The sequence below is a fragment of the Chloroflexota bacterium genome (assembly GCA_020161265.1).
GTDB lineage: Bacteria > Chloroflexota > Chloroflexia > Chloroflexales > Herpetosiphonaceae > Herpetosiphon.
In genome coordinates this window covers 461,372-519,042 of the sequence record JAIUOC010000003.1, presented here as the reverse complement: position 1 = coordinate 519,042, position 57,671 = coordinate 461,372, and the positions used below count along the sequence as shown (strand labels likewise).

Below are 57,671 nucleotides of genomic sequence, written 5' to 3'. Positions count from 1 at the left end.
GTACGCGGTTTACCACAAACCAAATCAGGCCCAGGGCAATAATCCCCAAGGCAACTTTTTCATAGCGGTCAACTAAGCCAAGCACATTTTCCCATTGCGAACCAAGCACAATCCCAGCATAGGTCAAAATGCCATTCCAGATCAACGAGCCAAAGGTCGTCCAGAGCAAAAAGCGCCCCATAGGCATACGATTCATGCCTGCCGGAATTGAAATTAAACTACGCACCAAGGGAATCAAGCGCCCAGTAAATACGACGATTTCACCATATTTAGCAAAGAAGCCCAAGGTTTTATCAATATCAGCTTCGCTGATAAAGAAGAATTTGCCATAGCGGCGAATAAAGCGCCGAATAATCGTTTCGTCGGCCCACATGCCAATATAATAGAGCGCCAGAGCACCCAACACTGCGCCAATAGTGCCAGCCAATAACACTGCAACAAGGTTCATTTCACCTTTGCCAACGATAAAACCAGCGAATGGCATCACCAATTCTGAAGGGATCGGGGGAAAGAGGTTTTCGGCAAACATCACCAACGCAATGCCGGGGTAGCTTAACGCAGTAATAATCGCAGTAATAATTGCTTGAACTTTGTCCATTATTTCTGACATGAGTGTTTCTGCTCCTTTAAGTGGGGGGTTGGTGGGCGACACCTACAGGCCGCGCTTGCAAACAATACCCTAATCTCGATATTTCGACAAGTGCTAGCTGAGGGGTCAGTTGTTAGGGATCGGGGGCCAGGTGTCCATCCACGAAGGACACGAAGAGCACGAAGGTTAAGTTTTTAGCCACAGATTTCACAGATTTGCTTAATGTTGCTGCGATAGCCAATCGACTTTGTGTTTCGCCACTGCGTTTCCCTGATCCCTGATCCCTAGCCCCTTCATCGTTCTGCGCCTTTAAGTTAGAGATTACTCATACTTCCCGACAACTTGGGTCAACGTGATGAGTATTATTGGCTGCTCCAATCGTGGTATTTGGATAAAGATTGACAACTACGCCGTGGCGGCATTCTCAATCACACTGGCTGGATGCTGACCTATGCCCTGACTGCCTTGATTGGGGTGCTTGGGTTATTCAGGCGCAGCGAGGGCGTTTGCACTGGCGTTGGGCCTTGCACCTGTTTACGGCGGTAGTTCCTCAAGAAAATCTTTATCCGCCCAGACATCCGCATTGAGGATATGATCCAGTATTTCATCAGTAGTGACTCGCTCATCCGTAGCTGCTAATACAAGGTCATAGACCGTAGGAATGTGGTCGAGGGTAGTGACATCGCCAGTTTATACATAAAATAGTGCAGTTTTCAGCTAGCGTGAGAGCCTTAAGTCGCACATCAAACAAAGTCAGGTTGGTTTTTGTACAGGTATAGTCAATCATCGAAATCGGTTCGGTATCAAGAATGACTAGTGGGGAGTCCACAATCTCCTAATGAGTGGAGTATGATATGTATCATACATAAGGGAGAGGATCTCACAATCCATAGGAATACCAATGAAAATTTTGAATTTGAGGAGACAAGGCTAAACAAGATCACAATGAACTGACTAGAGAAAGCCTAAGAAGCCTTTTCACTGGGAAATGGAACTACCTCCATGACCAACAGAATGGTCTGCATCTCGCGTGGTACTAGGACTAGGGCTAGCCTTGAGACTTATACCATTGTGTGGGCATGAGTTGATGGATACCAATCATCAATAAGAACACAGATATTGGTCATCACCCCAAAAAATGGTATACTGGACATCAACTGAACTCCTACTAATGGTTGCCAAACACATCTATACATGGGGGTTTCGTCTTTTATTGTCAAGTGTATGATCTATGAGGAGATAAAGTTGTACGCCATATTTCATCATAACCCCACCACCCATAGTCTCATTGCCACTCTTTCACCTATCCCTATCAAATAGCACGTTACCGCTATGCTGCGGCAACGCGATCAGTCAGAGTGGAATCGAGCAACATATACAGGTGCGAACGATCCGCAAACCAGCAAGAAGTCATCGTAATTCTCTGATATATTTTGTTTGTTAACAATATCTTTACGCCTTACCCACAAATACCGCATTCGGTATCATATAGGCAGAATATCAAACTCCAAGCAGGGTCTACCAAAAGAAAGGCTAGTTCATCCAGCTGAAACTTGGGTACAATCCAAGCTGGACTCATAGAACCAGCTATTGTAGTAGACGCACTAGTCAGTTTGGATAGTGGAACTGCAAAGGCTAAGGTCTGAAATCTGCTGATAAGGGTATGGTACTAGCTATTAAGGTGGTTTAATGATTAACAGGAATATGCCAATGTTGGTTATACTGGCGGCAGGGTCTAGCTCACGGTTATGGCCTATCAAGGATAAGTCGTTAGTAAATTTTTTGGGAAAATCATTACTTGAACAGCAGTTGGATATATATATTACCCTAGGATTCACTAATATTGTAGTCATCTGCAATATTAGCAATAAATCATCTATTGAAGAAATTCTATCAACATTAAGTATACAGTATCGCAATATAGATTTTAAGGTGACTATTCAATCTAATCAAAAAGGTATGGGAGACGCTCTCCTTAGCTTAAAACCAATTTCAGGAACATTTCCAATTTATCTGTGTCAAGTACATGACATTTTTGATTCTTCATTCCATCATTCCCTACTTCAATCCTTCAATACAGATCAAACAGCAACCTGGATTGCTGCTTATAAAGTAAAAAGTTATTTTCCTGGTGGATATCTTGTAGTAGATGGAAATATGACGATAATGGATATCGTTGAAAAACCAAAGCCGGGTTTAGAACCAAGCGATCTTGTTAATATAGTAGCACATATACACCCTAATCTAGATGAGTTATTATATTATATCGATAATGAATACAAAGATTCTTCTATAAAGACAGACGACCATTATGAACGTGCCATGGCGAAGATGATGAAGAAATCATCATATAAAGCTGTACCATATAATGGTTCATGGAATCCAATAAAGTATCCTTGGCATATCTTACGTGCTATGGATTACTATTTACATATTATGCATGAGAGCTATATATCGCAAAGTGCGAAAATTGAAGATGGGGCCAATATTGTCGGACCTGTCATCATTGAGGATGGAGTAAGAATTTTCAAAGGAGCTGATATTAGAGGACCGGTATATATTGGTAAAGGATCTTTAATTGGGCAATTTGCGCAAGTGCGCCATTCAATGATAGGCAGTAATTGTGAGATTGGACTAGGATCAGAAGTTAACAGAAGTTACATAGGTCAAGGAGCTAGACTACATAGTAGTAAAGCGCTTGATAGTATTCTTGCCGATAATAGGCCAGGACAATATATTAATTTGGCTGCTGGTTCGATCACTGCAAATCTTAGAGTAGACTATAAAAATATCTATTCCGCTATAAAGGGTGATCGTATTGATACAGAAAGAGATAAGTTGGGTGCTATGATAGGGGCTGGAACATTCATTGGTATCAATGCTGCACTAATGCCTGGAATAAAGATAGGAGAAGAATGTATTATAGGACCAGGAACAATTGTTGATCAAGATATTCCTGATAAAAGTCGATTCTTTGTAAAACAAGATAATGTACTTTCTTCTCTGAATGAAAAGGATAAGTAATGAATACTGCTATTCCAGAAAATATCTTCCGAAGTAATGATATTCGCGGTCTAGTCGAAGTCGATCTTACTAATAATATATACTATTTACTTGGGAAAGGCTACGGAACATTTATTCAACAACAAGGTCAGGACGAAATCTATGTAGGATTTGATACTCGACCTTCATCCAGTGACTTTGCTCAAGCATTTATTCAGGGACTTGTTTCAACTGGATGTAGGGTATATAATCTTGGGATGGTTCCTGTACCAGTACTCTATTATAGTGTTACAAGAACTATTAAAGGTTTTGGAGCTATGGTAACAGCAAGCCATCTTCCTGCTAAATATAATGGTCTAAAAATTTGCTACGGAAGTACATCCTTATCAAAAGGAGATATTCTAAAAATACGCGATATTATTCAGAATAATGATTTCTTATCCAAATTAGGATTCATTGAAGATAAGATAAATATTGCGGATGATTACATCGACTATATTATCAAATCCTTAAGAATTGAATCGAAAGTCAAAGTGGTTATTGATTGTCAAAACGGAGCAGCAAGTCTAATCGCTCCCAGAATAATGGAGAAAATTGCATCAGTTGTAGATACTGTTCACTGTAATATCAGTACAAACTATCCATTTGATCGACCAGATCCACAGGTTGCAGGAAATTTGGTTAATCTACAAGAGCATGTAGTTAGATCTAACGCTGATATTGGTATTGCATACGATGGAGATGGTGATAGGTTTGTAGTAGTTGACCATAAAGGCAAATATATCTCGCCAGACTATATTCTTGCACTATTTGCTAGAGATGTGTTAACATCATTACAAGAAAAAAGTGAAGGTAAAATCGTTTTTGATGTTCTTTCATCGATGACTTTATTTGATGAGGTACAAAAAAATAATGGTATCCCCTTATGGTGTAAATCAGGACACTCTTATATCAAACAAATGATGGTTAAAGAGAATGCTCTTCTAGGTGGTGAGAGTAGCGGGCATATGTGCTTCGCGGATCGCTATCTAGGTTATGATGATGGAATCTATGCATCTTGTCGCCTTGTTGAACTAATCTCAAAGATTCAGACATCCCTTCAATTATTAATCGAAAGTTTACCTCGTTATATTACTACACCAGAAAGTCGTCCATTTTGCCCAGACAATCTAAAATTTAATGTAATAGAGAAATTCAAAGAACGATTATACTCAACAGAGTATACATTTACAACTCTGGATGGTGTAGAAATTTATTTTCCTGAAGGCCGTGGAGTTGTACGAGCCGCCAATACTGAACCTGCACTTAGCATAAGATTTGAGGCAGATAATTCAGTTGCTCTAAATACACATAGTACAGTTATCTGGAGAATAATAGACGAATCTGCTAAATCACTAGGATTTACATTATATTACTAACACTCTCGTAATATTTTCTATATATTATTTATTCAAATTCAATATTATATAGAAATCACCCAAAGGAGCATTTATGAGAATTATAGCAATAATTTCATTGGATAGTAATAAAAGCCAAAAAATAATGAGTTCTCAGGTTTTTCGAGAATTAGCAGGTAAACCAATTATAACTCATTGCATCGAAACATTATATACATTAAACGATATTGAATTAATATTAATTACAGGATTAACAAATATACCTATTGAGCTTACCAATAGAAAGAAAGTTGAATTTATCCAAGATGGTGCCGATAAGATAAGAATCGGCGCTTTCGATAATTATGATGCTATTCTTTTAATTAATGGATTCTTTCCTTTACTCTCAGAAAAGACTATTAAATTACTGATAAATTCTATATTACATAAAAAATTAGTATATATTGATACTACAAAATTAAATCCTTTGAACAATCAACAATGGAATTCAAGTAAAATCATGTTGATAAATAGACTATTTCCTTATGGGGAGACATATGATTTAGAAAATATTTTTGATTCCACAAATATATATAGTTCAGATGTTAATAATGAATATATTACGTCTATAGATCCTATAGATAAATCAGAAATTGTAGAAGTAGTAGATAATGAAACTTGGTCTTCTACATATGCAAAAATAAGAGAAATAATTAATCGCAAACATATGCTCAATGGCATTACGATTGTTGAGCCAACGACCACATATATCGATATAGATGTTGTGATAGGATTGGATACGACAATTTATCCAGGAACTATTATTAGTGGCCCGACTAAAATAGGAAATAACTGTATAATAGGCCCAAAAGCTGTTATACATAACAGTAAGATTGAATCAGATTGTATCATACGCAGTGCAGTTATTGAGGATTGTTATATCAGCCGCAAGTCTATTATTGATTCAAATATCCATTTAAATGGTCAATCTATTACTCCAGATTCACAATTCTTTTAATATAGATCTTTAGTTTTATTGATGATGAGGATTTTATATGCAATGGCTATTATCTCTCGTCGGCATTGATAGTATCAAAGATATCATAATTAATCTTATCGCCACATCAATAGGTATTGCCTTAGGATATTTCTTTAAAAGGCTTACTGACTGGCGTAAAAAACGTAAGATAAATAAAGTTTTAATTAGTTTTTTAGGATCAAGCACAAAGAGTATCTATGTACTCCACTCAGCTATAAATGATCCTACTAGATCTTCTTATAACATTCCTTATGAAGATGTTGAAAACGTCACAAAAGCAGCTGTCTTATTATATAAGACAGGAAAAGAGCAAGATAAAGACTTCGATATTGTAAGTGAAAACAAATTACTTGATCAAAACAGTAATATAGAGATACATATTCGATCTAGAAATATTATATCAATTTGTGGACCAAAGAGGAGTGCTATCGTCAATAGACTCCTTTCTAATCATAATAAGAAACTTAGATATGAGTTCAAAACAAATGATTTAGGTATATATTATATATACGATCATCAACTTGGAACGAATATAACTTCATCAAGAGATAATCCTGAATACCGTGGAAATGATGATCAATACGATTATGGATTAATTATTTCTATGCCTAATCCCTTAAATAATGAATGCAATGTTGTATTATTCACAGGAATACACGGCATTGGTTCCCGTGGAGCAATTGACTTTATTAGTGATCCTATTAACATGGAAAGGTTATGTAACGAGCGAAAAAAAGGCATTATTCAGGCATTAGTAAAGGTAGATTACCAAAATAATAGTCATATAATCGATGATATTATATTGGTTGGCTCATAACACCTATATTCGAATTATTCTTCATGCAACATAGAAAGCGAGTACCTTATGCAAGTCATAGAATCTTTTATGGAATCAAAAAACGGCGATATGGACGGATGTGAAGACTCGATTTTCATAAACGATCATTTTGCTTGCGTGATTGATGGTGTTAGCAGTAAATTTGGAAAACTATGGGAAGGAAAAACAAGCGGAAAGATGGCTACTATACTACTAGAAAATGCAATAAAAGTCCTCCCAAGAACTGCTTCTCTTGACGAAGCTGTAGCAGCATTGACATTAAGTATAGCTGATTATTACCAAAAAAATGGAATATATGAGAACTTAAAGGAGAACACAGCAGAACGTTTTAGCGCTACTATATCATTATACAGTGATTATCATCGAGAAGTTTGGTCTATAGGGGATGTACAATGTTTGATTGATGGAAAAGTTTATGTGAACCGTATGCTGATTGATGATATTGTAGTTAATACGCGTGCATTATATCTAGAACTTGAACTAATAGAAGGTAAACAGCCTAATCAGATTATGGAGTCAGATCTAGGAAGAAAGTTTATTTCATCACTAATTCAGAGACAAGGCATATTCCAGAATTCACCAATTAATAGCCCATATGCTTTTGGAGTTGTTGATGGATTCGATATTCCCAAGAATCTTATTACAGTAACGGCTATTGGAAAAACAAACGAAGTTGTGTTAGCTAGTGATGGCTATCCTGATGTCCGATCTACTTTGATGGAGTCGGAAGCGATATTAGCAACTATTCTTAAGGAAGATCCTCTTTGTATGAGAATATTTAAAGCAGTAAAAGGATTAGGGGAAGGTCGCACATCTTATGATGATCGTGCTTACCTGAGATTCCGTATATAGCTAACACTAACGCTCCTTAAATATAATTGGGGTAATTACACAAACTTACTCGTAAGTAAGTTTGTGTAATTACCTACGAGACATATGGATGGTATCAATAAAGATGGATACCATCTCACTGGCAACCTAATGATTAGTCGTCCTGAGCGTTTATGTGTAGTGTAAACTATCAATTAGGATAGCCAATTAATCACCAGCAACTTTCGCTACAGCAGCTATGTGATTCAGGCAAGCTTACATCAGCAGAGTGTGCGGATTTGCCACCATTGGGTGCGACGGCTGATGCGGAGGGACAATCTCCACTGCGCTACACGAAATGTCTACGGAAATGACCATGCATACAGCGCATCTGCCGCCATAAATCACCTGATGCACCAGTTCACGGTGACAGACCAATGCCTGCTAGTTTAACAACATCACTGCCATTCATCGGTGCTGAGGAACTGTCTATATGACGGAGATGTTGGACTTTTATAACCACAAAGTGTTTGAATTGGTTGGACACTGGATGGGCCGATAGATGCGACCTTCGTGCGACAGCATGCTACCAATACATAGCTTATGCTCATAGTGATGGCAATACATCGAGATTGTTTATAATCACTAGTGGCTGAATTCAGGCGTAGGCTATGCCAGGTGGAACGGATACGGATAGGAACGGTTCTCCATCAAATAGTGACTACATCAGAGCCTCGTGGTGTTAGTTGGGTGATTGCTTCCAGCACACCACAAAGTTCTTCAACAAACACTGTCAGAGTTTAAGTTGTTACTACCTATGGGTAAGGGATCAGTTTTGAAATCTCGAAGAACACGAAGCTTGAAACCACGAAGGACGTGAAGATCGCGAAGGCTACTTATTCCAAAGCCCGGCCCGCTAGCCACTGAAACCTGACCTCTCGTCTTTCTCTGCGCCGCTGCGTTAATTCCGATCCCCGACCTCCAACAGCTGATCCCCAACTCCTATGTTCTATGTTCTTTGCTCTATGCTCTCATTTAGCTTTATACTTAGGCTAGCAACCAAACAGCGATGGAGGGATGGCGTGCACAAGCCCGATACCAAACGACTGATTCCCCCAGGTTTTTTCCTTTTAGCCTTATTTGGCATTTTCTTAGCGATTGTCTTTGCTACTGAATCAACGCCTATGGCCGAGATTCGCTTTAACGTGGATCGTGATGCTGCCTTGAATGGCTCGGTGTATGCAGTGTTAGGCGTAGGCGGCGATCCTAGCCAATTTACCCAAACAATCACCTTTGGCTCAAACAACGATGCTCAATCGTATTTGATTCGCGAACACAGTCGCGAATTGCTCAATCAACGGGTTGATGAAGATCTTAATCTGGCTAGTTGGAATGTGCGGTTTTGGCGTGAGCTTGATCCGGAGCAATGGTTGGTCAGCATTTCGCCAACCACAGGCCGCATCTTAGCAATTAATCATATACGCCCCGATGAAGCCAGCGGAGCCAAGTTGAGCCAAGCCGAGGCCTTGTTAATAGCGCAAGACCAATTGCCAATTCCGCTTGATCAATTAACCTTGCTCGATCAATTTACCACACAACAGCCCAACCGCACCGACCATACCTTTACTTGGCAGCGCCGTGATATCAGCGATGCTGAGGCTCAATATCGCTACAGCGTTACGATTGCAGGTAATGAACTGGGCCAATTGAGCGAGTATTATTGGCTGCCCCAATCGTGGTATTTGGATAAAGATTGGCAACTGCGCCGTGGTGGTATTCTCAACCACACTGGCTGGACGCTGACCTATGCCCTGACAGCCTTGATTGGCGTGGCTTGGTTTATTCAGGCACGGCGGGGGCGATTACGCTGGCGTTGGGCCTTGCGCCTATTTGCGGCAGTTGCCGTGGTTGGCGTGTTGGTCATGCTCAACAGCATTCCGCTCGATTTAGCTCATTATGATATTAACCAAAGCCTGCCGGTTTACTGGGGCAATGTGCTCAGTGGCTATGTTGGTCAGCTTGTTGCCATCGCCACTACGATCCTCTTGGCGGGTATGGCTGGCGAGGCGCTAGTTTGGGAAAAAACCGAGGGCAGCGTTTCGTTGAGCGAAACCCTGACCCGCCGTGGTTTAGTGAGTCGCCCAGTCGTGCAGGCTTTATGGATTGGCGGCTTGGTTGGAATTTTCCAGCTAGGCTTTGTTTCGGCCTTTTATGCCTTGGGTAGTCGCTATTTTGGGGTGTGGTCGCCCGTTACGCCTTTGTACGATGATACGATCGCTACGCCGTTTCCTGCTCTATATGGCATGGCGCTGGGCTTGTTACCTGCGATCGGCGAGGAATTGATCTTTCGCTTGGGCGGGATTACGGTGTTGACCCGTTATTTTGGCCGACCCAAGCTAGCAATCATTGTGACAGCCGTGGTTTGGGCTTCGCTACACGCTACCTATCCTCAACATCCGTTTTATATTCGCGTGGTTGAATTAAGCATTATTGGGATTTTGTTTGGCTTTTTGAGTGTGCGCTACGGCGTATTGGCCTCAATTGCTGCTCACTATACCTACAATGCCTCGCTATACGTGCCACTCTTTTGGAAAACTAATAACTTCTATTTGCTTAGCGGAATTGCCGCCGCCGCCTTGGTGTTATGGTTGCTGGTTCCTGCCATCATTCGCCAATTGCGGGGAATTCCGCTTGAAAACGATAATACGATTCGGGCTGCGCTGCCGCCGCAAGTGCCTGAGCCAGTTGTGCCCCAATTAAGCTGGCAATGGCGAAGTGATTGGAAGCTGTTTGCAGGTTTATCGGGATTGGCGGTCATTTTGTTGCTGGTAATTGGGCTGAATCGTGCGCCCGCCTTGGCTCGCAACGGCGTGCGCCAAGATATGGTTACCCGCACCGAAGCCCTCGCCCAAGAGCTTAAGATCGATCTGACAGGCTTGAACCCCAGTGTTACGGTTGTGGCCGATTGGGTTGACCTTGATTTGGCCTATATTTATGATCAACTAGACCCTGAGCAAAACGCTGCGGCGATTGAAAAAGGCACAGTTCGCGCTTGGAGCGTGCGCTGGTCGAATTGGGATCGACCTGAGTACAATTGGTTGGTGTATCTCGATCCGGCTGGGCGTTTGCTATCGTATCGCTTGAGTTTGCCCGAAAATGCCAAGGCGATTTCAACCACGCTCGAACAAGCGCAAACGATCGCAACCACCCATGCCAGCCAATTTATTGCGCTTGATCAGTATGAGTTGAGCAATACTAGCACCAGCCAAAAGCCCAATCGCAGCGATTATAGCTTTGTCTGGCAAACCAAAATGCCATGGATTGGCGAGGCCTATCGGCGCTTCGAGGTAACCGTAGCTGGCGATCAAGTAATTACTAGTTCGCCCTCGATGTACACCCCACCGGAATATCGGCGTGAGCGCGACCAAACCACCTTGAGCGAAAGCATTCTGAGTAGTTTGCGCAGCGCCTTGCGTGGCATTCCGGCCACAATCTTGCCAATTTTGGGCTTGATTGGCATTTTTCGGCGGCGTACCGAGCTTTGGCCATGGGTTTGGCTAGGGATCATTGCTGGGATTGGCTACGTAATTCAGGGTGCTGGGCGTTGGACATTTGCCCAAGTTAGCGAACTACCACGCTTTATTCTAGCCATCAGCCAAACCTTGGCTAATGCCATCTTGAATGGTGGCGAGCTAGCCTTGTTGGGAGCAGGCGCGGCGACCGCTTGGAACCTGACCAAAAACGAGCAACAATTGCCGCTTGAGGCCTTTATTCGGGCAATTCCGCATCGAATTCAAGATTTTGTGGCCGATCGAGCACAAGTTTTACGACGCGAAAGCATTGTGTTAGGGATTTTGATCGTGCCATGGATCTTGCTGATTCGTAGCAGCATTGGCTTTACGACCGCCAAAGCTGGGTTTTGGGCCAGCGTTCAACCACTGAACGCACAATCAGCAATGCTTGATATACTATTACAAGCAACATTTGATGCAATTACCACAAGTTTGCTCTTGATCGGTAGCCTGAGCATGCTAACATGGGTAGTACGTGGGAAGCAGCAGATCGCCTTGGCAATTACCTGTCTTGGAATGGCGTTGGTCCTCTTGCCGTTGCGCGAACCAGCTCAATGGCTCGTTTTAGGGCTAGCTGTGCTGTTGAGCTTTTGGCTTGGCCGCATGCTGCGCTGGAATGGCTTGGCTTTAACTGTTGCTTTATGGTTGGCAAACATTGTACCAGCCGCCCTAACCTTACTTGCAACAACCCCACTTGCATTGCAACTGAACGGCGCAGCCTTAATTGTGTTGCTCTGTGGCTTCTGCGGGTGGTATCTCGGTGGATGGTGGCAAACACAGAATGCAGAAAATTAATCAGACTTATACAATCACTCAGCGGGCTACTTGTTTGGTGTGGAGGATGTTATGAATTCATTGGCGGCAATCCCGCACCTTCACGATCTACCACAAGTGGTTGAAACCGTGAAACGGCGACAATTATCGGGCCGACTCACATGGATCGATCACATAGATCGGGTGCATTTATTTTTTGTGGATGGGATTTTACGCCATGGCCAAGTAGACCCACATGGCCAAATTGGCGAAGATGCGGTGGATTGGCTGTTGACGCGGCGTTCGGGCCATTTCGAGTGGAATGCTGCCGATAATTTATTTAAACCAGCGCATAGTATTAATGCCGACATGGTGGCAAATTTTGATCGTTTGTTAACGATTATGGTCGAGGGCGAAATTTTAAATCGCCCACCTGAGCACGATTTTGCGCTGGAGTTTTTCGGACTCAGTGCTGCGCCAATTCCAAAGGCTGCGTTAATTCCCCAGCCAGTGCGGCGTTCGTTGGTGCTCCCACCAGGCGAACACGACCCCAATAGTAGCAAGCAATTGCAAAGCCTGCCCTTGGGCAAGCAGTTGGAATATTTGCAAACTAGACGTTTTTCTGGTTATGTCTACTATCAACCTGGGCCACAAAGCACAGGTTTTGTGATGGGGATTGTGCTGTTCAGCGAGGGCCATCTGCGTGGCGTGCATGCCCAAGATTTGTCCAACGATCAGTGGTATAGCGCTAATCAGGCGTTACAACATTTGGCCAATGCTCATTCCCAGCCTGATCTCTACCAAACTCCTGCCCGTTTGATCGATGCATGTGCCGCGATTGTGGGGGCTGATCCCAGTCGGCCTGTGGCGATTGCTGCATCTAAAACGATGTTGCAACAAATAGTCAACGATGTGCATAAACGCAGTGCCACTGGCGCGGTCCAATTATGTGTACCCGATAAACCAACCCTGTATGTGCCGTTTTACCAAGGCCAAGTCATTGGTATCTTGGAGCATGAATCGGGCAATAGTCGCTTGAAACCAATGCCGAATAATCATCCATTACCCTTTGGTGTGCCCAACATCACCTTGCGCGTGCTCGAACAGGCCACCAAATAACCATTAAGGTCAGCTATGTCGCAACAGCAGAACATCGTTGCTGGATTAGAGCACTTGGCGCAACACTTTGTGCGCTCGGTGCAAAGCCAGCTTGGAATTGAGCTTGAATATAATCACGTGGCGGTAAAGTGGCTCAATACCTATATCGAACAAATTCGCCCAAATTATGAGCCTGAGCAAGTACCACCCAACTTGGTTCAATCGCTTGGGGCATTTCTCGGAGCCTGCATTATTGCCAACTACGGCGGGCGTTGGGGCCACGAACACGAAAGCAACGATTGGGGTATTGCGCTACCAGTTCAAGGCGGCGATATTTGGGTTTATCCCTTCAACAAGGTCTATAAACACATTGCAGCTGGTGAAGAACATTCAGTGCGCATGTTTTACGAGGCTATTCCCAATCTGATTAATCCCAGCCGGAACTGGGGTGGCCCACAGGATATCAAACTTACAACATAGAACATAAAAGATAAGGGATCAATTTAGCGATCAGGCGGTAGTCGCCTGATCGCTTTTTTTAACCCAAATGAGCATATCGTTATCGGCTATTAGCTTAACAAAAGGCAGATGTTCGGGTCGCAACCACAACAATCAACCTTTGTTATAGACCGTTTCAGCAGGTGGATAACAAATAACTTCGAGCATATTCCCATTTGGGTCGCGTAGATAAAAGCCTTTTGTGCCATCGCGATGGCGATCGATTGGTTGGTTATGTTGGGTTGCTAAGGCATTTAATTGCGTTTCATCAACCCGTACTGCCACATGCGGCGGGTGTTGATAGGCCATGACCAAAGCTAATTTCCCTTGGCCGATGCGCAAAAAAGCCCATGTCTCATCAGCATATAATACCTGCGCCCCACATTGCTCAACATACCAAGCCGTTGATTCAGCAATATTATTAACTACAACTGCAACATGATCCATTTCCATGGAGAAGCTCCTTGCTAAAGTAGGCGCTGATAGTGCTGGGATAATTGTCGCCCAATTGCTTGCCAATCGTAATGTTGGGCGATCAATTGCCTGCCTGCATCGCCGAGTTGTTCGGCCAAACGTGGTGTTTGCAATATGCGCACAAGCGCTGCGGCAAAGGTTTGTGGCGTTTCAGCAAACAGGGCGTGGGTTTCGTGGGTAAGTGCCAAGCCTTCAGCCGCCAAACTTGTCGTTACCAAAGGCAAACCTGTCGCTAAGCCCTCTAAAATTTTAATCCGCACGCCGCTGCCCCAAAAAATTGGCGCTGCCACCACCCGACTTTGACGATAAACATCAGCTAAATCGTCAATTGTGCCAGGCACTTGAATTGTAGCACTCGCAAGTTGTTGAATTTCAGGCGTAGGGCTACGTCCCGCCAGCATCAAGCGGGCTTCGGGCATTTGGGCTTGAACCAACGGCCAAACCTCACGCGCCAACCACAACGCCCCTTCAACATTCGGTGGATGAAAATAGTTGCCCACAAACAACACTTGTTGCGGAGCCTGAGGCTGGCGACATAGCGGCCATTGGCTTAAATCAACTCCTGCTGGCATAGTGACGACGTTGAGTTTTGGTTGCCAACGATTTAGAGTACGTTGATCAGTTTCGCTCAGCGTAACCAACAAATCACACTGGCGCAAGGCTCGCTGCTCATATAGCCATAAGCTGAGCAATCCAGCCAAGCGGCGAGCACGCAGTTTCCAATGTTTTTCGCGTTGCAACCGTCGCCATTGGGCCACAAAGCCAACTTGATGCACAGTACAAATAATCGCCTTTAGCCCCAAACGACGGGCAAATGGGGCATATTGGGCCATGGTTGTACCTTCAAGTTGGAGCAAATCTGGTAGATTGGTCGCCCAGCGCTGTTGCAAATAATCGCGCATCGGCTGCGAAAACTCCAAATGCACCGCTGGCGGATCAATTCCCCGACGATGAGGTTTGGTTGGCGCGAAGGCCTGTAGATCACGACACCATTGCGGCAACGGCCCCCAATCAACTGCTTGCGGTTGGTTGGCTAAACAATAACTATCGACAGTATAATAATTCCTTAATTGACCTAGCGCATTCAAACTATGATTTTTTGCACCAGCATGGGCTGGATACAGTGGGGTTGGGGTTAGTACACTGAGGCTTGCAGGTTGCATCAATCGGCCTACCGAAGCTAGAGAACGATTGGCCCAAGTATAGCAGACGAACAGAGAACATAGGGGGCAAGTCAGAAGTCAGAAGTCAGAAGTCAAAATAGGGATCAGGGGTCAGGATTCAGGGGTCAGGGTTTAGCACACAGAGATTTGGCTCTAGGCTATGGGCTATCGGAACCTAATCCTAACAATCTGTAACAAAATTAGGGTTCGGCATTTGGGCTATGGGATAGTACGCGCGAGTGAAACCCAACCCCTGAACTCTGTCGCCTCGCTCTGAACCCTACCCCCTGAGGCCTGAATCCTAATCAAAAAAGGAGCAACGATGAAAATCGCATTTCTATCAGCAGAATGGGCGAATTTAGGCTTATTCTCGTATGCGGTACCCGATCAATTATTGCAGCCCTATTTGCCAACTGGCTTAGAGCTTGATCGGCGTGATGGCTCGGCGTTCGTAAGCTTGGTGGTGTTTGATTTTCTAAAAACCAAGGTTTTAGGTGTGGCTTGGCCGGGCTTTCGCAATTTTGCCGAGATGAATTTGCGTTTTTATGTGCGCCGTGGTCAGCAACGCGGGGTGGTGTTTGTGCGCGAAATCGTGCCTCAATGGCTGGTCGCCACCTTAGCCAATGTCATTTACAACGAGCCGTATGTTGCCGCACCGTTGCAAAGTCATATCCAGCACAGCGCTAGCCAAATCACAGTAGAGCACAATTTATATTGGCAAGGTCAAACCAATTTGGTCAAACTGAGCGCCAGCAAACAGTTCTATCACCCAGCCGCCGATAGCACCGAACACTTTTTCAAGGAGCACGAATGGGGTTTTGGCCGCAAACGCAACGGCAAGCCAATCGTCTATCGGGTTGAACATCCAGAGTGGGATGTTTATCCGGTGGAGCGTTATCAACTGCAATTTGATTGGGGCACGATTTATGGCCCGCAATGGGCTTGGTTAGCAAACGAAACGCCCTATTCAGTCGTCTTGGCTAAAGGCTCAGCCGTCAAGGTTTTTCCCCATCAAAAATTGCCAAATGGCTAAACAGAGCATAGAACATAGGAGTTGGGGATCGGTTGTTGGGGGATGGGGATCGGTTTTTAACGCAGAAGAAATTGGCTATAGGCTTTGGGCTGTTGGCTCTCGGAATAATTGATGGCTAAAAAATTAACTTCGTGCTCTTCGTGTTCTTCGCGGTTTCAGCCCTTAGCGGCCTTTGTGGTTCAAACTATGTTCTATGTTCTATGCTCTATGCTCTATGCTCTTCTAGGCTACTCGCAGCACAATTTTTCCTACATGCTGGCTTGATTCCAGCAAGCGATGAGCAGCACTGGCTTCGGCCAAATCAAACACTGCTTCAATCACTGGCTGAAATGTGCCATCGGCAAAGCGTGGCAACACATCGGCCAGCATTTGTTGAGTTAACGCAGCTTTGGCGGCAATCGGGCGAGCACGCAAAGTCGTACCACAAATTGTCAAGCGTTTGAGCATCAATGTGCGTAGATCAAGCTCAGTTTGTGCTCCGCCCATTGTTGCAATAATCACCAAGCGCCCGCCAACCCGCAAGCTGGCTAAGTTATCGTTGAAATAACTGGCTCCTAGCATATCCAAAACCACATCAACGCCTTGCTGCTCAGTTAGTGCTTGCACCCGTTCAGGCCAGTGTTCAGTTCGATAGTTGATGCCTGCGCCTGCCCCTAATTCGCGGCAACGGGCAATTTTGGCCTCAGAGCCAGCAGTGATCAGTACTTCAGCGCCACGCCATCGCGCCAGCTGAATTGCCGCAGTGCCGATGCCTGAGCTGCCGCCATGCACCAACAAGCGTTCGCCAGCACTCAAACGGCCCCAATTAAACAAATTATCGTAGGCGGTCATCCACACTTCGGGAATCGCCGCAGCCTGTTCGTAGCTCAAATTTACCGGAATCGGCATGGCTAGCTCAGCCGGAATCACCACTTGCTGAGCATAACCGCCACCTGGCAGCAAGGCACAAACGCGCGTGCCAAGCGCTGGAGTTGCAACACCTGCGCCATGGCCAATCACCTCGCCGGCAATTTCTAGCCCCAAAATCTCCGAGGCTCCCGCTGGCGCTGGATACATGCCACGGCGCTGCAAAATATCGGCACGATTAACGGCAGTCGCATAGACCCGAATCAACAATTCGCCAGCTTGCGGCTGCAAATCGGCGACTTCGGCCAATTGCAACACATCAGCATCACCAGCTCGCTCAAATATAATTGCTTGCATAATTCCCTCATCGATCAAAAAACGTGCTGAGCAAGCCGCCCAACACGTTTACAAAAGCTACGCATTTAGAATGTTAGTGGGTCGGCAGGAATTGGCGCATCGTTGGCTTTGAGTCGTTCGCTGATCAAAGCTTTGATCTTAGCCCCATGCTCCCAATCGGCCTGTTCGGTTGGCGTTTCGACCAATAAACGCGGAATTGCGGTTGGACGGCCATCAATTCCGACCGAAACCATCGAATAAAAGCCAGTCGTACACCAGCGCCGCTCGCCCGAAATTGGATCTTCGGCCCAGGCATCAATCCGCACAATCAACGAAGTCGTGCCGGTGTAAATCACTTTGGCCAACATATCAACCAAATCGCCATGATGAATTGGCGTGCGAAAATCGATGCGTTCAGTCGAAGCCGTGACAACTTGCTGACGGCAAAAGCGAATCGCCGCAATCGCCGCCGCACGGTCCATCATCGCCAACACTTCGCCGCCAAACATCGTGCCATGATTATTGGTTTGGCCAGGTAGCACGATATCCGACATGCGGATTAACGGCGTTCGGCGGATTGGACGCTCGTTCATGCCGCACCTCGCAGGCGCAGCAGCACCTGATAGTAGGCTAAGCCCAAGGGGCCGCTCATCAAGGTGCAAAGCAGCGCAGGCACTACCAACCAATGCGGAATTTGTTTCTCTTGGGCATCGCGCAAAATCGCCCGCCCAACGAAGAAATCAAAAACCAAATAATGCGTCCAGCCCGCAAACGTGCCTTTGGGGCCGCCTTCTTGAAATAGTTTGCCGATTGAATCAAGGGTTGGATTAAGCATCGAGCTAAAACTAAAGCCATTGCCCTCGTTTTCAACCAGTGCGCCACCCAACATCGCCGCATAAAGCCCGCCCATCCCAATAAAAAAACGATCATCGTTGATCACCCGTTGAGTCCAGCGCGAACGCGGTGCGCCGATCATCAACAGCCAGCCTGGAATAATCGCCAAATTTGCAAGGCGGAACAGGCGATCCAACCACGGTGAACGCGATGTTTGCATAACCAACTCCTATTGGCGAAAGATATAACTAATCGATACAACCGTTATGCCCCAAAGCAGAATATCGGCCAACATTGGCAAATCCTTGAGCAATAACTCCTCAGGGCTGCCGCCTTCATCTTTTTTATAGACCAAGTAGAGATAACGAAAAATGCCATAGATCACAAATGGCACAGTGATTAACATTAATGGGAAGGGACTCTTAGGTATATGGGGATTAGTTGGGTCAAGTGTATACAAAATATAGGCAATCAAGGTGCTGGCGGTAATCAGCGAAATCATCTCTTGCAGCAGCTCGGTTGAATATTCATCGAGCACACGGCGATGGCTGCCAGCCCCAGTTTCGAGCAATACCAACTCATGGCGGCGTTTAGCAAGCGCCAAAAATAGCGATAGCAGGCCGGTACAAATCAACAGCCAAGGTGAAATATCGATGCCAAGCACCACCGCGCCCGAAACTGTGCGAAACACAAAGCCCGCCGCAATAATAAACACATCGAGAATCACCACATGTTTGAGTCGAAATGAATAGGCCAGTTGCATCACCACATACACAGCCAAAATAATTGCGACCCCCCGACTAAGCATCCATGCCAAGGGCAAGCCGATAACCAAGAAAATCAAGGTTGCGACAATCGCACTACTTGGGGCAAGATGGCCGCTAGCCAATGGGCGATAACGCTTTTTAGGATGATCGCGATCCTTCTCAATATCGACCAGATCGTTGATCAAATAAATTGAGCTAGCGATCAAACACCACAGACCAAAGGTTGCGAGCACCCGTAGCAGGCTTTGCGGGTTGGTTAGTAGCAAATCATTGGCAAAAATTAAGCCCGCAAACACAAAAATATTTTTGACCCACTGCTTGGGGCGCATGGTCAAAAACAGATATTTGGGCATTTTCGATAATTGAGGTTGAACCGCTTTATATGGCTGTTGCATACGAATAACTCTACTCCTTGAGCCTGACGAATCGGTTTCGCCTAGCGTTGATCATTCTACCTACCCATTGCATGTGCGTCAAACGTAACAGAGGGGATCGGTAGTTGGTTGTTGGGGGTCGGAAGCAATTCCTCAATCCGTTGATTGCTCCATATAATTCGGTGGCCGAGCCCCGATCCCCAATCCCCGATCCCCAGCTAGCAAATTTAGGACTATACACAGCGCGATGATATGGTATACTAGCCGCGTTGAGTATCCCATGAGAGGCGATGCCGCCCACACAATACATCATTCCAGCTGGTTTGATGTCGTCACTTGTCAAATTGTTTTTGCCTAATTGTTGGCAGTTTTAGGTGGTAATGGGTGACCGTACTCGATCACTCGCCAGAATTAAATGGCATGCCACAACCAAAATGACTGCCCAGGAGCACATTGGAATCCCTATGAACAAACCCAAGCAGGATGTTGCGGTTTTTATCGACTTCGAGAACATTTATGTTTCAGTTCGAGAGAAGTTCGACGCTACCCCTAATTTCGAAGCTTTGATGGAACGTTGCGAGGACTATGGCCGTGTTGTAGTTGCTCGCGCTTACGCCGACTGGTATCGTTACCCACGGATTACCAGCGCTTTGTTTGCCAATAATATTGAGCCAATGTATGTGCCAACCTACTATTATGATAAGGACGAAGGCCGCATGGGCCGTCCGATCAAAAATAGTGTGGATATGCACATGTGTATCGATGCAATGCGCACGCTCTACACCCGCACCAACATTGGTTCGTATATCTTTATCACTGGCGACCGCGATTTTATCGCCTTGGTCAATTGTGTACGCCAAGAAGGTAAAGATGTGATTATCGTTGGCATTGGCGGGGCTGCCTCCAGCCATCTCGCCCAAAGTGCCGATGAATTTTTGTTCTACGAGCAAATTGTCGATATTCGCCCGATGGGTGGCCGTCGCAACGAGCGCCACGAAAAAACCTTCGAGCGGGTCGAACGCCCAGAACGGGTTGAACGTAACGATCGTAGTGATCGTAGCGAACGACCAGAACGAGTTGAACGCAACGAGCGCCCAGAACGAGCTGAACGTAGCGAACGCAATGGCCGCGATGATCGCCGCCGCGAACGCGAACGCCCCGAAAAGCATGCCGAGCCAAATTTTGAGCGGCTTGATTCACGTTCGGAGAAAACAGCCGAACCACGGGTTGAAAAGCCCGCTGAAAAAGCTCCCGAAATTGTGGTGCGGCCAGCGCCAAGCACCGCGCCAGTCGTGGCAACCACCCCAAGCAATCCCGACGCAGCAATTTACGATAAGTTGGTTGAGGCTTTGCACTTAGCGCGGAAACGTGGCTATGTAACTTCATTTGGCTCGCTCAAGGTTCTGATGAAAGAACTGCTGCCCAACTTCAAGGAAAGCCGCTATCGCGATGCTCAAGGCAAGCCGTTCACCAAATTTACCGATTTTGTGCGCGAAGCCGAACGACTTGGCAAGATTCAAATCTTCACCAGCGGCACGGTTAACGAAGTCTTTTTGCCCGATGAAGATCCGTACAAACTTTCGCAATTTGCCGAAGATTTGCCTTCAGTTGAGGCTGAACGCGAACTCGAACAAGAGCTTGAGTTGCAAGCCGAATCAATCGCCCCAATCACGATCGAAACGATTGGCATCGCCGATGAGCCGATGGAATTGGCCGATGGCGAGGAAGTTGCCCCAAGCAGCGAACGTGGCGACCGCAATGGCCGTCGTCGCCGCCGCCGTGGCAGCAGCCGCAGCGAACAACCAGCCGTCGATGTGCTGCCCGAAGAGTTGAGCGAAACAATCCTTGTGCCAGCACCAACCGAAGGTTTCAGCTTTGGCGAACGTGAATGGCAGTTGTTCTATCAGGTGATGGGCGTTTATAGCGAGCCAGTGCCATTCGCCGATATCTTTAACGATCTTCGCGAAATGCGCAATACGGCTGAGCTGGATCTGACCAATAATGCTTTGAAGGAATTGATCAAACAAGCGATTAATGAGGGCAAAGTCCAACGCTCAAATCGTGGAGCCAAAGCCCATTATCGTTTGGTGCTCAACCCTGAACAGTTTGATGGGTCAATCCCAGCCTTCGAGCCAAGCGATCTAGCAGCCTTTGATGATGGCCCAAGTTTGCCTGACCTGGTTGATGAAGATCCACGTCTGTTGCCAGCCATGATTGGTGGTCAAACCATTGCGATTGACGACGATTACACTGCCCCAATCGATGAAGTGGCCTTGCCTGAAAGCTTTGAAGAACAGCCGTTGCCCGAAAGCGATGCCGATTATTCGTTTGCCGAGCCAATCGAGTATGAAGCACCTATGGCAACAGCAACCGCAGCCATCAAGCCGCGCAAGCCCAGCCGCCGCCGCAAATCGATTGTGCCATTGAGCGTGGCCGAAGCGATTGCTGCCAGCGTCGCCAATGATCCAGCGCCTGAGCCAGTGGTTGAAGTGGAAGCAGTAGCTGAACCTGTTGCCGAAATCGTCAGCAAACCAATCATTGAACCTGTGGTTGAAGCAGTGGCTGAGGAAAAGCCCAAAAAGCGGGGTAGCCGCCGGAAAGCTGCCGAGCCAGTTGAAGTCGTCGAAGAAAAACCTAAGAAAACCAGTCGCCGCAAAAAGGCCGAGCCAGTCGCTGAAGCCCCAGCTCCAGTCGAGCCAGCAAAAAAACAACCACGTCGCCGCAAAAAGGCCGCCAACGAAACTGGAGAAGAAGCGTGAGTTGGCCTGAACAGGCCATTAAAATCTGTGGTGTGCGTAGTGTCGAAGCCGCTGTAACAGCGGCTTTGGCAGGTGCAGACATGATTGGCATGATCTTCGCTCCCAGTAAACGCCAAATCCAGCCAAGCTTGGCGCTCGAGATTGTTCAGGCGGTGCGGGCAACTGCCATGCCATGTCAATTGGTTGGGGTGTTTGCCAATGCCAGCGCCGCCGAGATTAATCAGCTTGCGCAGCAGGTCGGCCTCGATCTGGTGCAGCTTAGCGGCGATGAAGATCCAACGATCGTCAATGAAATTCAATTTCCAATGCTTAAAGCTGTCCGTTTAACCAATCAAAATAATGAGCAAGCGTGGTATGATATAGCCCAAAGCCATCAACATGTGCGCTTGGTGGTCGATGCCCATGTGCCAGGCTCATATGGTGGGGCTGGGGTCTTGGCCGATTGGTCAGCCGCCGCCCAATTGGCCCAAACAACGCCCTTATTGCTGGCGGGTGGGCTAGAACCAAACAATGTAGCCCAAGCAATTCAAGTAGTTGCCCCATGGGGGGTCGATGTCAGCAGCGGCATCGAAACCGCTGGCATCAAAGATCTCACTAAAATAACTCAATTTGTGAAAACCGCGCAGCAAGCCTTGGATGCGCTGCGTGTTGCTAGGAGGAATTCATGAAATTTGGTAAATTGTTGCGCTTCGGTATCATCGCTGGTGCAGGAGCCTTGGTTTATCGGGTTTATAAACAATATAAGGCGGATCAAGCATTTGAGTTGGCTCCGGTCAGCAATTTAGGCTCAAACACCACCGCCGTCAGCGCCAGCAGCACCAAACGGTCAATCAGCCCTGAGTTGCTGGAAATTTTGGCTTGCCCAGTCGATAAAAAACCAGTCGAATTGTATAGCGATGCCAGCGGCAAAGAATGGCTGCTCAACCCACGCAACGGTTATCGCTACCCAATTGAAGATGGGATTCCGATTATGTTGATCGATGAAGGCGAAAAGCATAAAGATACCAGCCTGATTCGCGCCTAATTTGTCCAGCGTGGAACCCTATTACGGAAGGGAAGCCCTCCGGGCTTCCTTTTGTTGTTACTTGGAGTCTGGATCATGCCAAACCTCGCTGAACTTTCAACCTTCTTGCAAACCATCTTAGAGACCGAGTATTTTCCAAGTGAAGAACGGGGTACGATCTATATTTCGTCGGTGCGGCCTATTCGCCGCATGGGCTTTGCGCTCGATCCATGGCCTACCTTGCCATCATGGCTTGAACACGAAGATCTCGACGCGATCTTTTTGCATCGCCCGCAACAGCTTGATCGCGATACAGTGCCGCCAACCCGTGGGGTGCTCTACGCTGGCGCACCCTTTGATGAACGCTTGACGATTGGCTTTGTGCCACGCATGGCGGAAGTTTTGGGCTTACGCGGGCGCTCACCTATGGCTGATAAAAGTGGCCGTCCCTTGGGCATGGTCGGCGATCTGCCCAAGCCTGTAACAACTGCCGAATGGCGACGACTCGTCATGGATATGTATGGCGGGGTCGATGAGGTTTGGGAAAATAACGTTCAATCAATTCGTAAGGTAGCGATTGTTAACCAAATTACCCCAACCCTCGTGCAAGAGGCCGCGAATCGTGGTGCTCAAGCCTTCCTCACCCCAATTCTGCGCGAATCGGCCCAAGCCAGCTGTCGTGCCAACAATATGGCGGCCTTCAGCACCGGCATCAAACGGGCTGAACATTGGGGCTTACGCACCCTCGCAGGCATGATCCGCGAACGCTGGGCGGGCGTGCGCACGGCGATTTTTGAAGATCGCGGCCAGTAAGATTTAGAAGTTTGAATCTTTTCATAGCCCTCATCCCAACCCCTCGCCCACTGCGGCGGGCGAGGGGTATTCCACCCGTCATGTTAGGCTGATTCGCCTCGCGTGCAGGTAAGGGGTGAGGGCATGTCAGAGGGGATTTATCAGGTTTAGCGCAACAACGATAATAATTGATCAACCTCAGGATATTGGGCAAATTCTTCTAAATCGGCACGAGCTTGTTGGATTAAGCGCTGTGAATCATTACCATTGCGCTGAGCTTTGAGCGCATCGCCCACCGCTACTTCAGCATCGCTCAGCGCATGACGAAATGGGCTGCGTTGGCTACGAGCCATCGGCAATAAATGCTGAATCATATCGGCTGCTTGTTGCAAACTTGAAGAAGCTTGACCATTTTGTTGATTTACCGTAATTGTGCCCGTATTAACCCCTGCAACCACTCCATACACTGAGCTATTATTGAGATTAACCGTGCCACTATTTTGAATTGGCGCTTGCTGGCGATAATGCTCAAGCACCGCCTGCAACGAAGCTCCCCGCGCAGGATCAGTTTGATGGTTGTGACCACGTTGCCCCAGCACCAGATTAATTTGCTCGATCATCGCTTGAGTCTGGCTGATTTGGGCTTGGGTTTCGGCAGGCACGCTACCAGCACCCCATTGCCCAGCTTGTTGCGCCAGCATGCTCAAATTTTTGCGATGCTGCTCACGTAAATCATACAAATTTTGGGTGCTCATTTGCTCTAACATTGAAAGTTGCATAAATCTCAGTTCCTTTATTCGGCGTGACCGATAATCAAGCGCACACCAATATTTGGGCCATGGCTAAATGGGCGATGCTGCAAGCGCGAACGACAACGCGCAAAATAGCGATTATGAAACCATGAACCACCACGCACAGCGACCATCAAATCGCGATGTTGCAAACGGCGATTACGCGTCGTTTGTGGGTCAAGTTCAGGATCGCGATTGATGCTATTGGTCCATTCGCAAACGTTACCTGCTAAATCCATTGGGCCATCGCTCCATGTGCCATAGGGAAACATGCCCACCGGAGTCGGTTGCTCAAGCTCGCTTTCACTGGTGTTAGCATGATCGTTGCGCCATTCATCGCCCCAAGGGTACTCGCGTTCGCTATGTTGGCTGGCGGCAAGCTGCCATTCAGCCTCACTGGGCAAGCGTACCACCAAATTTGGCCCAAGCGCATCAAGTTGAGGCCGTAGTTGCACCGTGAGCCAAGCACAAAAGGCATTCGCTTCGTACCAATTAACTCCAACAATTGGCTGGGTTGGGTGATTGAAACGTTCGTTATGCCATAAATCGGGCAAGCGGCGCGGAGCCGCCCACGGTGGCAAGCCATGCAGCCACGAAGGATCACCCCGTCGCCAATGCCGCGCATCGTCGTTCTGCCACCACTGATCATCCAAATACCCACGAGCAGCAATAAATTGGCTATACTCAAAGTTGGTCAAAAGATAGCGGCTCATCCAAAAACGCTCAACGCTATAGGTTTGAGGGCGGGCATGCGGATCTTCCAGCTCAACGCTGCCAGCATGAATGCAAACAACCCGCTCCGTCAGCGCAATGAGTGCGCCATCTTCACCAATAAAGCGGGTATCGCCGATTGCGCCCAGCACTAAGGCCGCCCGCAAACGGGTGGGAAAGGCGATGCGTGGTGGAGCCCAACGCCGGACCCCACGGCTACTGCCACTCAAACCGCCAATATTTTTGAGATGATTAACCGCTTGTTGCCATAAATTGCGCCGCCCAGCACTGGCAACCTTCGCTTTACCTATCGCCAAAAGCAGGTGCGAGCCTTGCACCTGTTCATCGGGCATACCACCCAATAAATCTTGAATCACCCCAAAAATGAAGCTTTGCTTTTGAATGTAGGGGGCAAAATTGGCCATATAGTGCAAGCAAACCCGCCAATGCTCGCTGCCAGCCCGTTCAATACATTCGTCATGGCGCTCTTGATTGAGCAAATACATGCCCGCCAAAAATTGCTGAAACAACCGATGGGCAAAATCATAATGCGGATTATCTTGTTGATTATTGCTGGCCTCTTGCAGCAAGCCATTGCTATTGATCAAGCGCAAGGTTGCATTACCAACCGCCTGCGAGAGCATATGAATTTGATTGGGATGCGGATAGCGATCACTATAATAACGCTGTACCACCATATTGATTTGCTGCAAACTAAGCAACGCTTTGCCCTGAATTTCCTCCTGGCTATGGGCATAATAGCCCAACAAGGCAACCAAGTCATACAAATCTTCAAGCGAAACGGCGATAGCCTCAGGCGCACGGCGTTTAAGCAATTCGTCGATACAAATGTGCAACAATTTGCCTTCGCTCTCGGGCAAATCAGTGTGCACCATATTCACATGCACGGTCAGCGCCAAAAGCAACGGTGTGCGTGTCAGTTCATGCAGCATCCCCGATTTCATCAACTCGGCATGCAGTTTGGCATGCTTTTTACGAATGCTGACAATATCAGCGTGTGAGGCATGCAAACGCCCCAATTCGCTATAGTAATTGGTGATATACACATGTTGAGCGGTGAGATCAAACGGCATCAACTGAATTGTCGGCCAATCGTAGAGCTGGCGCGAGGGAAACGGCGGCGGCAATGGATGCTCATAATCAAATACCCGACATGTGACAATAATTCGGCTTTTGTGAAACATGCGCTGAGCATGTTCGATACAGCGTTTGACAGCGGCAAGATGTTCGGGCTGCACTTCATCAAGTCCATCGAGCAGCAACAAGCCATTGCCATTGATCAATAATTCTTCAATTGCATCTTGCAGGCGTTGTTGGCGCTCAACTTCGATGCGCTGAAAGCCGACATCGCTATTGATGGCGCGTTGGCCAAAACGCCCAGCCAATTGCAATTCGGTCACAACTTCCCAAAAAGCGGCGGCAGTTTGTTGCTCAGGGTCGGCTGGTGGTTGGACATGTTTGAGCCGCACGCGCACTGGCACAAGTTTAGTGTGCATCCAACCTTGGCTATGCAAAAATTCAGCTTTGCCTGGGTCAAGCAAGGCCGCCGCTTGAGCCGAAGCCAAGTATGAAACCACCGTCGTTTTGCCACCACCAGGCACGCCCAAAATCACTGAACGCTGATGTTGAATTTGGTTGAGCGCCTTGAGAATCGAATCTTGTAATTGCGGGCGTGGCTGTGAGCTACCCAACAGCAACGATTGCAACAAGGCATCGCCAGCAATCGGCCCATAAAAGTCGGCTTGCAGCATGGTAAACACTCGCTGCAACGACATACGCTCTTGATCGCTATCTTGCACATCAGTGCCCAACACTAGGCGATCAGCATTGCCCTGAACATGAGCCAGATAGTGCAAAATCAATTGATCAGTGCGTTCACCAGTGCTCAAGGGCGCATTAAAAACTTGGTTGATCCAGACATGGCCAAGATTGGTCATCACGCTCGAACCATAGACTTGGCCTTGGGTAGCGGCAGGGGCTGGTGGTTCGAGCACAGCGGCAGCTTGTTGAGCCAACAAACTTAGTTGGTGTTGATGTTGCCCAATCATCTGATCAAGCGCCTCGATCAAATCTTGGTCGCTTTCTTGGGCACGGCGGGCTTGTAAATTAATAATTTTCTGACGGATTCGCTCAACATCGTGCATAGGCCGCCTCATGGATTACAAAAAAAATACCATACATTGTAGTATGGCATAAAATACCTCAAACGGGGGATGCATATCCCCCGCCATTTGTCCACAAAGGGTTAGCCTATAGGGGTTAATCCCTGAAGAATTTCACGTCGTAGCCGAGCCAACGAAGCTCATTGGGCTTTTGTCGCCAATTCTCGCGCACCTTGATCCAGAGGTCGAGATAGATTTGGCGGCCAAGTGAGCGCTCGATTTCGAAGCGTGAGGTTGCGCCGATTTTGCGCAGCATCGAGCCACCTGCACCAATGATGATGCCTTTTTGCGAATCTTTTTCGACCGAAATATTGGCGCGAATGTAAACAACCTTGCCGCGATCTTCCCATTCTTCAACTTCGACTGCGATTGAATGGGGAATTTCTTCCTCGGTGTTGAGCATGACTTTTTCACGAATCATCTCGGCAACCAAGCTGCGCTCGGACACATCGGAAAGTTGATCTTCGGGGTAGAGTCGATGGCCAACCGGCAAGCGCTGAACAATTTCGGCTAGCAAGGTTTCCATACCCAATTTATCACGGGCCGAAACCGCCACTTCCATCTCCCACGGCGCAAGGTCGCGATATTCTTGCAGATGCTTATCGGCTTCATCAGTGGCATCGACTTTGTTAAGCACCAAAATATGTGGCTTGCGTGAGAGCAAGACCATCTGGGCAATTTCACGATCCATGCGGTTGGGTGGCACGGTAATATCGACCATAAAACAGATCACATCGGCATTTGGTACTGCGCGTTTGGCCACATCGACCATAAAGTTACCAAGTTTATGGCGAGGTTTGTGAATGCCTGGGGTATCCACAAAAATAATCTGGGCATTGGGGCCGTTGAGAATCCCACGCACAGGCACGCGGGTAGTTTGCGGTTTTGGCGAAACAATCGAGACCTTTTGACCAAGATAGGCATTCAATAAGGTTGATTTGCCAACGTTGGGCTTGCCAACCAAAGCGACAAAACCGCTATGCACTTCTTGATCGGTTGGCAGCAAGGGCTTGGGCAAGTTTGGGTTGAGTTTGATTGGCTGATGAACGGCTGGTCCAGCTTCGTCCTCGTCTTCAGCCGTGGGTTCAGCTTTAACCTCAAGTTTGGCAGCTGCTTGCTCGTCGTCAGCATCTTCATCGGCCTCAAACTCATCGTCGGACTCTTCATCGAAGGCCACCAGCCATGGATTAAGCACTTCGAGGCGTTCGTTAAGGCCAAATTCGATCATCGCTTGAACTTCAAGGCCCAAAGCACGGCCTTTGCGATCAAGGTCAACAATCGCGTCGTAGGGCAACTCTTCGGTTGTAGCAACAACGTGCTGGCCAAAGCTAAGGGTAAGTTGCTGGGCTGCCTCGTCGTAGCTTAATTCTTCAAAGCCTTGGGCATATTGCAAAAAGCTCTTTTTCGGTGCTGAAGCCAATTGCAACCGCACGCCAACAATCTGCCCAGCAGCATCTAATAAAAAGACCCCTGGAATTTCCAGCTGGCTGGCATCATCGCCTTCGTTAATATCGGTAAAATAGGCGTATAACGCCCGTGCATCAGCATCAAAAGTAAGTTCTAACATAACTCCATCAAATTCTAGTGTTAAGCACTTTAAGGTTTAATTGGAACAGCAGTTCCCGAAAGACTACCACCACTACTGGTTGGGGTTGGGGCAACGCTGGGTTGGGCGGTGCTATTCGTTGGGACATTGGCTGGCGCTGTTGGTTCAATTGCATTGGGCTGTTGGGTAGCCATTTGATTGGCACTACCAGCACAATCGCCAACTTTGCTCACAATCACCGTCACGTTGGTATAATCGACAGCATAGAGCAAATCGCTGACATTTTTTTGAGCTTCAACCGCAGCCCGATCAAGCACGCCGCTTTCGCAAGCATTGGCGATAATTGATTGTTCAGCAAAATTACGAGCACCACTTTCGAGATTGATATCACCACGACTCAGCCAACCTTGTTCACGATCGTAAACCCGCGTCGCCTGATTATCGAGGCGCGAGTAGATGATCCGAGCTGGTGGCAAAGTAATTTTAATCGACTTGCCTTCGATCACAATCTGATCATCGCGGAGTTCGCTCATGTCGATGCCAGCAGCTACTTCGCCACGAGCCTGCAACAGAATTCGATCGCCATAGAGCAATTCTTGGAAGAAGTTGCCTTCACTCCGCGCCTCGATCACTTGATCGGCCTGATACGAAAAGGTGATCCACTCGTCACGAGCACGTAATTGTTGCACAATCGCTGGGCCTTGGGCATTATTGACGGTTTGCGGTTTGGTAAACCACAGGCCAATTGGATCGAAAAGGCCCGTAATTGACAGCACGACCATAATTCCAAGTGCTCCGATGAGCAGAAAAAACAAACTACTAATACAACCAGAGTTGCGTTGACGATACATCTAGGAGCCTCCTTTGATGAAGCTCAATCATTAAGGTACTTGCTAGTATAGCCGAAAAATGCTGGCGTGGTGCATTTTCTGCTATAGCTTGGGCTATAAGGGTTTGATATTTAGCTTAGGAGTCTGTTATGAGTGAGCCATTATTTAAAGATGCTGATGAATTTGAGCGTACCTACGTTGGCGAACAAGCATCCGACGCTACGGTTGTGCCGCCAGTTGCAGCTAACCCAGCCCTTGAACATGGCACAATGCCAACTCCGCCACTGTATGTTGATCGTGATGGTTTGCACGCTGCGCCGGTAACTCTCGATGAACCTGAAAAACGTAATGCCGATTAAAGAATCCTGCCACACCCAGTATATTGAGTGTGGCAGTTTTTTGAATTACTGATCTAAGGTCGTTGCCCATTGCATATTAGCCCCGCTCAAGGCCAAATTAGCCACTGGGCTAGCATTGCTCGGAACCCATTGGAGTTGGGTTTCGGCCATCATCGAAGGCACAATCACTGCCCCGCTGCCATCAGGCGACCATAGGACACTGCCAACCGTTTGACTATCTTGGCGCAAAGCGGTAATTGTGCCATCAAGCCCAACTTGGCTCAAGGTCAAAGGAGCCGAAATCTGCATAGGATCGCTGCTGTTGACCGTGCCCACAAAGGCTAAGTGACTACCATCGGGCTGCATGAAAACACTCGAAACTGGCTGAAATGGCTCAACATTATCGCCATCAATTAATGCCTTCGATTCGCCAGTGCTCGGATTGATATGCCACCAGCCAGTTGGAAACATGCCAAATGCTTCGTTGGTGACGTTGATTGCGCTGCCATCTGGCTCCCAAGCAACATGGCAACATGGATAATTGCCATCAATTGTGATTGTTAATGGCTCAGATGTGGTTAAATCAAACAGCACCAAATTGCCACCCTCAGGCACGAAACCAGCATTAGCCAGAATGGTTGTACCATCGGGCGACCAACTATTGGGGCCATACAACACCGAGTAATCGTAAATGTCGGCAAGCGCTGAATCGCTGCTACTGGTGTGGGGTTGCAGCAGCGTTTGCTCGCCAGTGATCAAATTGTAGATTTGCAAACCGCCCCATGAAAAGGCAATCGAACTGCCATCAGGCGACCAACGTGGCGTATTCAATTGATCACGATGCATAATGTTGGTATCTGCTTGTGGGTCAATCGTTGGGCCATCCACCAAAATTTGGCGATTTTGACCCAAGCCATCAACCAGAATCAGATCATTATCGGCAATGTAGGCAATTTGGCCAAGCGTGCTGACATGATAATCAAACACGCCATTAGGCTCGTTTGTGATCGACGTGAGGGTGTTGCCATCAGTTTCCAGGCGCATAATTTGCACCCCATTGGGCTGTGATGAAATCGCATACAACGGCTGGGGCAGGAGTTCACTCATCACTTCGGGGCTTGGGGCCATCGTTGCAGCTACAGTGGGAATAATTGTTGCTGCTGGTAGGATGGTAGGCTCAGCGGCAATCACATTGGTGGTTGGCTGGGGTTGGCTGGTGGGCGTGGTAGCACTGCTACAGCCAACCAAGCCAAGTAATAAACACGCCAACCCGCGACGATAACGCATCGGTATCCTCCTATTTCTTCAAAATCCAGAGAAATCGATGCTATCAAAGGTTGTTGCTGCTTGTCAATCAGCCATTTGTTGGTTTGCGCAAGCGTACCAGCCAGCCAACCGGGTAGCCGAGCATTTTGGCAAGATCGCCAACTATACGAATTAATGGCGGTAAACTCAAGGTTTTGCTGCGGCGAGTTAATGACCAGCCTTTGGTTGCTCGCCATAACCGTCGATAGGGTTTGCGGGTGTAGCCAGCAATCCCCAAACTTAAAACACCGAAGAGCCCTGGGCGTTGGGGCAGGTTGCGGATCAAAAGGAGTAGACCGAGATAGGTGGCATAGCGAATCGCATGGCGTAACGGCCAAAGGTTGGCAACCCCATCTCCGCGTGCATAGAAGAAATATTGGCGAAAGAGGGCACGAAAACTTGAGCGCGGCTGAAAATGCACAACTGCATCGAGCACCGCTGTGCTGCGAAAACCCGCCGCCACTGCCGCCCGATCAAACACCAAATCTTCGCAATGGTCGAGCCATTCGGGATAGCCGCCCACGGTTTGCCACACAACTTTGCGAAAGGCCACCGATTGCCCTGCCGCCAAAAATCGGCTTGAATCAACTTCTTCGGCCAAAGGATAGTTGGTCGCGCCGATCGCGGTTTCCAGATCGCTGCGCGGTGCTGCTTGGTAAAACCCAGCCACCAAATCTGCTTGATCTGCTTCGAGTGGTGCGACAATTCGTTCAAGCCATGTGCGATCGAGTGCTAAACCAGCATCGGTCGAGGCAATTAAGTCGCCTTGGGCATGCAAAATAGCGTTATTCCGACCAGAAGAGATATTAAAACCGCCATGGACCAAGCGAATTGGTGCACCCCGCTCAATATAGGTTTGAACAATCGCAGCAGTTGAGTCGGTTGAGCCGCAATCATTGACCACAATTTCATCGGGCTGGCGGCTTTGTGCCAACATCGAATCTAGCAAATCGGCGATGTTATCGGCCTCGTTTTTAACTGTGCAAATTAACGATAGCTGGGTCATGCTTGCTTAATCATCCAACTCATCAGGCGCGAAGGTAATTAATGCCCGTGTCCATTCAGTTTCACGTTTGAACTCAAATTTGCCGCCAAGGTCGGTGTTGACGAGGGTTTCGATAATTCCCAAACCCAGTCCAGTGCTTACACGGCGTTTGACTGGCTCAGGTCGGATTGGACCATCGTCGCGCACTTGAACACAAGCCTGTTCTTCGTTTTCCATCCAGCCGTCGATGCCAATAATGCCGCCTTCAGCGCTCAGACCATGATCAAGCGCATTATGCACCAATTCGTTGATCACGATCGCCAGCACGGTGGCCGCCCGCGCATTGACCGAAACTGAATCGCCAGTGATCAAAAACTCAACTGGCGTTTCGCTTGGTAGGCTCATCTGAATATTTTCGGCAATTTGCTTGGCAATATCTTGCACCGTGGTTTGGCCTTCGCCATCGTGGCTGAGCAAATTATGAACTGCGGCAATTGCATGGATGCGGCGCACACTATCATCAAGTGCTTGCCGACCCTCAGTTTCGGTGTTCAAACGCCGCGCTTGCATTTGTAACAACGCCGAGATTGTTTGTAAATTGTTGCGCACGCGATGATGAATTTCTTGCAGCAAGGTTGATTTGATCGTCAGATTGCGCTGGGTTTCTTCGTACAAGCGGGCATTTTCTATGGCAATTGCGCCTTCATCGGCAAAGGTGGTGAGCAATTGCACCTGCTCATATTCAATATGGCGCGGCGCATAGCTATAAAAACACAATGCCCCAATAATGCGGTTGCCCGTGCGCATCGGCAGGGCAAACAACGAATGAAAGCCCTCGCGATAGGCAATCGCCTGCACTCCCGACCAACGTTCGTCGGTATAGGCATTTGGCACGGCAATCGCGCGATGCTCACGAATCACCTGCACGATCATATCTTCTACGCCAGAAGTGCGGCCAGGCCCATACGAAGCCAACATTTTCACCTTGTTGTTGGGGCGCACCTGGAAAATATCGGTGCGATCAACGTCGGCAATCTTGACAGCTTGCTCCACAATCAAATGCAGCAACGTATCAACATCCAAGGTTGATGCTAGTGCCGCCGTTACGCGTTGTAAGGTGGTTAATTCACGAATTTTTTGGTGTAAACGGGCATCAGTTTGTTGATACATTTGGGCATTGGCGATTGAGAGCGCAATTTCCCCCGCCACAACCTCGAGATATGAGGTTTGCTCTTGGGAAAATTCATGCGGATCGCGATTTTGGACCGTAATCACGCCTTGCAGGGTTTCGATATGGTGGCGTTCGCTGGCAAATAAAATCACTGGCACTGCCAACAGCGAGCGAAAATGCCATTCTTCGAGCAGCGGCTCAAGTTGGTAGCGTGGCTCATTGCGCACATCAAAAATCGCCACAGGCTTGCCCAATTCGCCAGCCCAACCAGTCACGCCTACACCGATTTCTACCTCGACCGTGCCAATCGCCTTGGGATTCAGCCCACGCGTCGCGACCAAACGCAACATGCGCCGATGCTGATCAAAGAGATAAATCGAGCAGACATCAACCCGCATCACATCGCTGACCGTATCGACGACTGTTTGGAGTGAGGCATCAATATCGAGGGTTGAGTTAGCGGCGCTAATAATGCGATGCAAGCCATCCAACTGCTGTACGCGGCGCATCAAGTGGTTTTGCCAGTGGCGAGTACGTTGCTCCTCGCGGGCGGCAGCATAGCCAAGTAAGAGATCGGTTACCACCGCACTGGGATCAAGCCGAGCTTGGGTAGCGGCTTCGATGCCAAGTTTGGTCAGCATTTGCGGATCTGCGTTCTGGCTTTGCCAAGTTGCGCCAAACGCCCGAAGTTCCTGCGCCTGCGCCACTGCATTATCATTCTGAAGAATCGCGAGAATAGCTGCGCTCGGAGCGCTTGTATCGATCATAACCAGCGTGCCTCATTGCAGTCGTCGTGCCGAATGAGTGTAGAGCAATTGTCGGCTTTTTGCAAGAAGGCACCGCAATTTTTAATGCGTTGGAAGCGTTGCCAACATTTTGCGGCAGATTGCGGTTACGAGGGCAATTTCGCTTGGGCTAGGCCTTGAACGAGCCAGCAGATCACGTATAACCCGCACTGCGCTGGCTTGCTGCCCAGCTGTGCGCGAAAATTTAAGCTTGGTCAAAAGTTGGTCAAGCAAATTGAGCAGCAGATCGTGGGAAGCTTGGTCGGCTAAATCAGGGCTAGGCAATGGCTCGACGCTCGTAGCCAAGCCGCGAATCGTATACAACGCCAACAGCACCGCATCAGCCAAATTCAATGAAGGATAACTTGGATCGACCGGAATACTGATTAATTGGCTGCATTGCTCGATTGCGGCGTTATCCAGCCCACGATCTTCGCGACCAAATACCAAGGCCACTGGAGCTGTCACCGCTAGCGCAGCCAAGGTTGGCGCAAATTCAGGCAAACTAACCGCTTGGCGCTCGCCGCGACTACGCCCGCTAAACCCAACCACATAGTTCACATTGGCTAAGGCCTCACCAAGACTGGCATAGGTTTCAATTTGATTCACCAATGCACTACTGCGATGGGCCATATCGTCAAGCCGCTCGATTGAGTAGGCGACTGGCTGAACCAAGCGCAAGCGCTGAAAGCCAGTGTTGAGCAAGGCCCGTACCGTCGAGCCAATATTGACCTCGCGCTGTGGTTCGTGCAATACGGTAATTACATTGCTAAAAATCGTTGAACTCACGACAAATCCTTATTTAGCGTTCTTAGCATCCGACGTGGATTAACATTTAACCTAAAGGTGCAGAGGAATAAAGGGGTCAGAAACCGCGAACATTGATCCACGAAGAACACGAAGGACACGAAGAACGGAACCGCGAAGGACGCGAAGATCGCAAAGCATAATTTTAGCTACAAATTGGATTCTTGTCGTGTTTCCTGATCCCTGATCCCTCACCGCTAGTTGCTCTCTGCGACTCTATGTTAAAACCTAGCTCCTCATCCCTATGCTCTATGTTCTATGTTCTATGCTCTCATTAGGGAACCCGCGTCATACCGCCGATATCGCCTGGCTCTTCGATTAAAACTGGTGGATTACCGACCAAATCCATCTGCCAAAGGCCCGAAAATGTCCAAATATACAACAACGAACCATCAACGACGATCCGTGGATCTTCGAAGATTTCGCTATTGACGGGCTTGCCTTGACCTGTCGCCAGATCAACCGACCAAACTTGCCAGCCCAAACCATGGGCAGATGCTGGCTTAACAAACCAATCGACCCAGCTTGGCTGACGTTGGCTAATCGTCAAAGGGCTGGCCGCAATATAAATCGTTTTACCATCCGCCGACCAGATTGGTGCTTCTAAGGCACTCACCAACGTGGGTTGATCAAACAGCACCCGTTCTTGTTTGGTTTGCAAATCGTAGAGATACAAGGTTGGGTAAATGCCGTCGCGGGTGCGCACGAAGGCTAATTGACGGCCATCAGGCGAAACTGAAGGAAACGTTCCGGTCATGACGAGGGTTTGTTGCACACCACTAGCAAGATCAATCGCTACAATTGAGCTGCCTGATTGCAAAAAGACCCCATCGTTATCAAAACGCAAGGTTTGATACACCCCATACAAGGTTTTGCCATCAGGCGACCAAACAGGCGTATCGAGTGAATCGTAAATTTGCTGACCATCGCGCTTGCCACCATCGGGCACAAACAACGATTTACTGGCTCCGCCATCAACCGCAATTTGATTGGCATGATTAACGGGCACAACAAAGGGTTGCTCAGCACTGGGAGTTGGCACAGGTGGCCGATACGAATAGACCACGCTTTTGCCATCGGGAGCAATACTAGGGAAGGTTGAGTAGGCATTGGGCGCTTCGTTGGTTAATTGCGTCCACTGTTTAGCGGGCAAATCGAAACGCCACAAATCCCCACCCCGCGAGATAATCAGCGAAATATCGCCAAGCTTGGGGGCAACCGCAGCTGGCGGGGTTACCGTCGCCGAATTAGCCGCCCCACAACTTGACAAGAGAATACAAACAAGAACACAAATCACGAATCGCATGAATTATCGCTCGCGGAGATACAGCGCTATATCAGTGCCTTGATTACTGCGCGGATCAATATAGGCTCGTGGAATAAAGCCAACTCGCTCGAAACCAGCTTGCTCGTAGGCTGCTGGTAACGCCGGATGATCAAGCGGCACATGCCCGATCAATTGGTTGGCAAAATGGTTCGATGGCAATTGGCGCAGCATTTCATTCAACAACACCGAGGCTTGATCCATATGCCCTGCCGCCAAGTAGCAATCGACCAAAAGCTGATGTTGTTGGTAGTAAGGGTTGGGCCATGGGTAAACTGGTGGCATAATGCTACCCCAACCAACAATCGCGCCGCTGGCCGCCGTCAGGCCAGTCAAAACCGCCACATCACCCTCTTGCTGCTCGAAAGCTGGAAAGAAATCGTCGGCTCCAATATTGGCATCGCCCAACATTTGTAAGCCATAATGGCGCACAATCCGATTATCTGGCGCATTGAACAATGATAACAACAACGGCACATCGGCCCGATCCGAGGAGCGCATAAAAACCGCTGTGCTCGGCGCAAACAACTGCTTGAGGAAATTTTCGGGCGAATCGCCATCACTAATGCGCCATGCAATCCGATTGCCAGTCCGGCTACTTTCGCTCTCATTAATCGTCACAAAATGATACTGCTCATAGAACGACATGGCACTATCATTATGTTCAGTGCTAATAATCAGCGCTTGGCCGCCGCTGGACTCAAAATCGTTAATCGCCAACTTCAACAATTTACTAGCCAAGCCACGGCGACGATATGGCTCAGCCGTATAAACCCGATGAATCGAACCCAATTGTGGACAGAATTTTGAACGGCAGAGCAACATCGCGCTCACAGGCCGTCCCTGCACTTGGGCCAAGTACCAAACATCTTGGCTAAAGCGCAACCCAACTAGGCGTAGGTGCATATCAAACGACCAACGCCAAGCGACCGCCGGATCTTCACCCCATCGGTGGTAAAGCTCCTCAAGCGGTTGGGCAAATTCAGAAGCAAGCGGTTGGATGCGCGAGAGGACTGCCTCAGTTCCTGCACCCAGAGCAATCCGCGCAACTTCTTCGTACATCAGCGACCCTCCAAGCTCGATAGCTCGTGTGTAGGTCGCATCATACTCTAGGCCTTGCCGCTTGTCCACTACAGCCAATAGCGCAGCAATTTTGGCCGATTTCATACCCCTCAGTTCTCGGAATGGGAACTTATTTCAATCACTGACGTTATTGCTCTATTGGCATATGCGGTTTCTTTGATATGCCTTGCAGGTTCACGCTGTTTTGAGCGAAGCACGAGGGGAATTTGGTTGCGGTTAACACCAGATCCTCATTCTTGACGCAGTATTCGGGACATGCTGCCTTTGGAGGTACGAGTGGTTCGTCGTTTTTTTCGTTGTAGTTTGCTGCTGATGCTGGCCGTTGGAGCAATCGCTAGCCAGCATGCCACCCCGCTGGCCGCCCAAAGCCCTCAATCAAGCCCAAGTCAATTGGCAATTCGTGGTCAACTTGGCGGTGATAGCTCAACCATGGTCATTACCGAACAAGCTGCTTATGTTGGCATCGGTCCACGGGTCGTAACCTACGATTTGCACAATCCCAATCAGCCAAATCTAGCCAACCAAAGCAGCCTTTTGCCCGCCACCGTGCAAGATTTGGCGCTAGGTGAGGGCTATTTGTACGCCGCCTTGGGCTATGGCCGTGAACATGGCTTGGCTACATTTTCGCTCGCCACCCCATTAACGCCAACACTTGTAAGTTTTTACCCGCTTGAATTATCGGCCATGAGCGTTTTCAGCTATCAAGATTATGTCTATGTGCAAGTTGATAATGGCTTGCAGGTGTTCGATTTGAGCAACCCCAGCCAACCACAATTGGTTAATCAACTCGATCAATATGGGATTGCCGCCGCAACGGTTCAAGGCGATCATGTGTATCTCAATATTCAATCGTGGCTTTCGGGCTTCGATAGCTTGAATATCGTCGATTTGAGCACGCCTATGACTCCAACGCTCAAAGGCTCGATCATCCTTGGCGATATTTTAGATATCGAAATTGCCGCTAATTATGCGTATGTCAATACTCAAATGGGCCTGCGAGTGGTTGATATCAGCGATGGCAGCAACCCAAGCATTATCAACCAAACCGATGATGTTGCTGGCCTGCAACTAACCGTAAGTGGCAACACACTCACAATGATTGGGCTAGATTATGCCTTGCACGCGTGGGATATTACCAACCCAATCACGCCGACCGAAATTGCTGCCAGCTCCGAAACGGTGCTTGGCTGGCCAACAACCTTAATTGCCCAGCAAAACCTTGGCTATGTGCTGACTCGTTCAGGCCAAATTAATGTCTTCGATTGGAGCAATCGCCAAGCTCCCACGCGCATCGGTGCGACTGAAACCCCTGGCTGCAAGGAAAATGTAGCATTGCAAGTGGTTGGCGATTATGCTTATGTGGCCGATTGGGGTCGTGGTTTGTGCATTGTTGATGTGCGCAACCCCCAACAACCAAGCGTGATTGGCCGCTTCGATTTAACCACCGATCGTAACGCCGTCACCGATATTGCTGTCCAAGGCTCGTTGGTGTATCTGGTCGATTGGAGCCACGGAATTTATGTGATCGATGTCAGCGACCCAACCGAACCAACTCAAGTCAGCTTCTTTGCAACCGCTGGCTTTCCGGCGGCGATTGCAGTCAATGGCCCGATGGTCTATGTTGGCGAATCGATCAACGATCAAGGTCTTGGTGGCAGCGTGCGAATTTTCGATCTCAGCGATTTGGCCAATCCAGTTGAGCATAGTCAGTTCTACACCAGCAAAGTCGCCCAATTAGCCGTGATCGATCAAACCGTGTATGTGGCCGACAACGAGGGTGGATTACGGATTCTCGATGTTAGCAATCCTGATAACATTCAGATGATCGGCCAATATGCTGAAAATTGGTTCGCCATGGATTTAGCGATTCAGGATGAATATGTGTATTTGGCGACGACTGGCGGCTTAGAAATTGTCGATATCAGCAACCCCAGCCAACCAACCTCAGCAGGTCGCATTGGCGATAGCTTAATTGATGGCATCGTTGTGGACGGTACAAGTGCCTATATTGGCGAAAATGGTAGCATTCGCCAAATCGATATTAGCCAAGCGAGCAACCCTCAAGTTGTTGCCGAAACCCTGCTAGCTCGCGATTCATGGATTCTACCAGCGCTGCATGGTGGGGAGATTGTAGGCTTGAGCTATCATGGTGGTGGCATGTTCGTACTTGAGCCAGAATATCAATTATTTTTGCCTGTAATCAGCAAAAACTAATTAAGCATTGAATAACAAACTGCTGGCGCATAATCTGCTATGGATGTGCGCCAGCAGTGCTTTTTTAAGCATTTTGCTTAACACTTGCTTATTTTGATTAAAGCTATGTTATAATGGGCCAAAGGTGCCGTTAGGAGGCACTACCACTGTGAAGAACCTCGTCGCTTGATGCACGTATTATCGTTCGGATGTCCGCTGTACTCCCGATCATTCAAGCATGCACTGACGACCCCAACAGTAGAACCACGACCTGTGGAGTAATAATGGAACGTTTACATAAGTTTTTGGCGCGGGCCGGCGTAGATTCACGTCGGGCTTGCGAAGAGTTGATGTTGGCTGGGCGCGTATCGGTTAATGGACGAGTTCAACGCGAATTAGGAACCCAGATCGACCCCGATAAAGATGACATTCGAGTTGATGGCGAACAAATTACACCTCCAACCGAGCTTCATTACGTCTTATTGCACAAACCAAGCAGCGTCATGACCACGTTGCATGACCCTGAAGGCCGCCAAACCGTCGCCGATTTAGTCAAATCGCACAATCGTTTATTTCCCGTAGGCCGCCTCGATTACGATAGCGAAGGGCTATTGTTGCTGACCGATGACGGTGATCTCACGTTCCGTTTGACCCACCCATCGTTCGAAGTCGAAAAAGAATATCAGGCCTTGTTAAACCAAACACCATCAGTTGAGCAATTGCGCGAGTGGCGCAATGGGGTTGAGCTTGACGATGGCAAAACAGCACCTGCATGGATCGAATTGTTAAATGAAACCGCCGATGGAACTTGGGTTCGGGTGGTTATTCACGAAGGTCGCAACCGCCAAATTCGGCGGGTTGCCGAAGCATTAGGCTTAGAAGTCCGCCGCTTGATCCGGCTGCGCGAAGGCCCACTAACTTTAGGTGAATTACAAGCAGGCCAATGGCGAGCATTAACACCCACCGAAATTGATCGTTTGCGTATGCACGGCAAGCAAAGCAAAGCATGGACACCAGTACGCCCACAAGAAAACGCCGAGGGTGGCAAACCACGCCGTCAAGTTCGGCGGATTGATCGGTCTGGACAGTTGGTAGAACGTCGGGCTGATGTTGAACCGCGCTTACAACGAGCGCCTCACTTTACTTCACAGGAAAATACAATGTCATTTGAAGATTTCTCAATCGAAGAAGAACGCTCCACCGATCGCCCACGCCGTCGCCCAGAACCTCGCCGCGAAGGTGGATTTAGCGACCGTGGCCCCCGCCGTGATGGCGGCAGCCCTAGCGACCGTGGCCCCCGCCGCGAAGGTGGATTTAGCGACCGTGGCCCCCGCCGCGATGGCGATTTTGGCGACCGTGGCCCGCGTCGCGATGGTGGCGGTTTTGGCGAACGCGGCCCGCGCCGTGAAGGTGGCGGCTTTGGTGAACGCGGCCCGCGCCGTGATGGTGACGGCCCACGCCGCGATTTCGGCGACCGTGGCCCACGCCGCGATGGTGGTGGCTTTGGCGAACGCGGCCCGCGTCGCGATGGCGACGGCCCACGCCGCGATTTCGGCGACCGTGGTCCCCGCCGCGATGGTGGCGGTTTTGGCGAACGCGGCCCGCGTCGCGATGGCGACGGCCCACGCCGCGATTTCGGTGACCGTGGTCCCCGCCGCGATGGCGGTGGCTTTGGCGACCGTGGCCCCCGCCGTGAAGGCGGTGGCTTTGGCGACCGTGGTCCACGTCGTGAAGGTGGCGGCTTTGGCGACCGTGGCCCGCGTCGTGAAGGTGGCGGCTTTGGCGACCGTGGTCCACGTCGCGATGCCAGCGGCTTTGATCGTACCAATCGTCGCGAAGAATTTTTTGATGATCGACCACGTGGCGAGCGTGGCTTAGCGCTTGATCGTGCCCATCGTGGCGATGATCGCCCTAAAAACACCTTTGGCGGTCGCCGCCCAAGCAACCAAGGCTCATTTGACCGCCGTGGTTTTGATAACCGTGGCCGCGACGACCGCCGTGGTTTTGATAATCGTGGCCGTGATGACCGCCGTGGTTTCGATAATCGTGGCCGTGATGACCGTCGTGGTTTCGATGATCGCGCATCAGCTCCACGCGACAAAATGGTTGAACGTGGGCCAATTTCAGCCCGCAATACTCCAGCGCCAACGCCAGCACCTACGCCGGCTCCAATTGCTGAGCAAGCAGCTCAGCCAGCCCGTCGGATGCGTGTGGTACGGCGTTTGAAAAAGGCAGGCGGTGATGAACAAGCTTAAACAGGCCTATCTCCAATTAGCAGTTGAACGTGATCGCACGCGCCGTCAAGCCGAACGCTACGCCCATGAATCGCAGCGTTGGACAGAACGGATTGCCCTAGCCAAGCGCTGTGGTGAGCCAGAACTGGCGACCCAAGCTCGTGAACGGGCATTACAAACCGCCCAAGCCGAAATTCAGCTCCGCCGCGAGTTAGTACGGCAAGAAGTGCTGGTTGATCAACTGATAGCAAGCCTTAAAGCCTAATTCATCAAATCATCAATTTGCCAAACACTGCTTGAGTTTCAGGCAGTGTTTGGCATTTAACAAACTATGTTAAAATCGGGCTAGCATTCAAGATCAAGGAAGGAGCAGCATATCCGACGCATCCAATGGTCTGCACCAATTTGGTGGGCTTTGCTCTTTTTTGCGCTAGCAATGACAGTTGGCAGCTTATGGCTGGTTGCCCCAGAGGATTTTTGGTGGCAGCTCAAAATTGGCGATCTGATTCGCACAAGCGGCAGCATCCCCACTGTTGGCGTTTTTTCCGCCACCCAAGCCAATACAGCTTTTTTCTACCAAAACTGGCTCAGCCAATTCCTCTTTTCGTGGATCTATCAGCTTGGTGGTTTAGTTGCAATTTTACAAATCCGCAGCCTTTTATTAATCGGCAGTTATGCTTTATTGCTCTGGCATACCTGGCGACGGGTAAAAGCCAATGGGCGGGCCGCCATGCTCGGTTTGTTGTTGAGTGTGCTGGTAAGTTTCAATCATTGGCACGTTCAGCCTGCAATGTTTGCCTGGCCGCTGTTTATCGCCAGTTTTGTGATTGTTAGTGAAGTGGCCGCCGAACGCTGGGCAACGAAATATCTCTGGTTGCTCCCGCTCATCCAATTACTTTGGGTCAACCTGCATGAAAGTTTCATCTTTGGGCCAATCCTGGTTGCAACAGCCGCTGTAGGCGCAATCATCGATCGGCGGCGCGACCATGATGAAGCACCAATTTTTGCAACTGCCCGATCGCTGCAAATCGCCACAGCAACTACAACTATCGCGAGTTTCCTCAACCCGTATGGCTGGAACGGCTGGATCGCCGCATGGCAACAATTAACTAGCACAGTTCCCGAAGCTTTAAAAACTCAATCCGGCTCGCCACTATCAAATCTAGCAACCCCAAGCGCTCAAATTGGCGTGGCAGTCAGCTTAATTGCAATCATAATGCTATCGGTGGTTTGGCAGCGCATGCGCAGTGGTGATCTGATCATAACGACGATTATGGCAGCCTTTAGTTTGCTTAGCATGCGTTATCAATTTTGGTTTGGTAGCGTGGCAGGCCCAATTATTGCCGAGGCAATTGTGCGTCGTGGCCGCTTACGCCTGATTAAACGTAACCCCAGCGCACCGGTATGGATTGCCGGATTGACAATCACGATTGGTTTGATTGGTCTGCTCATGCAACCAGTCATTCGCATTTGGCTGCCTTTGCCAGCAGCTTTGCAGGGCGCAACCGGCAATTTGCCGCAAGCAGCATTAGCGAGTGCTGCTACCCCAATTCAAGCAGTCGAGTTTTTGCAGGCCAATCCACCAAGCCAAGCCTACTTCCATGATCTTGGCTATGGCAGCTATTTAATCTGGCAAGCTGGTGAGCAATTGCCTGTATTTATCGATCCACGAGTTAACTTATACCCAACCGAACACTGGCAAGCCTATAGTTGTATTATGGCAGGCCGCGATTGGGAACGGCTCCTAGCACAAGCTTCAGTTGATACAATTCTAGTGGATCGTGAAAACGGCCAGCAATTGATCAGCGCAGTTCAAGCCAATTCAGCTTGGCGTGAAGTTTATGCCGATCAACAAAGCCTGATTTTCAAGCGTGATCCGCAAGCAACCCAACCAATCAACTCGGCCATAAGCTGTCCAGTCACCAATTAGCATAAGGATGTTTCATGCAGTCACCAGATCAGCAGCCACGTTCGCTCAATCGTGCCAATTTAAGCCCTGAAGAACGCAAACTCCGGCGTTCGATTGCCTTGGCCATGCTGTTTTCGCCAACAATGTGCGTGCTGCCATTATTGGCCTTTATCGCCCGTCAAAGTAGTTCTAGCGTTGTGATTTGGGGCATCTGGCTGCTGATCACGATAGCCTTAGTATCAGTTATTTGGCGAGCCGCTAATGGGCTACGCAAAATTGCCGAACAACGCGCCCAAAACGAATCCTCATCCAATCTTTAAAAAAAGGCTGCATCTACCTACGTTTGTTTAAACGAATAGAGGTCGATGCAGTTTTCTTTTTAGCAAGGATGGGTGTGTTATGCAGGGCCAAATCGTTGAGCGCAATTTAATGGTGGTGGATGAAACCGATCATCCGGTTGATTTGCTGCAACGCTATCAACAACGTTCACTTTTGTTAATGTTAATGCGCCATGTTGGTTGTGGCCTGTGTCGCCAACAGCTCTACCGTTTGCGCGAATATCAACAACGCTTTCACCATGCCCACTGCGAAATTGCCGTGATTATTATGGGCGATGCCAAAATGGCTCATGGCTTTCGTCAGCTTAATCGCTTGCCATTTCCGGTTTTTTCCGACCCTAAACAGCAAGTCTACGAGGCCTTTGAAATTGGCCAAGGCTCACTTTGGACAGTTGCTGGCCCGCATGTTTTAGCCCGTCAGATGCTGTTAGCATTCAAAGGCATTCCTTCATCAGTCAATTTAACCGCCGAATCAATTCGCCGCCTTGGGGGCATTGTGCTGCTCAATCCGCAGGCCGAAATTAGCTTTCATCATGTCGCCAACCCAATCTATCGTTACCCAACTTGGGATGAAGTATTGACTTATGTGGAGCCGCCGCTGCAACGCGCCGCCTAAACATACATCCTTATGCCGCCCAGCGCACGTAGCCTACAATAGTGAATTTACAGCGCGATTGGATGGGTACGATGACAGCAGTAGCAAGCAACCCAATGACTGATTTATGGGTGTTGAATGAAACAGGTGAGCGGGTTGGCTTTGAAAGTCTTTGGCAGGAAAAGCCAATCTTAATCTTTTTTATGCGGAATATTGGTTGTGGTATTTGCCGCCAAACCTTGTTAAATCTGCGTGATTACGACCAAGCCTTCAAAGATGCTGGCTGGCAAATTGTAGTGCTGATGATGGGCAATGTTGAGCTGGTTTCGCGCTTTCGCTCGATGTATAACATTCCCTTCCCAATTTATGTTGATCAAAGTTTACAGGTTTACGATTATTTTGAGATTGTAGAAGGCTCATGGCTACAAGTGCTCTCGCCACAGGTGCTGATTCGCCAAGCCAAGCTCTTAGTTGGCGGCATGGAGTTGTTGAATGGGGCTGGCTCAATGCGGCGGCTGGGCGGTGCAGCAGCGATCAATCGGGCTGGTCAGATTGTCTATCACCATGTGGCCAACCCAATTTATCGCTACCCCGAATGGTCTAGCGTGTTGCAAACCTTGCAACAAACCAACTAGAGCCAAACCAAGCCATAGTTGATTAAGCCTGCTTGTGGTTGCAAGCCGAGTTTTTGCGCCAAACGATACGAAGCAAGATTTTTGCTCGAACATTCCCAATGCACTTGCAAACCACGTTGGCGACATGCCACGATCATCGCGGTTGCCAAAGCATAGCCCAAACCTTGTTGTTGGTAGGCTTCTAAGGTTTCGATGCCTAAACCACAGCGTTGCGAACTAACATACTCAGCAGTACACCAGGCCACCAACGTTTGCTCGACCTGAATTGCTAAGCCCAAACCGTTGGTTAGAAAGCGTTCAAGGCTTGGCCACATCCAACGAATTTCTTGGAGAATTGGCTGGGCACTTGGCAGCTGCAATACTTCAGCATCAAGCTGCTTAAGCTCAAATTGGCTGGGCAGGTGCGGTTGGTTTACTACATGGCCTTGATCAGCAAAAAAGTAGCTGCTGCTTGGTTGGGCTTGATAGGGCTTGAGCACATCATCTAATTCAAGTTGAGAATTACCAAGCAAGCGCAGTTTGATCACTTGGCGGGCAGGCATCGCTGGCACCACCGTTTGCTGCCAGTGTTGGTTAAATTCAGCCTGATCAAGCCGACGATCGCTCGCCAAATACAACACATTATTTGCTTGATCCCAGCAACTGCTCCATGTATTGGCCTGCCAATAGCAACCTTGCGAGTTGCCAGCCTGCAAGGCAGCATACACCAAGCCAAATTGGGGATCAGGCGGAAAACGACGATCGTTGGCAAGTTCGGCTAAGGGTCGTTGTTCAATCATCGCAACCTCATCTCGATTGATTAACCCTTAGCTTACCACCATTCATCATGCTTATGTTGATTCATCGGCCAGAATTTGGCCGCCAAAAACCGTGGCCTGGTTGCGGCAAGGCCACGGTTGAGCAACAGCTACGCAATTATTGAGCAACCGATTGACTAGCCAATGCCTTGGTTTCGATCCAATTCAAGGCATATTCAGCAACTTCTTGCCAGTTTGGTTGGCCGACAATGTAGTGATTGCGCCCAGCAAATTGCTTGAAATCGGTCAGCGATTTGCTGTTGCGGTATTTGCGATAATTGCTGTAATTCAGCGAAGCCGGAATAATATGGTCAATTTCGCCAGCAATCAGCAGCAGCGGGGCATGCTCAGCCTTGAAATCCACCCGACTGACACTGGTCAACGATTGACGCAAGTTATGCAGCGATTCGGGCACAACTTGGCTTTGATAAATCGCCTGTTGCTCAGCTAAAGGCATGCCATTGACAAAGGTATATTGAAAATGCTCAAAGGGCATCATAAAAGGCTTGCTAGTTGAGCGAAACGGATTCAGCATGGGCAAGGCTGATTTGATAAACGACCATTTGGTGCTGATTACGCCCTGCGGCGGAGCTGAATCGATCGCCACGCCAGCGCTAATCAACTGGCGATTAGCCAAAATTTGGGTGATCAAGCCACCCATCGAGTGGCCAATCACAATTGGTTTTTCGGGCAAGCTCTGAATAAATTTCACATGATAATCGATGCTTTCTTTTAATGTATGCTGAGCTAAGGCTGGATCATTGGCCCGTTGCTTTAATTCGGCGATGCTTTGATCGCGGCCTGGCCAAGCTGGAGTTAACACCGTATAGCCCTTCGCTTGGTAATATTCAACCCAGGGCTGCCAAGAATGTTTTGACACAAACAGACCATGAATCAGGACAATCGTTTTAGTTGGCATTACAATCCATCCTCAAAATTGTTAGGCGACATTGGTCGCGGCGAGTTATCTGAATGGATTCTATTCCAACCACAAGGTACAAAATGTCCTTTGCGAGTATGTTAGTTACTATGATTAATCCCCAGCGGCACGCCAATTTCTGCATAAATCGCTTGGCTCTCGGCGTTGGCGGGCAAAAAAGCCACAATTTGCGGAAAATCAAATTGAAAATAGCCCGCTGACATCAACAATGGTCGCAGCCAAGCTCGTTTGGGCATGGGTTTGGTATGCGGAATTAACGCCTCTAACACAATTGTTGGCGATTCAAGCCCCATATTCGGCGTAACCAGCGGCTTGTCGAGGCTAACAATTGGCCATTGGCTGGCAAATTCAGGCAGTTGCAACAACTCAGCGACCAATTGTTGATACCATGGCTCATATTGGCATAACACGTTGGCCTGTTTAAAGCCATAAATTGTTTTGCGCACCATAAATTGCCATGAAGCACGATTTTGAATCAGCTGTGGGTATAAGGGCAAATCGGGGTTACACAACAGGCCTAGCACATTCAACTGAGTTGGATCAATCGCCGCCAACATTTCGGGCGTAACCCCAAACAAATTCAGTAAATGCTCGTTGAAATAGTGCATCTGCCAATCGCGATTGATTACAAATGCGGGCATGCTCAGTTGTTGCACAATTTCAATCGTAATCTCAAGAATTGGCGTGAGTGCTGCGCCAGTCAAATAGGGCATTATCGGCGAGCCATCAGCGGCAATCAACAAGCGGTTGCGCTCCTCGATTGTGCAATTCAGATAATCGGCAATATCCATCACCACCTCGCGGCGTGGCGGGCGGGTAATGCGGCCTTTGCGCATCTGCTTGTAGCTGCTATAAACCATATCTTCCAGCTCAGTACGATTCCAAGCGCGTGGCCCCCACGGATCATCAGCGAGTTGCCAGCGGTTTTGGGGCACGAGGCCTTGTTGACGACGCGCTAATAATTCCTCAACCACCGCGACAAACGCCAAACAATCGGGATGCACCAGTTGTTGCCCAAGCGCCATAGAACCCCCTTTTAATCGCAACTTGTCAAGTTGAAATAAGTGCAGTATACTCTATTTAAACGTTTAAATAGATGAGGCTAACGATGGCAACGATCAAGGATGTTGCGCAATTAGCAGAGGTTTCAGTTGCCACGGTGTCGTATGTCTTGAACGACAGCATGCCGGTCAGCGAAGCCACGCGCAACAAAGTGCTAGCCGCAGTTGCCAAACTCGGCTATCAACCCCATCGTCAAGGCCGTAATCTCCAACGTCAACGCACCTTAACCATTGGCGTGTTGTTACCCCAAGCTAATCTATTATGTGAACTTGATTTGGCCACGTGGTTGCTCGAAGCAACCAATGCCGCCACTAGCGCAGGCTATAGTCTCTTACTACAACCTGCCGATAGCCAAGCCCGTGGCGATTTGGCCGATGGTTGGATTAGTTTTGGCACAGCACTCGACCCACAATTGCCCCAAATTTGGGCACTAGCCCCCCCGTTTGATCAACCAGCCGTTTTGTGTGATGCAGCCTTTGCTGCACAACGCGCGGTTGAAACCTTGACCCATGCGGGGATGCAACGGCTCGGCCTGATTACGCTACCGCGCAGCATTCCAGGCTCGGCCCGTTGGTATCTGGGTTATCGACGCGCTTTACGCCGCACAGGCATCGCCTTTGATCCAGCGTTGGTTGTCGAGCCAGCCGACAATCGTTTTCACGATGGGGTTGCCGCCTACGCAGCACTTGCCGCCAGTGAAAACGACTACGACGGCTTGATCGTCTGTGGCAATCAACTGGCAACCGGAGTGGTAATGGTCGATCATGCCAAAGTACCACTGATCGTTAGCCATAGCAATACCCAACGCGGCATCTCGGGCTTTCGCTGGCCAACCGAACTTTGGGCACATACCTTGGTGCGAAAACTCCTACAACAGCTTGATGGGAGCGCCATTGCTCACCGTACATGGCTCAACCCAAGCTTGGTGATTGGTTCATTAGGTTTCAAGGAGGATCTCGATGGCTTCAATTACGTTTGATCACGTTGATAAAATCTTTGGTGATGTGCACGTTCTCAAAGATCTCAACATCGATATTCCTGATCAAGAATTTTTGGTCTTGGTTGGACCTTCAGGCTGTGGTAAATCGACAGCATTGCGCTGTTTGGCTGGCCTCGAAGAAATTACTGGCGGCCAAATTATGATCGGGGATCGCGTGGTCAATAACGTTGCGCCCAAAGATCGTGATATCGCCATGGTGTTCCAAAGCTATGCCTTGTATCCTCACATGACGGTGTTTGATAACATGGCTTTCGGCTTGAAACTGCGCAAAGTGCCAAAACCTGAAATCAAGCGCCGCGTTGAAGAAGCCGCCGAAATGATGGCGATTGGTCACTTGCTTGATCGCAAGCCCCGCCAACTTTCGGGCGGTCAACGTCAACGGGTGGCCTTGGGCCGAGCAATCGTGCGCGACCCAGCCGTCTTCTTGATGGACGAACCACTCTCGAACTTGGATGCCAAGTTGCGGGTGCAAACACGGGCTGAAATTAGCAAATTGCATCAACGCCTCAAAACCACCTTTATCTATGTGACTCACGACCAAACCGAAGCGATGACGATGGGTTCGCGGATTGCGGTGATGCGTGATGGTCTCATGCAACAACTTGATAGCCCACAAACCTTATACGATCATCCAGTCAACAAATTTGTGGCAGGCTTCATTGGTTCGCCCTCGATGAACTTCATCAAAGGCACCTTAACCAAGGGCGATGGCCGCTTGTTCTTCGATGGTGGCAGCTTCTCAGTGCCAATTCCCAACAGCCGCCGCGCTCATATCGAATCGCATGTTGGCAAAGAAGTTGAACTTGGCGTGCGCCCTGAAGATGTCCACGATGCAGCACTCTTGCCACCAGGGATTAACGGCGATGCCGTGGTCGAAACCACCGTCGATGTGACCGAACCAATGGGTAGCGAAATCTACGCCTACCTGCAAAGCGGCCAACACTCGATCATCGGACGCTTCGACCCACGGACCTCGGCCCGCCCAGGCCAGCCAATTCGCGCAGTCTATGATATGGAAAAAATGCATATCTTCGACATCGCCACCGAAAAAGCTTTGATCTAACTCGATCAACTCACGGTATAATAACAAAGACGTAGGAGCAACCTACGTCTTTGTTCGTTTAGTGGAATGAGATGTATGCCAAATCTAGCGTTCGTGGCGGCTCTCCAAGCGCAACTTGCCAACTTGCAGCACGACAACGAGGCTCGTTCACGGCTTTTACCAATCCTCGGCAACGGCAATCCCAGTCGCGATTTATTGCCCCCAGCCCATATCACACCACGCCATGGCGCAGTGCTGGCTTTGCTGTATCCGCAAGCTGGACAGTTGTTTGTACCGTTAACCGTGCGCAGTGGCAATTTGCGCAGCCACACTGGCGAAATCTCCTTACCTGGTGGCTCGATCGACCCAACTGATGCCAGCCCTGAGGCCGCCGCGCTGCGCGAAGCCCACGAAGAGGTTGGCTTGCAAACCCATCAACCTACAATCATCGGGCGTTTGAGCGAATTGTATGTACCAGTCAGCAATTTTTTAATCACGCCAATTGTCGCTTGGCTTGATCATGCGCCTGATTTAGCCCCCAATCCGCATGAGGTTGCCGATGTGGTGCATTTGCCCTTGCAGCAGCTTTGGGCCGCCGATGCCGTGCAAACTGAAGAACGGATTATTCGTGGCATGACCCTGCAAGTGCCGCATTACCCCTATGGTGAGCATAAAATTTGGGGCGCAACCTCGATTATTCTGACCCAGCTAGCCTTACGGGTTCAAGCGGCACTCCAGCAAATCTAAAGTATAATGGCGGCTGATTGCTTAGCCCTGAGAGCCAATGAAACGGATTCTTGTTTGTACAGCCCAAGTGCCTTTTGCCCGTGGTGGAGCCGAATTGTTGGCCGAAGGCCTACTGCAAGCCCTGCGCAAGGCGGGCCATGAAGCCGATTTAGTCGCCTTGCCCTTTACTCGGACACCGCATCGCGAGTTGCTCAATAGCGCTTTGGCTTGGCGCATGCTCGATCTCAGCCAAGTCGAAGATCGACCTGTCGATCAAGTAATCTGTACTAAATTCCCCTCGTATGCAGTGGCTCACCCCAAAAAAGTCGTTTGGTTGGTGCATCAACATCGACAACTCTACGATTGGCGCGGCACAAACTGGAGCGATTGGGGCAGTCAACCAGACGATGATCACCTCGCTCGCAGCCTGACACGGCTCGATCAACAGGCCTTAGTCGAAGCCAAACGCCGTTTTAGCATCTCCAAGATTGTCAGTCAACGCTTGCAACGCTTCAATGGCCTCGCCAGCACACCGCTTTATCCACCCTCAATTTATAGTGGGCGCTTACGTCAAGGCCGCTACGAACCATATATTCTCAGCATTTCGCGGCTTGATCCCGCCAAACGGCTCGATTTATTGCTGCACGCCCTGACCCATACCGAACAACCAGTCAAGGCGATTATCGGCGGGCGTGGCCCAGCTTTGGCAGAACTGCAAGCACTCGCCAAGCAACTTGGGATTGAAGCACGGGTTGAGTTTCGCGGCTGGATGGATGATCAAACGCTGATTGATTTATATGCCGATGCCCGCGCCGTGTTCTATGCCCCGATCGACGAGGATTTTGGCTTTGCCACGATCGAAGCGCTTGAGGCGGCCAAGCCAGTGCTGACCGCCCAAGATTCGGGCACAGTTTTAGAATTTATTCACGATGGCAAAACTGGCTTTGTTGCCCCAGCCGAAGCGCGAGCCATGGCCGCCCACCTCGACACATTGTGGGCCTCTGCCGATTTAGCGGCCCAACTTGGCAGCAACGGGCCAGCGATGGTCGCCAACATTCGCTGGGAACATGTCGTCAAGCAATTAGTTTTAGCGTGATTACTCTTTGTAGGTGCGGCCTTTCCACGTCACCCCGCGCCCCGACCAGATCCGCCAAGCCGCTTCAGCCGCCAGCAGCATATAGCAGACAATCCCCAACGGGAAAAGCAGGGCGTGACGGCGCGATAAGCCATATAATTGCTGCATAAAACGGCCCCAGCTCCAAAAAGCAAAGCCATTGAGCAGCGCCGCCATCGCGCTCAACAAGAGTTTTGGCCAGAATGTCCAGCGTCGCAGCCAAGCCCACAAGCTGAGCAAGCCCAACCCGAACGGCACAACCCCAACCAAAATCTGGCGCAAACCCGCCCACGATGAACGCACGCCACCATTACGCAAGCCAGCAATCGCATTTTTGACCAAGCCCTCACGCACTTCGCTGCCCTTGGTGTACATCCGAACACGCAACAATTCGCCAGCATACACCGCCCGCATCACCCCCCCCGCCCGCACAATCGCCTGCGCTAACTCAACATCCTCAAGCACTCGATCGCGCACTGCCGCATGGCCGCCTGCCCGTTGATAAGCACTGCGCCGAACCAAAATAAACTGACCATTCGCCAGCACCACGCCCGAACCAGGTGTATTAACTTTGCTGACCGGATAGGCCGCCTGAATAATTGAAAAGAAGGCTGGCAGCAAGGTTTGCTCCCAAAAACTGCCCAGCTCGGAGAAGGGCAAAAACGTCAGTAGATCGAGTTTTTCGGCCTCAGCATAGGCTAGGGCTTGGTGCAACATCTCAGGTTGCGGCTTGGTATCAGCATCAAGAAACAGCAACCATTCGCTAGTGCTGGCCTCGGCCAATTGCCAACATGCCCAGCACTTACCTGTCCAGCCAGCGGGCAATGCTTGGCCTTGCAGCAAATGTACCCGTTGATCCTGCGCTGCAACATCGGCTACAATCGCAGCCGTGGCATCAGTTGAATGATCATCAAGAATGGTTAGTTGCCAATCGCTACGGGTTTGCTGAGCCATGCCACGCAACACATAGCCAATATTGTGCGCTTCATTGCGGGCTGGCACCAACACAGCGACGCTGGGCACAGGTTCAGGGCTTGGGCGTGGCTCAATCTTAGGAATTTTGTTGAGCAACAAGGCATCACGCACCAATAAAATCAATGAGGCTAGCCCCAAAAGCAGCCCAATCACAACAGGAAGCATAGATCGATGAATCCTCAAACTGCAAAACAATCGTCACACTATATCACGCAGCCAACCAGCCAATGGATGGATCGATTGATTCCTTGGCTGATCGTTGGGTTCCTATTGCCAATCTATTACTTGATGAGCAGCCCGACCATCAGCACAGCCTATGGCAGCAGCGATAGTGGCGAGTTGGCGACAGCACTCTGGTTTGGCGCAGTGCCGCATCCGCCAGGCATGCCAACCTATTTGCTGATTGGGCAAGTTGCGCTTCACTGGTTTGGCGGCGAGCCAGCCCAACGTTTAGCTTGGTTGAGCATCATCGCGAGTGCCTTGAGCGCAGGCATCATCGCCGCCAGCGTCGGATTAAGCGCCAGCGAGCAACCAACCAAAATCCGTTGGAGCGCCATGGTGGCTGCTGGCTTAGGCGTTGGGCTAAGTCAACGAATTTGGCAACAAGCGCTGGTGGTTGAAGTGTATGCCTTGGCAAATTTGTTTCAAGCCTTACTGCTTTGGCTCAGTTTGCGCTGGCAGCGTTGGCAACAAACCAGCACGTTGGCAGCACTTGGCTTGATTTTAGGTTTGGGCATAGGCGTGCAACTACCAGTAGCCGCATGGCTGGTAGGATTCGGCTTGTTTTGGTTCAAAGCCAAATGGGCGATTAAGTGGCAGCAAATTGGGCTGTTTTGGTTGATGGTTGAGCTTGGTTTCAGTTGCTATTTGGTGTTGCCATGGCGTGGCAGCGCAGTTCCACAAATAAGTTGGGGCGATTGGCGCAGTTTTGAGGGAGCAATTGCCCATATCAGCGCCAGCGAATATCGTTATTTGGTTGGAGCCGTACCCTTGAGCGAGCAAATTCAACGGCTCATTTTAGCTTGTCGCGATTTGCTGGCCAGCTATTGGTGGTTCGTTGGGCCAGGGCTGATTGGTTTTGGTTGGACAAAAATCATGGCTGCTCAGCGCTGGATGTTAGTTGGTTGGGCCGGAGTTACGCTGCTTTGGGCGATCAGTTATGGCGGCGCTGACGCTCAAGTCTATCTCTTGCCGATTCATTTGTTGGCTGGTTGGTTGCTAGGAATAGGGGTTGTGGGGCTGGCACAGCATCGCCAAATCGCCCGTTGGATTTGGCTAACGCCAGCCTTGATTTTGATCGCAGTCCCCTTTGGTTGGCAATTTTCGCTGCGCAACCAAACCCAAAGCCGCGATCAAGCAATCGTATTATTGCAGCAACAACCACGCAATGGTCAATTGCTCAGCAACAACGATCAAACAACATTTAGTGCATGGTATGTGCAAAAGGTATTAGGAATTCGGCCAGATCTGCAAATTATTGATCAGCGGTTACAACAACAGCCGTGGTATCGGCAACGGGAAGGGTTACCACTTCGCTAGGATCTTTGATAATATCGACGACCACCAAAGTCAGGTCATCAGCTTGACGGGCAGCTCCCCGAAAATCATCAACCGCCGCACAATAGGCATCGATCAGGCCAGCCGTATTTTCAGCTTCAATATCGCGTACAGCGGCGCACCAACGATCAAAACTATACAACTCGCGCTGCTCGTTCATGGTTTCAATCACGCCATCGGTATAGACCACCAAACGATCATTGGCTTGTAATTGGATGGTTTGCTCAGCATAGGGGAAATTGCGAATCGAGCGTAATGGTGTGCCAAAGGCCTCTAGCTCTTGCACAACCCCATTGCGGCGCAGCAGCGGGAAGGGGTGGCCAGCATTGGCAAAGCGTAATTGATGATGGCGCAAATTCAGCACCCCATACCAGACCGTCATCATCTGATTAACCGCATCGTCGGCGTGCAAAATTGCGTTGACATGGCGCAAAACATGGCCTGGGTTGCGCGAACGACGGGCCTCGCTACGAATAATCGAGCGGGTCATCGCCATCACCATCGCCGCCGCCACACTCTTGCCAGTTGCATCGCCCACGATAATGGCGATTTCATCGTCGTTCAAACGAATCAGATCATACAAATCGCCGCTAGTTTCGAGCGCTGGCTGCACCGAAGCGCCAATATCGAGGCATTCGCTGTAGTGTTGGGGTTTGGGGTAAAGTTCTTGCTGTAAATTGCGGGCAATCGCCAACTCTTGGCGAATCAGGGTATCTTGCATCAATTGCTGACGAGCCTCTTGCAGCGAGATCATCGAATTATCAAGTGTCCGTTGATAGAGCCAAGCAATTGCAGTAATTACTACAAAAAAGCTTAATATTGGTAATAGATCACCAATCCAAAGGAAATTTGGTTGATATATTAAGTAGAAAATGATTGACATATTAACAAAAAAGGCTATAAGTGCTGATTTATAATTCACTAAAAAGGTAAATAGCATAATACAGATACTGCACATATACATAAATAAATTAACAGAATTATCACTTTCTGTCGCTGCCATTGCCATAAACATCAGATTTGAGTATGCACAAAATATAATATATGGTTTATTATTATCGATTTTTTTGCTTACATATTTAATAAATAAAAAATAACTCATATCAATTGCCAATATAAGTATTGGCATGAATCTCAGAGTTTGTTCAACAATTGATGATAGGAAAACTAATCCTATAAAAAATAAATGAATATAAATAACAACATTAATAATGGTATTAAAAAAAACAGACTTTCTTACAGAATCTGTTTGTATTTCAATATTTTTACTACTTGTAATATCAATTAAGCCCATAAGGTTTTATTCTCGGCCATAATATTATTTATATATTATGGCCGAATTGTAAATTAGCTAAACCAACCAACTTTAGCTGCGGTTCCTGAGCCTTGGAAATTGGTTGCAGAGGCTTCGACCTGTTGCAATTCATCATCGGTTAAGTTAAAACCATGGTTTTTGAGAGTTTCGGCAATATTGCTACTATCCAACAGTTCTTGGCGGAAGGCTTCGTCCGAAGTGGCTTGATCGATCAGGCGTTGAAACTCCACGCTGTACTTTGAACTCATACGGATTCCTCCAGAGTATGGGTGTTGGATTGACCATCATTATATAAAGATCTTGGATATTAGCAATAGGTCAGCGCCGCAAGGCATTCTTACAGTTCAAGCAAGCCCTCGGCTACAACAGCCAATGTATCTTTGGGTACAATCAACTGTTGGTTATGTTGAGTATATTAATGCTTGAGCGTCGCGAGAATATAGTTAATCAAATCACGATCACGATCATCAAGGCCATTCAATAAACGTTGAGGATCACGTTCGCCAGCCCAAATCTGCTCAACTGCCGCGCTGAGTTGCCAACCAAGGCTCTCAAGGTCTGCCAAGGTCAGGCGTAATTCGGCGCGTGGTAGCGCAGGATCGTCAGTTGCTGCTACAATAGCATCAAGCAAACTTGCAAAATCTTCGAGATCCATTCCGCCGCCAGCATCACTCTGTTGCACTACCAGCATTTGAATGCTGAGCAATAACTCACCGAGTTGGTCTTGTTCATGGCGTTCGAGCCGATCATACAAGGCCTGAATTTGGGCTTGATCATTATTTAGCACTGCTTCGCGCAAATCAGCGGGTAGTTGTTCGATCAATTGCTCAAGGGTTGGGGCTTCAGCGTAGCGGTCTAGCGCTTGCTCAACCTGGAGTTGCTGAAACTGCTCAAGTTGCTGGGCAACCAAGCTTTGCTGCTCAGCTGATAGTGCAGCGAAGGCGGCTTCAACCGCCAGTACATCACCACTTTCAAGCGCTTGCAGCAGGGCTGGGGGCAAACTAGCAAGCAATTCGCGTAGTTCGGTGGTATTCATAACTGCCTCCTTTGCAGCTATCGTATCACAGAAATTGGGGGTATTTTCATGGGGCGTTTTGTACGTTGGCTGGTGTTTCGGCTCTTACGTTTGTACTACCCTCGGATCGCCGTCGAAGGCTTGGAGCAGTTGCCTCGTGGGCGGGTGATGTTTGTGCTCAATCACCCCAATGGCTTGCTCGACCCGCTCTTATTGATGTTAATTCTTGGTCAGCCTGTAGCATTTTTGGCCAAAAACACTTTTTTCAACAACCCAATTGGCCGTTGGATGATGCAAAACTTTGGTGCATTGCCGATCTATCGCCAACGTGATGCCGCTGAAGGCTCGAATACCCGCGATCAAAATGAGCAAACCTTTGCTCGTTGTCGTCAACTTTTAGCTGATCAA

The 57,671-nt window shown here is 48.8% G+C and carries 51 protein-coding genes (2 of these 51 running past the window's edge); 27 read left to right on the top strand and 24 right to left on the bottom strand.

Features of this window, described 5'->3' with window-relative positions:
- Positions 1 to 610: the 5' portion of a DedA family protein gene (locus LCH85_09580; protein ID MCA0352235.1), read on the bottom strand. 41 nt of this gene lie to the left of the window's left edge; the window shows 610 of its 651 coding nt (coding positions 1–610); its start codon is at positions 608 to 610; its stop codon lies beyond the left edge, outside the window.
- Positions 611 to 2,299: 1,689 nt separating this feature from the next.
- Here LCH85_09580 and LCH85_09575 point away from each other — a divergent pair.
- The 8 genes from LCH85_09575 to LCH85_09540 all read left to right on the top strand — a co-directional run bounded on the left by LCH85_09575 (position 2,300) and on the right by LCH85_09540 (position 13,558).
- Positions 2,300 to 3,613 (top strand): NTP transferase domain-containing protein, encoded by a 1,314-nt coding sequence (locus LCH85_09575; GenBank protein MCA0352234.1) that lies wholly within the window; start codon positions 2,300 to 2,302, stop codon positions 3,611 to 3,613.
- Positions 3,613 to 5,010, top strand: coding sequence for a phosphomannomutase/phosphoglucomutase (locus tag LCH85_09570; GenBank protein ID MCA0352233.1), 1,398 nt, complete (start codon positions 3,613 to 3,615; stop codon positions 5,008 to 5,010). Before LCH85_09575 ends, LCH85_09570 begins: the two co-directional genes overlap by 1 nt.
- 73 nt (positions 5,011 to 5,083) lie before the next feature.
- Entirely contained in the window at positions 5,084 to 5,986 is a 903-nt protein-coding gene (locus LCH85_09565; protein ID MCA0352232.1) for a hypothetical protein, read from the top strand.
- Between the two features lie 37 nt (positions 5,987 to 6,023).
- Positions 6,024 to 6,824 carry a hypothetical protein gene (locus LCH85_09560; GenBank protein ID MCA0352231.1) on the top strand — a complete coding sequence of 267 codons (801 nt, stop codon included), beginning with the start codon at positions 6,024 to 6,026 and terminating at the stop codon, positions 6,822 to 6,824.
- A 48-nt stretch (positions 6,825 to 6,872) separates the two neighbouring features.
- On the top strand, positions 6,873 to 7,697 hold the full coding sequence (locus LCH85_09555) for a hypothetical protein (protein ID MCA0352230.1): 825 nt from the start codon (positions 6,873 to 6,875) through the stop codon (positions 7,695 to 7,697).
- Positions 7,698 to 8,737: 1,040 nt separating this feature from the next.
- Positions 8,738 to 12,022: a CPBP family intramembrane metalloprotease gene (locus LCH85_09550; GenBank protein MCA0352229.1), complete on the top strand. Its 3,285-nt coding sequence runs from the start codon at positions 8,738 to 8,740 to the stop codon at positions 12,020 to 12,022.
- Between the two features lie 51 nt (positions 12,023 to 12,073).
- Positions 12,074 to 13,099 (top strand): hypothetical protein, encoded by a 1,026-nt coding sequence (locus tag LCH85_09545; GenBank protein ID MCA0352228.1) that lies wholly within the window; start codon positions 12,074 to 12,076, stop codon positions 13,097 to 13,099.
- A gap of 15 nt (positions 13,100 to 13,114) precedes the next feature.
- Positions 13,115 to 13,558 (top strand): DUF3806 domain-containing protein, encoded by a 444-nt coding sequence (locus LCH85_09540; protein MCA0352227.1) that lies wholly within the window; start codon positions 13,115 to 13,117, stop codon positions 13,556 to 13,558.
- 132 nt (positions 13,559 to 13,690) lie between these two features.
- On the opposite strand, the gene LCH85_09535 is transcribed toward LCH85_09540, so the two are convergent.
- Together LCH85_09535 and LCH85_09530 are read right to left on the bottom strand one after the other, a co-directional pair.
- A complete protein-coding gene (locus LCH85_09535; protein ID MCA0352226.1) occupies positions 13,691 to 14,029 on the bottom strand; it encodes a VOC family protein in 339 nt (112 codons plus the stop codon).
- Positions 14,030 to 14,043: 14 nt separating this feature from the next.
- Complete coding sequence (locus LCH85_09530; GenBank protein ID MCA0352225.1) at positions 14,044 to 15,213, bottom strand: glycosyltransferase family 4 protein; 1,170 nt, start codon at positions 15,211 to 15,213, stop codon at positions 14,044 to 14,046.
- Between the two features lie 322 nt (positions 15,214 to 15,535).
- Here LCH85_09530 and LCH85_09525 point away from each other — a divergent pair, with 322 nt between their 5' ends.
- Positions 15,536 to 16,246: a DUF2071 domain-containing protein gene (locus LCH85_09525; GenBank protein ID MCA0352224.1), complete on the top strand. Its 711-nt coding sequence runs from the start codon at positions 15,536 to 15,538 to the stop codon at positions 16,244 to 16,246.
- 222 nt (positions 16,247 to 16,468) lie between these two features.
- On the opposite strand, the gene LCH85_09520 is transcribed toward LCH85_09525, so the two are convergent.
- The 4 genes from LCH85_09520 to LCH85_09505 form a co-directional block, all read right to left on the bottom strand.
- Positions 16,469 to 17,449 (bottom strand): NAD(P)H-quinone oxidoreductase, encoded by a 981-nt coding sequence (locus LCH85_09520; protein ID MCA0352223.1) that lies wholly within the window; start codon positions 17,447 to 17,449, stop codon positions 16,469 to 16,471.
- A gap of 65 nt (positions 17,450 to 17,514) precedes the next feature.
- Positions 17,515 to 18,021, bottom strand: coding sequence for an acyl-CoA thioesterase (locus LCH85_09515; GenBank protein MCA0352222.1), 507 nt, complete (start codon positions 18,019 to 18,021; stop codon positions 17,515 to 17,517).
- Positions 18,018 to 18,482: a DUF4281 domain-containing protein gene (locus LCH85_09510; protein MCA0352221.1), complete on the bottom strand. Its 465-nt coding sequence runs from the start codon at positions 18,480 to 18,482 to the stop codon at positions 18,018 to 18,020. The genes LCH85_09515 and LCH85_09510 overlap by 4 nt, the downstream gene beginning before the upstream one ends.
- Positions 18,483 to 18,491: 9 nt before the next feature.
- On the bottom strand, positions 18,492 to 19,424 hold the full coding sequence (locus LCH85_09505) for a decaprenyl-phosphate phosphoribosyltransferase (protein ID MCA0352220.1): 933 nt from the start codon (positions 19,422 to 19,424) through the stop codon (positions 18,492 to 18,494).
- A gap of 443 nt (positions 19,425 to 19,867) precedes the next feature.
- Here LCH85_09505 and LCH85_09500 point away from each other — a divergent pair, with 443 nt between their 5' ends.
- The 4 genes from LCH85_09500 (at position 19,868) to LCH85_09485 (ending at position 23,978) form a co-directional block, all read left to right on the top strand.
- Positions 19,868 to 22,162 carry an NYN domain-containing protein gene (locus LCH85_09500; GenBank protein MCA0352219.1) on the top strand — a complete coding sequence of 765 codons (2,295 nt, stop codon included), beginning with the start codon at positions 19,868 to 19,870 and terminating at the stop codon, positions 22,160 to 22,162.
- The gene (locus LCH85_09495; GenBank protein ID MCA0352218.1) at positions 22,159 to 22,830 is read left to right on the top strand and encodes a phosphoribosylanthranilate isomerase; all 672 of its coding nucleotides are present in this window, start codon (positions 22,159 to 22,161) and stop codon (positions 22,828 to 22,830) included. Before LCH85_09500 ends, LCH85_09495 begins: the two co-directional genes overlap by 4 nt.
- Positions 22,827 to 23,186 carry a hypothetical protein gene (locus LCH85_09490; protein ID MCA0352217.1) on the top strand — a complete coding sequence of 120 codons (360 nt, stop codon included), beginning with the start codon at positions 22,827 to 22,829 and terminating at the stop codon, positions 23,184 to 23,186. Before LCH85_09495 ends, LCH85_09490 begins: the two co-directional genes overlap by 4 nt.
- Positions 23,187 to 23,261: 75 nt before the next feature.
- Positions 23,262 to 23,978: a Nif3-like dinuclear metal center hexameric protein gene (locus LCH85_09485; GenBank protein MCA0352216.1), complete on the top strand. Its 717-nt coding sequence runs from the start codon at positions 23,262 to 23,264 to the stop codon at positions 23,976 to 23,978.
- A gap of 146 nt (positions 23,979 to 24,124) precedes the next feature.
- On the opposite strand, the gene LCH85_09480 is transcribed toward LCH85_09485, so the two are convergent.
- The 4 genes from LCH85_09480 to LCH85_09465 all read right to left on the bottom strand — a co-directional run bounded on the left by LCH85_09480 (position 24,125) and on the right by LCH85_09465 (position 30,039).
- A complete protein-coding gene (locus LCH85_09480; GenBank protein ID MCA0352215.1) occupies positions 24,125 to 24,736 on the bottom strand; it encodes a hypothetical protein in 612 nt (203 codons plus the stop codon).
- Between the two features lie 14 nt (positions 24,737 to 24,750).
- Positions 24,751 to 27,624: an SUMF1/EgtB/PvdO family nonheme iron enzyme gene (locus LCH85_09475; GenBank protein MCA0352214.1), complete on the bottom strand. Its 2,874-nt coding sequence runs from the start codon at positions 27,622 to 27,624 to the stop codon at positions 24,751 to 24,753.
- Between the two features lie 115 nt (positions 27,625 to 27,739).
- Complete coding sequence (gene era, locus LCH85_09470) at positions 27,740 to 29,209, bottom strand: GTPase Era (GenBank protein ID MCA0352213.1); 1,470 nt, start codon at positions 29,207 to 29,209, stop codon at positions 27,740 to 27,742.
- Positions 29,210 to 29,238: 29 nt separating this feature from the next.
- Complete coding sequence (locus LCH85_09465; GenBank protein MCA0352212.1) at positions 29,239 to 30,039, bottom strand: DUF4230 domain-containing protein; 801 nt, start codon at positions 30,037 to 30,039, stop codon at positions 29,239 to 29,241.
- Positions 30,040 to 30,167: 128 nt separating this feature from the next.
- Here LCH85_09465 and LCH85_09460 point away from each other — a divergent pair, with 128 nt between their 5' ends.
- Entirely contained in the window at positions 30,168 to 30,377 is a 210-nt protein-coding gene (locus tag LCH85_09460; GenBank protein ID MCA0352211.1) for a hypothetical protein, read from the top strand.
- A gap of 45 nt (positions 30,378 to 30,422) precedes the next feature.
- Here LCH85_09460 and LCH85_09455 read toward each other — a convergent pair whose 3' ends face one another.
- From LCH85_09455 to LCH85_09430, 6 genes are all read right to left on the bottom strand, one after another.
- Positions 30,423 to 31,643 (bottom strand): hypothetical protein, encoded by a 1,221-nt coding sequence (locus LCH85_09455; protein ID MCA0352210.1) that lies wholly within the window; start codon positions 31,641 to 31,643, stop codon positions 30,423 to 30,425.
- Between the two features lie 67 nt (positions 31,644 to 31,710).
- Entirely contained in the window at positions 31,711 to 32,667 is a 957-nt protein-coding gene (locus LCH85_09450) for a glycosyltransferase (protein ID MCA0352209.1), read from the bottom strand.
- Positions 32,668 to 32,673: 6 nt separating this feature from the next.
- Entirely contained in the window at positions 32,674 to 34,584 is a 1,911-nt protein-coding gene (locus LCH85_09445) for a GAF domain-containing protein (protein ID MCA0352208.1), read from the bottom strand.
- An 81-nt stretch (positions 34,585 to 34,665) separates the two neighbouring features.
- Entirely contained in the window at positions 34,666 to 35,391 is a 726-nt protein-coding gene (locus LCH85_09440; GenBank protein ID MCA0352207.1) for an RNA methyltransferase, read from the bottom strand.
- A gap of 292 nt (positions 35,392 to 35,683) precedes the next feature.
- The gene (locus LCH85_09435; protein MCA0352206.1) at positions 35,684 to 36,715 is read right to left on the bottom strand and encodes a hypothetical protein; all 1,032 of its coding nucleotides are present in this window, start codon (positions 36,713 to 36,715) and stop codon (positions 35,684 to 35,686) included.
- A 3-nt stretch (positions 36,716 to 36,718) separates the two neighbouring features.
- Positions 36,719 to 37,795, bottom strand: coding sequence for a GNAT family N-acetyltransferase (locus LCH85_09430; protein MCA0352205.1), 1,077 nt, complete (start codon positions 37,793 to 37,795; stop codon positions 36,719 to 36,721).
- 297 nt (positions 37,796 to 38,092) lie between these two features.
- Between LCH85_09430 and LCH85_09425 the strand changes: the two genes are divergently transcribed.
- The 7 genes from LCH85_09425 to LCH85_09395 all read left to right on the top strand — a co-directional run bounded on the left by LCH85_09425 (position 38,093) and on the right by LCH85_09395 (position 45,720).
- Positions 38,093 to 40,030, top strand: a complete 1,938-nt coding sequence (locus LCH85_09425; GenBank protein ID MCA0352204.1) for a hypothetical protein — start codon at positions 38,093 to 38,095, stop codon at positions 40,028 to 40,030.
- Positions 40,031 to 40,293: 263 nt separating this feature from the next.
- A complete protein-coding gene (locus LCH85_09420; protein MCA0352203.1) occupies positions 40,294 to 42,264 on the top strand; it encodes a pseudouridine synthase in 1,971 nt (656 codons plus the stop codon).
- Complete coding sequence (locus LCH85_09415; GenBank protein ID MCA0352202.1) at positions 42,251 to 42,508, top strand: hypothetical protein; 258 nt, start codon at positions 42,251 to 42,253, stop codon at positions 42,506 to 42,508. The genes LCH85_09420 and LCH85_09415 overlap by 14 nt, the downstream gene beginning before the upstream one ends.
- A 171-nt stretch (positions 42,509 to 42,679) precedes the next feature.
- Complete coding sequence (locus tag LCH85_09410) at positions 42,680 to 44,173, top strand: hypothetical protein (GenBank protein MCA0352201.1); 1,494 nt, start codon at positions 42,680 to 42,682, stop codon at positions 44,171 to 44,173.
- A gap of 14 nt (positions 44,174 to 44,187) precedes the next feature.
- Entirely contained in the window at positions 44,188 to 44,472 is a 285-nt protein-coding gene (locus LCH85_09405) for a hypothetical protein (GenBank protein MCA0352200.1), read from the top strand.
- Between the two features lie 79 nt (positions 44,473 to 44,551).
- Entirely contained in the window at positions 44,552 to 45,106 is a 555-nt protein-coding gene (locus LCH85_09400) for a redoxin domain-containing protein (protein ID MCA0352199.1), read from the top strand.
- Between the two features lie 71 nt (positions 45,107 to 45,177).
- Positions 45,178 to 45,720, top strand: a complete 543-nt coding sequence (locus LCH85_09395) for a redoxin domain-containing protein (protein ID MCA0352198.1) — start codon at positions 45,178 to 45,180, stop codon at positions 45,718 to 45,720.
- On the opposite strand, the gene LCH85_09390 is transcribed toward LCH85_09395, so the two are convergent.
- The 3 genes from LCH85_09390 to LCH85_09380 form a co-directional block, all read right to left on the bottom strand.
- Positions 45,717 to 46,499 carry a GNAT family N-acetyltransferase gene (locus tag LCH85_09390; protein ID MCA0352197.1) on the bottom strand — a complete coding sequence of 261 codons (783 nt, stop codon included), beginning with the start codon at positions 46,497 to 46,499 and terminating at the stop codon, positions 45,717 to 45,719. The genes LCH85_09395 and LCH85_09390 overlap by 4 nt on opposite strands.
- A gap of 136 nt (positions 46,500 to 46,635) precedes the next feature.
- A complete protein-coding gene (locus tag LCH85_09385; protein MCA0352196.1) occupies positions 46,636 to 47,436 on the bottom strand; it encodes an alpha/beta hydrolase in 801 nt (266 codons plus the stop codon).
- A gap of 101 nt (positions 47,437 to 47,537) precedes the next feature.
- Positions 47,538 to 48,482, bottom strand: coding sequence for a PAS domain-containing protein (locus tag LCH85_09380; GenBank protein ID MCA0352195.1), 945 nt, complete (start codon positions 48,480 to 48,482; stop codon positions 47,538 to 47,540).
- An 83-nt stretch (positions 48,483 to 48,565) separates the two neighbouring features.
- On the opposite strand from LCH85_09380, the gene LCH85_09375 reads away from it, so the two are divergent.
- The 4 genes from LCH85_09375 (at position 48,566) to LCH85_09360 (ending at position 52,383) form a co-directional block, all read left to right on the top strand.
- The gene (locus LCH85_09375; protein MCA0352194.1) at positions 48,566 to 49,498 is read left to right on the top strand and encodes a LacI family transcriptional regulator; all 933 of its coding nucleotides are present in this window, start codon (positions 48,566 to 48,568) and stop codon (positions 49,496 to 49,498) included.
- Positions 49,479 to 50,582, top strand: a complete 1,104-nt coding sequence (locus tag LCH85_09370; protein ID MCA0352193.1) for an ABC transporter ATP-binding protein — start codon at positions 49,479 to 49,481, stop codon at positions 50,580 to 50,582. Before LCH85_09375 ends, LCH85_09370 begins: the two co-directional genes overlap by 20 nt.
- A 75-nt stretch (positions 50,583 to 50,657) precedes the next feature.
- Entirely contained in the window at positions 50,658 to 51,308 is a 651-nt protein-coding gene (locus LCH85_09365) for a CoA pyrophosphatase (protein MCA0352192.1), read from the top strand.
- A gap of 37 nt (positions 51,309 to 51,345) precedes the next feature.
- Positions 51,346 to 52,383: a glycosyltransferase family 4 protein gene (locus LCH85_09360; protein ID MCA0352191.1), complete on the top strand. Its 1,038-nt coding sequence runs from the start codon at positions 51,346 to 51,348 to the stop codon at positions 52,381 to 52,383.
- Here the strand turns inward: LCH85_09360 and LCH85_09355 are convergent, their stop codons facing one another.
- Positions 52,384 to 53,541 (bottom strand): glycosyltransferase, encoded by a 1,158-nt coding sequence (locus LCH85_09355; GenBank protein ID MCA0352190.1) that lies wholly within the window; start codon positions 53,539 to 53,541, stop codon positions 52,384 to 52,386.
- 6 nt (positions 53,542 to 53,547) lie between these two features.
- Here LCH85_09355 and LCH85_09350 point away from each other — a divergent pair, with 6 nt between their 5' ends.
- Positions 53,548 to 54,915: a DUF2723 domain-containing protein gene (locus tag LCH85_09350; protein ID MCA0352189.1), complete on the top strand. Its 1,368-nt coding sequence runs from the start codon at positions 53,548 to 53,550 to the stop codon at positions 54,913 to 54,915.
- Here LCH85_09350 and LCH85_09345 read toward each other — a convergent pair.
- From LCH85_09345 to LCH85_09335, 3 genes are all read right to left on the bottom strand, one after another.
- Positions 54,851 to 55,687: a serine/threonine-protein phosphatase gene (locus tag LCH85_09345; protein ID MCA0352188.1), complete on the bottom strand. Its 837-nt coding sequence runs from the start codon at positions 55,685 to 55,687 to the stop codon at positions 54,851 to 54,853. The genes LCH85_09350 and LCH85_09345 overlap by 65 nt on opposite strands.
- A 593-nt stretch (positions 55,688 to 56,280) precedes the next feature.
- Positions 56,281 to 56,496: a Franean1_4349 family RiPP gene (locus tag LCH85_09340; GenBank protein ID MCA0352187.1), complete on the bottom strand. Its 216-nt coding sequence runs from the start codon at positions 56,494 to 56,496 to the stop codon at positions 56,281 to 56,283.
- Between the two features lie 167 nt (positions 56,497 to 56,663).
- Positions 56,664 to 57,284, bottom strand: coding sequence for a hypothetical protein (locus tag LCH85_09335; protein ID MCA0352186.1), 621 nt, complete (start codon positions 57,282 to 57,284; stop codon positions 56,664 to 56,666).
- A gap of 48 nt (positions 57,285 to 57,332) precedes the next feature.
- On the opposite strand from LCH85_09335, the gene LCH85_09330 reads away from it, so the two are divergent.
- Positions 57,333 to 57,671, top strand: partial view of a 1-acyl-sn-glycerol-3-phosphate acyltransferase gene (locus LCH85_09330; GenBank protein MCA0352185.1) — the start only. Its footprint extends 954 nt past the window's final position; the window shows 339 of its 1,293 coding nt (coding positions 1–339); the start codon lies at positions 57,333 to 57,335; the stop codon falls past the right edge of the window.

What these genes read in the sequence shown, in the direction of transcription:
- LCH85_09460 (MCA0352211.1), top strand. Translation starts at nt 30,168, where the DNA reads ATGAGTGAGCCATTATTTAAAGATGCTGATGAATTTGAGCGTACCTAC.
- LCH85_09535 (MCA0352226.1), bottom strand. Translation starts at nt 14,029, where the DNA reads ATGGAAATGGATCATGTTGCAGTTGTAGTTAATAATATTGCTGAATCA.
- LCH85_09480 (MCA0352215.1), bottom strand. Translation starts at nt 24,736, where the DNA reads ATGCAACTTTCAATGTTAGAGCAAATGAGCACCCAAAATTTGTATGAT.
- LCH85_09475 (MCA0352214.1), bottom strand. Translation starts at nt 27,624, where the DNA reads ATGCACGATGTTGAGCGAATCCGTCAGAAAATTATTAATTTACAAGCC.
- era (MCA0352213.1), bottom strand. Translation starts at nt 29,209, where the DNA reads ATGTTAGAACTTACTTTTGATGCTGATGCACGGGCGTTATACGCCTAT.
- LCH85_09335 (MCA0352186.1), bottom strand. Translation starts at nt 57,284, where the DNA reads ATGAATACCACCGAACTACGCGAATTGCTTGCTAGTTTGCCCCCAGCC.
- LCH85_09510 (MCA0352221.1), bottom strand. Translation starts at nt 18,482, where the DNA reads ATGCAAACATCGCGTTCACCGTGGTTGGATCGCCTGTTCCGCCTTGCA.
- LCH85_09340 (MCA0352187.1), bottom strand. Translation starts at nt 56,496, where the DNA reads ATGAGTTCAAAGTACAGCGTGGAGTTTCAACGCCTGATCGATCAAGCC.
- LCH85_09390 (MCA0352197.1), bottom strand. Translation starts at nt 46,499, where the DNA reads ATGATTGAACAACGACCCTTAGCCGAACTTGCCAACGATCGTCGTTTT.
- LCH85_09525 (MCA0352224.1), top strand. Translation starts at nt 15,536, where the DNA reads ATGAAAATCGCATTTCTATCAGCAGAATGGGCGAATTTAGGCTTATTC.
- LCH85_09365 (MCA0352192.1), top strand. Translation starts at nt 50,658, where the DNA reads ATGCCAAATCTAGCGTTCGTGGCGGCTCTCCAAGCGCAACTTGCCAAC.
- LCH85_09500 (MCA0352219.1), top strand. Translation starts at nt 19,868, where the DNA reads ATGAACAAACCCAAGCAGGATGTTGCGGTTTTTATCGACTTCGAGAAC.
- LCH85_09455 (MCA0352210.1), bottom strand. Translation starts at nt 31,643, where the DNA reads ATGCGTTATCGTCGCGGGTTGGCGTGTTTATTACTTGGCTTGGTTGGC.
- LCH85_09445 (MCA0352208.1), bottom strand. Translation starts at nt 34,584, where the DNA reads ATGATCGATACAAGCGCTCCGAGCGCAGCTATTCTCGCGATTCTTCAG.
- LCH85_09570 (MCA0352233.1), top strand. Translation starts at nt 3,613, where the DNA reads ATGAATACTGCTATTCCAGAAAATATCTTCCGAAGTAATGATATTCGC.
- LCH85_09435 (MCA0352206.1), bottom strand. Translation starts at nt 36,715, where the DNA reads ATGCGATTCGTGATTTGTGTTCTTGTTTGTATTCTCTTGTCAAGTTGT.
- LCH85_09545 (MCA0352228.1), top strand. Translation starts at nt 12,074, where the DNA reads ATGAATTCATTGGCGGCAATCCCGCACCTTCACGATCTACCACAAGTG.
- LCH85_09385 (MCA0352196.1), bottom strand. Translation starts at nt 47,436, where the DNA reads ATGCCAACTAAAACGATTGTCCTGATTCATGGTCTGTTTGTGTCAAAA.
- LCH85_09345 (MCA0352188.1), bottom strand. Translation starts at nt 55,687, where the DNA reads ATGATCTCGCTGCAAGAGGCTCGTCAGCAATTGATGCAAGATACCCTG.
- LCH85_09490 (MCA0352217.1), top strand. Translation starts at nt 22,827, where the DNA reads ATGAAATTTGGTAAATTGTTGCGCTTCGGTATCATCGCTGGTGCAGGA.
- LCH85_09555 (MCA0352230.1), top strand. Translation starts at nt 6,873, where the DNA reads ATGCAAGTCATAGAATCTTTTATGGAATCAAAAAACGGCGATATGGAC.
- LCH85_09530 (MCA0352225.1), bottom strand. Translation starts at nt 15,213, where the DNA reads ATGCAACCTGCAAGCCTCAGTGTACTAACCCCAACCCCACTGTATCCA.
- LCH85_09350 (MCA0352189.1), top strand. Translation starts at nt 53,548, where the DNA reads ATGAATCCTCAAACTGCAAAACAATCGTCACACTATATCACGCAGCCA.
- LCH85_09450 (MCA0352209.1), bottom strand. Translation starts at nt 32,667, where the DNA reads ATGACCCAGCTATCGTTAATTTGCACAGTTAAAAACGAGGCCGATAAC.
- LCH85_09355 (MCA0352190.1), bottom strand. Translation starts at nt 53,541, where the DNA reads ATGCTTCCTGTTGTGATTGGGCTGCTTTTGGGGCTAGCCTCATTGATT.
- LCH85_09410 (MCA0352201.1), top strand. Translation starts at nt 42,680, where the DNA reads ATGACAGTTGGCAGCTTATGGCTGGTTGCCCCAGAGGATTTTTGGTGG.
- LCH85_09485 (MCA0352216.1), top strand. Translation starts at nt 23,262, where the DNA reads ATGCCAAACCTCGCTGAACTTTCAACCTTCTTGCAAACCATCTTAGAG.
- LCH85_09405 (MCA0352200.1), top strand. Translation starts at nt 44,188, where the DNA reads ATGCAGTCACCAGATCAGCAGCCACGTTCGCTCAATCGTGCCAATTTA.
- LCH85_09540 (MCA0352227.1), top strand. Translation starts at nt 13,115, where the DNA reads ATGTCGCAACAGCAGAACATCGTTGCTGGATTAGAGCACTTGGCGCAA.
- LCH85_09575 (MCA0352234.1), top strand. Translation starts at nt 2,300, where the DNA reads ATGTTGGTTATACTGGCGGCAGGGTCTAGCTCACGGTTATGGCCTATC.
- LCH85_09370 (MCA0352193.1), top strand. Translation starts at nt 49,479, where the DNA reads ATGGCTTCAATTACGTTTGATCACGTTGATAAAATCTTTGGTGATGTG.
- LCH85_09400 (MCA0352199.1), top strand. Translation starts at nt 44,552, where the DNA reads ATGCAGGGCCAAATCGTTGAGCGCAATTTAATGGTGGTGGATGAAACC.
- LCH85_09520 (MCA0352223.1), bottom strand. Translation starts at nt 17,449, where the DNA reads ATGCAAGCAATTATATTTGAGCGAGCTGGTGATGCTGATGTGTTGCAA.
- LCH85_09430 (MCA0352205.1), bottom strand. Translation starts at nt 37,795, where the DNA reads ATGTACGAAGAAGTTGCGCGGATTGCTCTGGGTGCAGGAACTGAGGCA.
- LCH85_09360 (MCA0352191.1), top strand. Translation starts at nt 51,346, where the DNA reads ATGAAACGGATTCTTGTTTGTACAGCCCAAGTGCCTTTTGCCCGTGGT.
- LCH85_09465 (MCA0352212.1), bottom strand. Translation starts at nt 30,039, where the DNA reads ATGTATCGTCAACGCAACTCTGGTTGTATTAGTAGTTTGTTTTTTCTG.
- LCH85_09380 (MCA0352195.1), bottom strand. Translation starts at nt 48,482, where the DNA reads ATGGCGCTTGGGCAACAACTGGTGCATCCCGATTGTTTGGCGTTTGTC.
- LCH85_09565 (MCA0352232.1), top strand. Translation starts at nt 5,084, where the DNA reads ATGAGAATTATAGCAATAATTTCATTGGATAGTAATAAAAGCCAAAAA.
- LCH85_09395 (MCA0352198.1), top strand. Translation starts at nt 45,178, where the DNA reads ATGACAGCAGTAGCAAGCAACCCAATGACTGATTTATGGGTGTTGAAT.
- LCH85_09415 (MCA0352202.1), top strand. Translation starts at nt 42,251, where the DNA reads ATGAACAAGCTTAAACAGGCCTATCTCCAATTAGCAGTTGAACGTGAT.
- LCH85_09515 (MCA0352222.1), bottom strand. Translation starts at nt 18,021, where the DNA reads ATGAACGAGCGTCCAATCCGCCGAACGCCGTTAATCCGCATGTCGGAT.
- LCH85_09420 (MCA0352203.1), top strand. Translation starts at nt 40,294, where the DNA reads ATGGAACGTTTACATAAGTTTTTGGCGCGGGCCGGCGTAGATTCACGT.
- LCH85_09505 (MCA0352220.1), bottom strand. Translation starts at nt 19,424, where the DNA reads ATGCAACAGCCATATAAAGCGGTTCAACCTCAATTATCGAAAATGCCC.
- LCH85_09375 (MCA0352194.1), top strand. Translation starts at nt 48,566, where the DNA reads ATGGCAACGATCAAGGATGTTGCGCAATTAGCAGAGGTTTCAGTTGCC.
- LCH85_09560 (MCA0352231.1), top strand. Translation starts at nt 6,024, where the DNA reads ATGCAATGGCTATTATCTCTCGTCGGCATTGATAGTATCAAAGATATC.